The 57,671-nt window shown below is 51.5% G+C and carries 52 protein-coding genes, 4 tRNA genes and 1 pseudogene (2 of these 57 cut by a window edge); 10 read left to right on the top strand and 47 right to left on the bottom strand.

Translation table 11 applies throughout. From position 1 onward, the window contains the following. Positions 1–41 carry the start of a helix-turn-helix domain-containing protein gene (locus tag LA360_RS02860; protein ID WP_002583306.1) on the bottom strand. Its footprint begins 184 nt before the window's first position, so 41 of the gene's 225 nt are visible here — the first part of the coding sequence; it begins with the start codon at positions 39–41; the stop codon falls past the left edge of the window. A gap of 188 nt (positions 42–229) precedes the next feature. Here LA360_RS02860 and LA360_RS02855 point away from each other — a divergent pair, with 188 nt between their 5' ends. Together LA360_RS02855 and upp are read left to right on the top strand one after the other, a co-directional pair. Then, the gene (locus LA360_RS02855) at positions 230–1,054 is read left to right on the top strand and encodes a hypothetical protein (protein WP_022201942.1); all 825 of its coding nucleotides are present in this window, start codon (positions 230–232) and stop codon (positions 1,052–1,054) included. A gap of 116 nt (positions 1,055–1,170) precedes the next feature. After that, positions 1,171–1,800, top strand: a complete 630-nt coding sequence (upp, locus tag LA360_RS02850) for a uracil phosphoribosyltransferase (RefSeq protein WP_002583308.1) — start codon at positions 1,171–1,173, stop codon at positions 1,798–1,800. Between the two features lie 141 nt (positions 1,801–1,941). Here the strand turns inward: upp and LA360_RS02845 are convergent, their stop codons facing one another. Next, positions 1,942–2,688, bottom strand: coding sequence for an acyltransferase (locus LA360_RS02845; protein ID WP_022201941.1), 747 nt, complete (start codon positions 2,686–2,688; stop codon positions 1,942–1,944). A gap of 3 nt (positions 2,689–2,691) precedes the next feature. Further along, positions 2,692–4,809 (bottom strand): DNA topoisomerase, encoded by a 2,118-nt coding sequence (locus LA360_RS02840; protein ID WP_089774512.1) that lies wholly within the window; start codon positions 4,807–4,809, stop codon positions 2,692–2,694. 202 nt (positions 4,810–5,011) lie between these two features. On the opposite strand from LA360_RS02840, the gene LA360_RS02835 reads away from it, so the two are divergent. Next, positions 5,012–5,266: a hypothetical protein gene (locus tag LA360_RS02835; protein WP_002583311.1), complete on the top strand. Its 255-nt coding sequence runs from the start codon at positions 5,012–5,014 to the stop codon at positions 5,264–5,266. Here LA360_RS02835 and LA360_RS02830 read toward each other — a convergent pair. The 5 genes from LA360_RS02830 to LA360_RS02810 all read right to left on the bottom strand — a co-directional run bounded on the left by LA360_RS02830 (position 5,253) and on the right by LA360_RS02810 (position 12,547). Next, the gene (locus tag LA360_RS02830; RefSeq protein ID WP_022201939.1) at positions 5,253–6,317 is read right to left on the bottom strand and encodes an aldose epimerase family protein; all 1,065 of its coding nucleotides are present in this window, start codon (positions 6,315–6,317) and stop codon (positions 5,253–5,255) included. The genes LA360_RS02835 and LA360_RS02830 overlap by 14 nt on opposite strands. 29 nt (positions 6,318–6,346) lie before the next feature. Then, on the bottom strand, positions 6,347–7,423 hold the full coding sequence (gene asd / locus LA360_RS02825) for an aspartate-semialdehyde dehydrogenase (protein ID WP_022201938.1): 1,077 nt from the start codon (positions 7,421–7,423) through the stop codon (positions 6,347–6,349). Positions 7,424–7,631: 208 nt separating this feature from the next. Further along, positions 7,632–8,357 (bottom strand): purine-nucleoside phosphorylase, encoded by a 726-nt coding sequence (gene deoD / locus LA360_RS02820; RefSeq protein ID WP_022201937.1) that lies wholly within the window; start codon positions 8,355–8,357, stop codon positions 7,632–7,634. 17 nt (positions 8,358–8,374) lie between these two features. Continuing rightward, positions 8,375–10,609: a DNA gyrase/topoisomerase IV subunit A gene (locus tag LA360_RS02815; RefSeq protein WP_112483246.1), complete on the bottom strand. Its 2,235-nt coding sequence runs from the start codon at positions 10,607–10,609 to the stop codon at positions 8,375–8,377. Positions 10,610–10,627: 18 nt separating this feature from the next. Next, positions 10,628–12,547: a DNA gyrase/topoisomerase IV subunit B gene (locus LA360_RS02810; RefSeq protein WP_112483244.1), complete on the bottom strand. Its 1,920-nt coding sequence runs from the start codon at positions 12,545–12,547 to the stop codon at positions 10,628–10,630. Between the two features lie 237 nt (positions 12,548–12,784). Here LA360_RS02810 and LA360_RS02805 point away from each other — a divergent pair. Further along, positions 12,785–12,855, top strand: a tRNA-Gly gene (locus LA360_RS02805). 165 nt (positions 12,856–13,020) lie between these two features. Here LA360_RS02805 and LA360_RS02800 read toward each other — a convergent pair. The 5 genes from LA360_RS02800 to LA360_RS02780 all read right to left on the bottom strand — a co-directional run bounded on the left by LA360_RS02800 (position 13,021) and on the right by LA360_RS02780 (position 18,986). After that, positions 13,021–13,752 (bottom strand): amino acid ABC transporter ATP-binding protein, encoded by a 732-nt coding sequence (locus LA360_RS02800; protein ID WP_002564365.1) that lies wholly within the window; start codon positions 13,750–13,752, stop codon positions 13,021–13,023. Continuing rightward, positions 13,742–14,422 (bottom strand): amino acid ABC transporter permease, encoded by a 681-nt coding sequence (locus tag LA360_RS02795; protein ID WP_002583318.1) that lies wholly within the window; start codon positions 14,420–14,422, stop codon positions 13,742–13,744. Before LA360_RS02795 ends, LA360_RS02800 begins: the two co-directional genes overlap by 11 nt. Positions 14,423–14,649: 227 nt before the next feature. Continuing rightward, positions 14,650–15,501, bottom strand: a complete 852-nt coding sequence (locus tag LA360_RS02790) for a transporter substrate-binding domain-containing protein (RefSeq protein WP_089774514.1) — start codon at positions 15,499–15,501, stop codon at positions 14,650–14,652. A 244-nt stretch (positions 15,502–15,745) separates the two neighbouring features. Next, on the bottom strand, positions 15,746–17,707 hold the full coding sequence (locus LA360_RS02785) for a fructose-1,6-bisphosphatase (RefSeq protein WP_112483242.1): 1,962 nt from the start codon (positions 17,705–17,707) through the stop codon (positions 15,746–15,748). A gap of 31 nt (positions 17,708–17,738) precedes the next feature. Next, the gene (locus LA360_RS02780) at positions 17,739–18,986 is read right to left on the bottom strand and encodes an AI-2E family transporter (protein ID WP_022201932.1); all 1,248 of its coding nucleotides are present in this window, start codon (positions 18,984–18,986) and stop codon (positions 17,739–17,741) included. 203 nt (positions 18,987–19,189) lie between these two features. Here LA360_RS02780 and LA360_RS02775 point away from each other — a divergent pair, with 203 nt between their 5' ends. Both LA360_RS02775 and LA360_RS02770 read left to right on the top strand, forming a co-directional pair. Further along, complete coding sequence (locus LA360_RS02775; protein WP_065547292.1) at positions 19,190–19,498, top strand: DUF3837 family protein; 309 nt, start codon at positions 19,190–19,192, stop codon at positions 19,496–19,498. A gap of 5 nt (positions 19,499–19,503) precedes the next feature. Further along, positions 19,504–19,785 (top strand): DsrE family protein, encoded by a 282-nt coding sequence (locus LA360_RS02770; protein ID WP_022201930.1) that lies wholly within the window; start codon positions 19,504–19,506, stop codon positions 19,783–19,785. 82 nt (positions 19,786–19,867) lie between these two features. Here the strand turns inward: LA360_RS02770 and LA360_RS02765 are convergent, their stop codons facing one another. The 26 genes from LA360_RS02765 to pyrH form a co-directional block, all read right to left on the bottom strand. Continuing rightward, positions 19,868–20,194 carry a hypothetical protein gene (locus LA360_RS02765; protein ID WP_057571195.1) on the bottom strand — a complete coding sequence of 109 codons (327 nt, stop codon included), beginning with the start codon at positions 20,192–20,194 and terminating at the stop codon, positions 19,868–19,870. Positions 20,195–20,434: 240 nt separating this feature from the next. After that, positions 20,435–20,507 (bottom strand) — tRNA-Thr (locus LA360_RS02760). Between the two features lie 67 nt (positions 20,508–20,574). Beyond that, positions 20,575–20,646, bottom strand: a tRNA-Glu gene (locus LA360_RS02755). A gap of 10 nt (positions 20,647–20,656) precedes the next feature. Continuing rightward, a tRNA-Pro gene (locus LA360_RS02750) sits at positions 20,657–20,730 on the bottom strand. A gap of 108 nt (positions 20,731–20,838) precedes the next feature. Beyond that, a complete protein-coding gene (locus LA360_RS02745; RefSeq protein ID WP_002583347.1) occupies positions 20,839–21,033 on the bottom strand; it encodes a heavy-metal-associated domain-containing protein in 195 nt (64 codons plus the stop codon). 52 nt (positions 21,034–21,085) lie between these two features. After that, complete coding sequence (locus tag LA360_RS02740) at positions 21,086–22,183, bottom strand: hypothetical protein (RefSeq protein ID WP_022202204.1); 1,098 nt, start codon at positions 22,181–22,183, stop codon at positions 21,086–21,088. Between the two features lie 39 nt (positions 22,184–22,222). Continuing rightward, positions 22,223–23,713 (bottom strand): MBOAT family O-acyltransferase, encoded by a 1,491-nt coding sequence (locus tag LA360_RS02735; RefSeq protein WP_057572415.1) that lies wholly within the window; start codon positions 23,711–23,713, stop codon positions 22,223–22,225. 47 nt (positions 23,714–23,760) lie between these two features. Continuing rightward, positions 23,761–24,066 carry a metal-sensing transcriptional repressor gene (locus tag LA360_RS02730; RefSeq protein WP_002583350.1) on the bottom strand — a complete coding sequence of 102 codons (306 nt, stop codon included), beginning with the start codon at positions 24,064–24,066 and terminating at the stop codon, positions 23,761–23,763. Between the two features lie 102 nt (positions 24,067–24,168). After that, positions 24,169–26,502: a heavy metal translocating P-type ATPase gene (locus LA360_RS02725; protein ID WP_057572414.1), complete on the bottom strand. Its 2,334-nt coding sequence runs from the start codon at positions 26,500–26,502 to the stop codon at positions 24,169–24,171. Between the two features lie 252 nt (positions 26,503–26,754). After that, positions 26,755–27,666: a TDT family transporter gene (locus LA360_RS02720; protein ID WP_022202207.1), complete on the bottom strand. Its 912-nt coding sequence runs from the start codon at positions 27,664–27,666 to the stop codon at positions 26,755–26,757. Between the two features lie 12 nt (positions 27,667–27,678). Next, entirely contained in the window at positions 27,679–28,152 is a 474-nt protein-coding gene (locus LA360_RS02715; RefSeq protein ID WP_002583353.1) for a C-GCAxxG-C-C family protein, read from the bottom strand. Positions 28,153–28,273: 121 nt separating this feature from the next. Next, the gene (locus LA360_RS02710; protein ID WP_022202208.1) at positions 28,274–28,762 is read right to left on the bottom strand and encodes a hypothetical protein; all 489 of its coding nucleotides are present in this window, start codon (positions 28,760–28,762) and stop codon (positions 28,274–28,276) included. Positions 28,763–28,764: 2 nt separating this feature from the next. Beyond that, a complete protein-coding gene (locus tag LA360_RS02705; protein ID WP_002583355.1) occupies positions 28,765–28,965 on the bottom strand; it encodes a helix-turn-helix transcriptional regulator in 201 nt (66 codons plus the stop codon). Between the two features lie 251 nt (positions 28,966–29,216). Further along, on the bottom strand, positions 29,217–30,590 hold the full coding sequence (locus tag LA360_RS02700; RefSeq protein WP_112483240.1) for a sodium-dependent transporter: 1,374 nt from the start codon (positions 30,588–30,590) through the stop codon (positions 29,217–29,219). A gap of 126 nt (positions 30,591–30,716) precedes the next feature. Continuing rightward, the gene (locus tag LA360_RS02695) at positions 30,717–31,670 is read right to left on the bottom strand and encodes an ABC transporter permease (protein ID WP_022202210.1); all 954 of its coding nucleotides are present in this window, start codon (positions 31,668–31,670) and stop codon (positions 30,717–30,719) included. Beyond that, positions 31,667–32,767 carry an ABC transporter permease gene (locus LA360_RS02690; RefSeq protein ID WP_057572412.1) on the bottom strand — a complete coding sequence of 367 codons (1,101 nt, stop codon included), beginning with the start codon at positions 32,765–32,767 and terminating at the stop codon, positions 31,667–31,669. Before LA360_RS02690 ends, LA360_RS02695 begins: the two co-directional genes overlap by 4 nt. Beyond that, on the bottom strand, positions 32,764–34,320 hold the full coding sequence (locus LA360_RS02685) for an ABC transporter ATP-binding protein (protein WP_022200767.1): 1,557 nt from the start codon (positions 34,318–34,320) through the stop codon (positions 32,764–32,766). The genes LA360_RS02690 and LA360_RS02685 overlap by 4 nt, the downstream gene beginning before the upstream one ends. A 177-nt stretch (positions 34,321–34,497) precedes the next feature. Next, on the bottom strand, positions 34,498–35,700 hold the full coding sequence (locus LA360_RS02680; protein WP_022200766.1) for a BMP family lipoprotein: 1,203 nt from the start codon (positions 35,698–35,700) through the stop codon (positions 34,498–34,500). Positions 35,701–35,830: 130 nt separating this feature from the next. Next, positions 35,831–40,549 carry a PolC-type DNA polymerase III gene (locus LA360_RS02675; RefSeq protein WP_112483238.1) on the bottom strand — a complete coding sequence of 1,573 codons (4,719 nt, stop codon included), beginning with the start codon at positions 40,547–40,549 and terminating at the stop codon, positions 35,831–35,833. A 15-nt stretch (positions 40,550–40,564) separates the two neighbouring features. Further along, the gene (gene ispG, locus LA360_RS02670) at positions 40,565–41,635 is read right to left on the bottom strand and encodes a flavodoxin-dependent (E)-4-hydroxy-3-methylbut-2-enyl-diphosphate synthase (protein ID WP_022200764.1); all 1,071 of its coding nucleotides are present in this window, start codon (positions 41,633–41,635) and stop codon (positions 40,565–40,567) included. Between the two features lie 33 nt (positions 41,636–41,668). Continuing rightward, positions 41,669–42,718, bottom strand: coding sequence for an RIP metalloprotease RseP (gene rseP / locus LA360_RS02665; RefSeq protein ID WP_057572410.1), 1,050 nt, complete (start codon positions 42,716–42,718; stop codon positions 41,669–41,671). A gap of 69 nt (positions 42,719–42,787) precedes the next feature. Beyond that, entirely contained in the window at positions 42,788–43,936 is a 1,149-nt protein-coding gene (gene dxr, locus LA360_RS02660) for a 1-deoxy-D-xylulose-5-phosphate reductoisomerase (RefSeq protein ID WP_081031218.1), read from the bottom strand. A 46-nt stretch (positions 43,937–43,982) separates the two neighbouring features. Beyond that, positions 43,983–44,783, bottom strand: coding sequence for a phosphatidate cytidylyltransferase (locus LA360_RS02655; RefSeq protein ID WP_057572409.1), 801 nt, complete (start codon positions 44,781–44,783; stop codon positions 43,983–43,985). 21 nt (positions 44,784–44,804) lie between these two features. Continuing rightward, positions 44,805–45,524, bottom strand: coding sequence for an isoprenyl transferase (locus LA360_RS02650; protein WP_022200761.1), 720 nt, complete (start codon positions 45,522–45,524; stop codon positions 44,805–44,807). A gap of 104 nt (positions 45,525–45,628) precedes the next feature. After that, positions 45,629–46,180 (bottom strand): ribosome recycling factor, encoded by a 552-nt coding sequence (frr, locus tag LA360_RS02645; protein ID WP_002583367.1) that lies wholly within the window; start codon positions 46,178–46,180, stop codon positions 45,629–45,631. Between the two features lie 52 nt (positions 46,181–46,232). After that, positions 46,233–46,934, bottom strand: a complete 702-nt coding sequence (gene pyrH / locus LA360_RS02640; RefSeq protein ID WP_002583368.1) for a UMP kinase — start codon at positions 46,932–46,934, stop codon at positions 46,233–46,235. A gap of 205 nt (positions 46,935–47,139) precedes the next feature. Here pyrH and LA360_RS02635 point away from each other — a divergent pair, with 205 nt between their 5' ends. Next, entirely contained in the window at positions 47,140–48,519 is a 1,380-nt protein-coding gene (locus tag LA360_RS02635; RefSeq protein ID WP_112483236.1) for a bifunctional diguanylate cyclase/phosphodiesterase, read from the top strand. 137 nt (positions 48,520–48,656) lie between these two features. Here LA360_RS02635 and LA360_RS02630 read toward each other — a convergent pair whose 3' ends face one another. The 5 genes from LA360_RS02630 to LA360_RS02610 all read right to left on the bottom strand — a co-directional run bounded on the left by LA360_RS02630 (position 48,657) and on the right by LA360_RS02610 (position 53,913). Further along, a complete protein-coding gene (locus LA360_RS02630) occupies positions 48,657–49,628 on the bottom strand; it encodes a Gfo/Idh/MocA family protein (protein WP_022200757.1) in 972 nt (323 codons plus the stop codon). A gap of 15 nt (positions 49,629–49,643) precedes the next feature. After that, on the bottom strand, positions 49,644–50,480 hold the full coding sequence (locus LA360_RS02625; protein ID WP_022200756.1) for a mechanosensitive ion channel family protein: 837 nt from the start codon (positions 50,478–50,480) through the stop codon (positions 49,644–49,646). Positions 50,481–50,703: 223 nt separating this feature from the next. After that, on the bottom strand, positions 50,704–51,288 hold the full coding sequence (locus tag LA360_RS02620) for a hypothetical protein (protein ID WP_022200755.1): 585 nt from the start codon (positions 51,286–51,288) through the stop codon (positions 50,704–50,706). Next, positions 51,245–51,973 carry a hypothetical protein gene (locus LA360_RS02615; RefSeq protein ID WP_225537276.1) on the bottom strand — a complete coding sequence of 243 codons (729 nt, stop codon included), beginning with the start codon at positions 51,971–51,973 and terminating at the stop codon, positions 51,245–51,247. Before LA360_RS02615 ends, LA360_RS02620 begins: the two co-directional genes overlap by 44 nt. Before the next feature lie 53 nt (positions 51,974–52,026). Further along, positions 52,027–53,913 carry an ABC-F family ATP-binding cassette domain-containing protein gene (locus LA360_RS02610; RefSeq protein ID WP_057572407.1) on the bottom strand — a complete coding sequence of 629 codons (1,887 nt, stop codon included), beginning with the start codon at positions 53,911–53,913 and terminating at the stop codon, positions 52,027–52,029. Positions 53,914–54,087: 174 nt separating this feature from the next. Here LA360_RS02610 and LA360_RS02605 point away from each other — a divergent pair, with 174 nt between their 5' ends. Further along, positions 54,088–54,828, top strand: a complete 741-nt coding sequence (locus LA360_RS02605; RefSeq protein WP_022200752.1) for a DUF434 domain-containing protein — start codon at positions 54,088–54,090, stop codon at positions 54,826–54,828. A 55-nt stretch (positions 54,829–54,883) separates the two neighbouring features. Here the strand turns inward: LA360_RS02605 and LA360_RS02600 are convergent, their stop codons facing one another. The 3 genes and pseudogenes from LA360_RS02600 to LA360_RS02590 all read right to left on the bottom strand — a co-directional run. Beyond that, a complete protein-coding gene (locus LA360_RS02600) occupies positions 54,884–55,240 on the bottom strand; it encodes a hypothetical protein (RefSeq protein ID WP_002583376.1) in 357 nt (118 codons plus the stop codon). 83 nt (positions 55,241–55,323) lie between these two features. After that, positions 55,324–56,634, bottom strand: coding sequence for a nickel pincer cofactor-dependent isomerase, group 22 (locus LA360_RS02595; protein ID WP_022200751.1), 1,311 nt, complete (start codon positions 56,632–56,634; stop codon positions 55,324–55,326). Positions 56,635–56,765: 131 nt separating this feature from the next. Beyond that, positions 56,766–56,930, bottom strand: a pseudogene (locus tag LA360_RS02590) (sensor histidine kinase); the annotation flags it as partial. A 149-nt stretch (positions 56,931–57,079) separates the two neighbouring features. Here LA360_RS02590 and tnpA point away from each other — a divergent pair. Both tnpA and tnpB read left to right on the top strand, forming a co-directional pair. Next, the gene (gene tnpA, locus LA360_RS02585; RefSeq protein ID WP_057572405.1) at positions 57,080–57,289 is read left to right on the top strand and encodes an IS66 family insertion sequence element accessory protein TnpA; all 210 of its coding nucleotides are present in this window, start codon (positions 57,080–57,082) and stop codon (positions 57,287–57,289) included. 197 nt (positions 57,290–57,486) lie between these two features. Then, positions 57,487–57,671, top strand: the 5' portion of a protein-coding gene (tnpB, locus tag LA360_RS02580) for an IS66 family insertion sequence element accessory protein TnpB (protein WP_057572403.1). Its footprint extends 166 nt past the window's final position; only the first 185 of its 351 coding nucleotides appear in the window; its start codon is at positions 57,487–57,489; its stop codon lies beyond the right edge, outside the window.

The following is a 57,671-nucleotide window of genomic DNA, read 5'->3' as shown; positions in this document are numbered from 1 at the left end:
TCCACAAACAGATTCTTCAAGTCAATCCTGTCCTGTACCACATTCCATTCCCCCAATTCCAGTAAAAAGTTGTGTCGAATCTATCATAAATGCTGAGAAGAAAATTGTAAATAAAAATATGCACAAAGGTCCTTCAATAATTTGTAAGTATTTCTTCAAACTCCGTCCATGAATATCATGTATAATGGTTACAATTCGGGTATTGCCCGGAATACAAAGGAGGATTATTATGGATACAAACAAGAAGATATTGATAGGAGCCATTGGCGCTGCCGTTGTCATCGGCGGCGTTGCCATCGGCCTCATACTCAGCAAGACGCCGGAAAAGGCAGACCTGTCCACCATACATACGGAGGCAGCCACGGAAGCACCCAAGGAGACTCTACCCGCCACCACCCAGGCACAGGAGACAGAGGAAACCGCGGAGTCCCAGGAAGGCGCTGCTTCCAGTGTTTCCGCTTCCATCGAGACTTATACATCCGGAAAGGTATCCATCCAGTATCCCGCGGTGGACCAGCTGGACGACGCCTCAAAGAAGGACAAAATTAATGAATTGTTAAAGACCAACGCCCTGTCCGTCATAAAGGCCAATGACATTGACGAGGCAAACGACACCCTGGATATCAAGTGCAAGGTGATTTCCGTGGACCGCAAACGTCTCACCGCCACCTACACCGGCACGCTGTCCGCAAAAGGAGCCGCCCACCCGGTAAATCTGTTCTATTCCAACACAGTCAATCTGCTTCAGGCCCAGAACCTGGGACTGGATGATTTTACCGACGCCTATACCATGGCCGGATATGTGCTCAGCGATGATGTGAAGTTTTCAGGCATTTCATCCGATGTGGAAGCCCAGGTCCTGAGCTACCGCTCTTCCATGGATTTGGATTCCCTGACCGCTGTCTTTAACAGCGCGGATTTTCCTCTGTCGTCAGAGACCCAGTGGCCTGAATCCTTCAGCTATGAAAATCAGGGAACCATCTACTTCTCACTGCCCGTTCCCCATGCCCTGGGAGACTATGTGCTGGTAGCATTTGACCCCACCACCAAATAGTCCTTTTGCCAGGATTTATCTTGTGCGGATTTTAAGACAAGGTCCGGGGTTGATATCATAAGATATTTGATATATAATTATCATTAATTCTAATAGATAAAGGAGCAGCAAAACTTATGGATAACGTAATGGTATTTGACCACCCTTTGATTCAGCACAAGATTTCCATTCTGCGCAATAAAGCCACAGGAACCAATGAGTTCCGCGCCCTCATCGAGGAAATTGCCATGCTGATGGGCTATGAGGCCCTCCGTGACCTTCCTCTGGAGGATGTGGAGGTGGAGACTCCCATCGAGACATGCATGACCCCCATGATTGCCGGACGCAAACTGGCCGTGGTTCCCATTCTCAGGGCGGGGCTTGGCATGGTAAACGGCATCCTTGCCCTGGTTCCCAGCGCAAAGGTAGGTCATATCGGTTTATACAGAGACGAAGTCACACACGAACCCCATGAATATTACTGCAAGCTTCCAAACCCCATTGAGGAGCGTACCATCATTGTCACGGATCCCATGCTGGCCACTGGCGGTTCCGGCGTTTCAGCCGTTGACTTCATCAAGGAACACGGCGGGAAGAAAATCAAATTCATGGCTATCATAGCTGCTCCGGAAGGCCTTAAGCGTCTCCATGACGCCCATCCCGATGTACAGATTTACGTGGGACATCTGGACCGCTGCCTGAATGAAAACGCCTATATCTGCCCCGGACTGGGAGATGCAGGTGACCGCATCTTCGGAACAAAATAACAGGGACAATTACCAAAACGTCAAAATTATAGATAGAAACCGGAAGCCGGACACTGCATATCGCAAGTCCGGCTTCCGGTTTTTATATGTTCACTGTTGGTTCCGTCTGTCTGTTCTGTCTCTCTGTCTGTACTGACCGGCTTATTTTACTACCTTAAGCCCGCCCTTTCCCTTCTCAGGCGCCTCTGGTGCTTCCTGCTCTGTTTCCACTTTCCTGGCCTCTTTTACAACAATGTTGTCCTGGCCCTTGTAAATAGAGTCAGAGGGAACGCATCCGCGTACGCTGGACAGCGGGTACACATTGGAATTACGTCCAATGACAGTTCCCGGATTCAGTACGCTGTTGCAGCCAATCTCAGCATGATCGCCCAGGATGGCGCCGAATTTCTTGCGTCCTGTCTCCACATCCCCGTCCTCAGCATGAACCTTTACAAGACCCTTGTCAGCCTTCACATTGGAAGTCACTGCACCGGCTCCCATATGAGCCTTATAACCCAGGATGGAATCGCCTACGTAGTTGAAATGGGGCACCTGCGCCTCGTCAAAGATGATGGAGTTCTTGATTTCACAGGAATTGCCGATGACAACGTGCTGTCCAAGGATAACACTTCCCCTTAAAAAGGCGCCGTTGCGTATCTGTACCTTTGGTCCGATAATCATAGGTCCGCCCATGGCAGTGGTAGGAGCCATCTGTGCTGTCTTGTGAATCCAGATATTTTTTCCAATCTTCTTGTATTCGTTCTCCGGAAGGCTGGCGCCCAGACTTTCGATGAACTCATTGATATCACCCAGAACTTCCCATGGATACTCATGGCCCTCAAACAGCTTTTCAGCAATTGTATGGCTTGTGTCTAAAAGTTCTTTGATTTTCATCTGTTCCAGTTTCATAAATTAATTCTCCTTTTTTGTTTTATAGAATGCGGCTGCCGCGTCAAAATAACCTCTCATATTGTACTGGTTATTCATGTGTATGACATTGACTGTCCTGCCGGCAACAAAACGATTCAGCTTTTCCATATACTCATCTGAGGTTATGGAACCTTCCGCAACATAGGTGAGCCCCATTTCCCAGCTGGCTGTCAGCTCCGGATTCAGAAGCTGGCGGATGGACTGGTCCACCACGTCATAGACCATTTCCCCTAAAAGGGATGGCGTAATAACCTGGGTCTTTTTGTTCAGGTTCAGATACTTAATGTTAAACAGTTTCTTAAGTATCTCAGCCCTGGTAGCGCTGGTACCTATGCCGCTGCCCTTAATCTGAGCCCGCAGCTCCTCGTCCTCTATGAGCTGGCCTGCATTTTCCATGGCCAGAATCATGGAACCGGAGGTATAGCGCTTGGGAGGTGATGTCTCGCCTTCCTTTATGTTCAGCTCCACCAAAGTAAGTATATCATTTTTTTTCAATTCTGCAAGCATCTGGAGCAATACTGTCCTGTCAACTTTTGGAGAAATAGCGTTTTGTGCATCCTCCCGGCCGCCGTGTTTGTCCCCGTCTGCTGTTTTTTCATCCCCGGCACCGTCTTTTGCCTCATCCTTTGCCTCGTCAAAGGACTCCTCCACCCCGTTTTTCTTCGCCAGGTTCACATCCGCCACCTTGAGATATCCCGGTTCGGACAGAACCTTAAAATTGGCAAAAAAATGTTCCTTCAGGCGCTCCAGCTCCAGGCTGTATTTCTGATAAACCGCCGGAGGATAAAATATGCTTAAAAACCTTCTGCATATAACCTGATACACCTTTTCAGACAAAGGCGGCAGTCCCCTCAGGTTTCCAAGTCCCTGTCCGGTGGGTACGATGGCATAGTGGTCCGTTATCTGCTTGTCATTGACATAGCGTGTCTTGGCGATTCCCTTATAGGAGCCCATATTCAGCACCTCATCCGCAAATGCCGCCATGGGCGCGTAATTCTTAAGACCGCCTATATTCTTTTGAATCTCCTTGGAAACTGCCGCGGACAGGACCCTGGCATCGGTTCTGGGGTAGGTGACCATCTTCTTCTCATACAGCTCCTGCACTACCTTAAGCGTCTCATCCGGGCTGATTTTAAACATCTTGGAGCAGTCGTTTTGAAGCTCCGCCAGGTTGTAGAGAAGGGGCGGATTCTTGGTCTCCTTTTTCTTCTCCTTGGAGAGCACAGTTGCCGTGAGAGGCGGCTCTGCCGTCAATAAGGCTGCCAGCTCCTCCGCCTGCTGCCTGTCCTTAAAGCCGTTGTCCTTATACAGATAGGGGGTTCCGAAATAGCGGGAACCTTCCACTGCCTTCCACTCCGCCTCAAAAGGAACCGGCTGCCCGTCCTTTCCTGCCGCCTCAAAGGATCCAATGACCCTGTAAAACGGCGTCTTTACAAAACCGCGTATCTCCCGCTCCCTGCGCACAACCATTCCCATGACACAGGTCATGACCCTGCCCACGGACAGAACCGTAAACTTGGTTCCCAGATAATTTGACAGGGCAGGTCCGTATTTAAGGGTCAGCACCCTGGAAAAATTAATTCCCATGAGGTAGTCCTCCTTAGCCCTTAAATAGGCGGAGGCGGACAGATTGTCATACTCTGTCTCATCCTTGGCCTCGCGGATTCCCCTCAATATCTCTTCCTCTGTCTGGGAGTCTATCCACACCCTTTTCTGCTTCTTATCCTTTACCCCGGCCATCTGGGCCACCAGGCGGTATATATACTCGCCCTCCCGTCCCGAGTCCGTACACACGTAAATGGTATCAATATCGGGCCGGTTCAAAAGGCCCTTGACGATTTCAAACTGCTTGGATACATTGGTTATTACTTCGTACTTGAATTCCTTTGGAAGAAATGGCAGTGTCTGAAGGCTCCAGCGCTTAAACTTCATGTCGTAGGCTTCCGGATAACTCATGGTCACCAGATGTCCCACGCACCACGTCACCACTGCCTGCTCAGACTCTATATACCCGTCGCCCCGCCGTCCCCGTATCTTAAGTACTTCGGCAAACTGCTGGGCCACACTGGGCTTTTCTGCTATGTATAATGATTTTGACATCCAATCCCTCATTTACTTTCTTCATACGCGCCGCACCCCGGATTTATCCGGCAGATTTCCATGGCGGCAGGGCACATATTATAATAGTATACCATTAAATTCCCTTTGCCGCAATCAAAAAAACCATGAAGCGCCAACTCTGGCAGAACCCTCATGGTTTTCCTGCATAAACTACTATAACGACATTCCGGAGGTAACTTCCATGCCTGGAAGCTGGCAGTATCAGCCTTATCTCACCACATATGATTCATTCATATTTTACAATGCAATCGGAGAGCATCCCGATTACTTTTACCGTCCCATAGCCGTGGCAAAACAGGTGGTAAACGGGACCAACTACCGGTTCATGACCATAGCCGAACCGGAGCAGTCAGACCTGACTCCCCATTTTGCCATTGTGGAAATCTATCAGCCCCTTGAAGGCAGGGCCCATGCTGCCAAAATTACGCCTGTTTAGGCAAAAAACGATAGACGGTCCTGGCGCTGTACTCGTCCCCTGCTTTCAGCAAGGGGGACGGGAACTGGGGCTTATGGACCGCGTCCGGGTAATACTGGGTCTCAAAGCAGAACGCGTGGCGGTAATCATAGCGGGCTCCACCCTTACCCGGCATCTCATCCTGCAGGAAATTCGCTGTATAAAACTGGATTCCGGGCAGATCCGTATAACATTCCAGCACGCGGCCGCTGGCCGGGTCCATGGCCTTTGCAGCCAGGGCCAGTTCTCCTTCTTCCTTATCCAGCACCCAGTTATGGTCATATCCCTTCCCAAATACAAGAGCCTCAAAATCAGCGCCTATATCCCGTCCAATGGCCTTCATCTCTGTAAAGTCCATGGGAGTACCTGCCACAGGAGCAATCTCTCCCGTAGGGATGGAGACTTCGTCCGCCGGTGTATAGCGGGACGCGTTAAGCCACACCTCCTGCTTCATCACATCGCCGCTGTCATGTCCTGCCAGGTTAAAATAGCTGTGGTTGGTGAAATTGGCAACCGTATCCTTGTCGCAGACCATATGATAATCCAGAACAAGGCTGTCCTCGTCTGTCAGGGTATAGCTCACCGTAATCCTGGCATTGCCCGGATATCCCTGGTCCCCGTCCGGACTCTCCAGATAAAAGTCCAGCCTGCTGCCTGCCTCTGTCTCTGAGGACCTGCAGTCCCAAAGCCTGTCGTGGTACAGGTCCGGTCCGCTGTGGAGATTGTTGGGGCCGTTGTTGGCCTCCAGCTTATAATCCCTGCCGCCGATGGTGATGACGGCCCCGCCAATCCGGTTGGCATTGCGGCCAATGGGCGCGCCAAAGTGGGCGGGATTCCTGCGGTAGCTGTCCAAATCATCGTATCCCAGCACCACATCCGCCATGTTTCCGTCCTTATCAGGCACCACCATGGAGACCCACACCCCTCCCAGAGTGATAAACGAGGCGGATACCCCATTCTTATTGGTCAGTGTATACTTGTAAACCTCTGTACCGTCGGGCATTTTCCCGAATGAATTTTTCTCGATTGCCATGATTTTCTCCACTCCTTCTCCATACAGTACTAAATATATCCCCTTGCTGTCAAAAGCTCTGCGCAGAGTACGGCTCCGCCTGCCGCGCCTCTTACCGTGTTGTGGGACAAACCGATGAATTTATAATCATACACCGTGTCCTCCCTCAGACGGCCCACGGAAATTCCCATTCCTCTCTCAAAGTCCACGTCCGCCGTCACCTGGGGACGGTTATCCTCCTCAAGGTACTGTATGAACCGGGCCGGCGCGCTGGGAAGCTTAAGCTCCTGTGGAACTCCCTTAAACTCCCTGAGTTTCTGAATCAGCTGTTCCTTTGTCACCTTTTTCCTGAACTTCACAAATACGGCAGCCGTGTGGCCGTTCAGTACCGGTACCCTTACGCACTGGCAGGTGATGACAGGGCTTTCCGCCTTGACGATGACGCCGTCCTTAATGGTTCCCCAGAGACGAAGGGGTTCCTGCTCGCTCTTTTCTTCCTCGCCGCCGATATAGGGGATGATGTTGCCTTCCATCTCCGGCCAGTCCTTAAATGTCTTTCCCGCGCCGGAAATAGCCTGATATGTAGCAGCCACCACCTCGTATGGCTCAAATTCCTTCCATGCTGTCAGCACCGGGGCATAGCTCTGGATGGAACAGTTGGGCTTTACCGCAATAAATCCCCTTTCTGTCCCAAGCCTCTTCTTCTGGAAGGGGATCACGTCAAAATGCTCAGGATTGATCTCCGGCACTACCATGGGAACATCCGGTGTCCAGCGATGGGCGCTGTTGTTGGATACCACAGGAGTCTCCGTCCTGGCGTAAGCCTCCTCGATGGCCTTGATCTCATCCTTTGTCATATCTACGGCGCTGAATACAAAATCAACCCCCGCAGCAACCTTCTCCACCTCATTTACGTTCATCACAACCAGCTTTTTTACAGCTTCCGGCATGGGGGTGGCCATCTTCCAGCGGTCTCCCACTGCTTCCTCATACGTTTTGCCGGCAGAGCGCGGGCTGGCAGCCACTGTCACTACCTCGAACCACGGATGATTCTCTAAAAGTGCGATGAAACGCTGCCCTACCATGCCTGTAGCGCCTAATATTCCAACCTTCAGCTTCTTTTCCATAAATCATTCTCCTCATTATCCTGATTTTCCCGCCCTCCGGAACCGCCACGGAACTGTTAGGAACTGTCCCATCGAATCCAGGGTACGGCGAATCTTTCCCTATCCTATACCAAACAACGAAAAAAATCAAGATTTATTCGCTAGAAAAATACATTTGTACGTGTTGCAAAGACACTCCTGCTTTTTTGTATGCAATATCACCATTGCATCAGGAAACCAGGGACAATGCAACCTCCATCATCTGGGTAAAGCTGGTTTCCCTTTCCATGGCAGAGGTGGCTTCCCCGGTGACCATGGAGTCCGATATGGTCAGCACGGCCAGGGCATTGGCACCAGCCGCCGCCGCGTTGGCATAGAGGGCCGCCGCTTCCATCTCCACGGCCAGGACTCCCATATCCGCCCAGGTCATTCCTCCCTGCACCTGTTTGGGCGGGACATAGAACATATCTGAGCTGAGCACATTGCCCACATGGAAGGACAGTCCCCGCTCCCTGGCAGCGGCCACGGCCCGTTCCAGCAGGCTGTAGCTGCACACCGGCGAGTAATCGCCCGGCAGTCCCAACAGGCGCACAAAGTTGCTGGTGGTGCAGGCTCCCATGGCAAACACCATATCACGCACATGGACATCCGGCATCAGAGCCCCGGCCGTGCCCACCCGTATCAGGTTCTTACAGCCGTAAAAGTGGATCAGCTCATAGGAATAGATGCCGATGGAAGGGCATCCCATCCCGGTGCCCATGACAGATACCGGCCTGCCCTTATAGATTCCCGAGTAGCCAAGCATGTTCCTGGTCCCGTTAAACTGCTTTACGTCCTCCAGGAAATGCTCCGCGATGTACTTTGCCCTCAGGGGATCTCCCGGAAGCAGGACTGTCCCGGCGATTTCTCCCTTTTCAGCCCCGATATGGGGCGTGGGTGTGTTGGATGATGACATGGCATATACCTCCTTTTCTACAGCCTCACTTTGCTGCCTTTCCCGTCCCTCTTAGCCAGTTTCAGACGGTTTAAATGGACTTCCTTACCTTTATAATCCACAATGGGATTCTCGCCAATCAGATACAGCTTCTCCAGCTCCTCATTCTTGGACAGCCGGATGCCTCTGACGCCTCTGGACGCCTTTTTAAGCATGGATATCTCCTCCAGGGCAAACCGCAGGAACACACCTCCCGTTGTCTGGATCACCACCTCGGTCTGGCCCTCCACCGGTATCACGGCCGCCAGCTCATCCCCATCCTGGAGCTTGGTGGCTGCCACCACCCGGTTATTGGTCTCAAATTCCGCCGCAGGCACCTGCTTTACCATGGCCATCTTGGTGGCGAATACAAATATCCTGCCCTTCATGTTCTCCGCGCTGGTCAGGTAAACAATGGTATCCTTGGTGCCGTCGAATTTACTCAGATTTTCAATGGGCGCTCCCTTGTCCCTCAGCTTGCCGGCGGGCACATCCATGGCTTTAATCTGGTACAGGCTGCCGCTGGCCGCAAAGAGACAGATTTTGTCCGTATTCAGACATTTCACCACATGTACCTGCTCATTGTCCACGGTTTCCTGGTTCCGATCATAGGTGGACTTATCTAACAGCTTGCAGTATCCGAACCGGTCCATCACAAAAACCATCTCCTGGACAGCCACGGCGCTCTCATCGTACACTGCCTCAGGTCCATCCTCAATCAGGGTGCGCCTGGGGGTGGCGAATTCAGCCTTGATGGCAGCCAGATCCTCCTTGATGACGCGGTTCATCTGGGGCCTGCTTCCCAGGATTTTCTTATACTCCGCAATCTTCCTTAAGGTTTCCCTGTGCTCCTTTTCCAGGGCCAGGATTTCCAGTCCGATTAATTTATAGAGACGCATCTCCAAAATGGCGGATGCCTGGCGCTCCGTAAAGGCAAGCTTCTTCGCGTCCTCCTCAAAACCCGGCACCTTGAAATGGATGTTGGTCACATCGCCTGTGGTCAGACACGCCTTGGCATCCTTTAAGTTTTTAGATCCCCTCAGGATGGCTATGATCAGGTCAATACAGTCGCAGGCCGCAATAAGTCCTTCCTGCACTTCCTTTTTATCCATTTCCTTCTGGAGAAGGACATTGTATTTGCGCTCCGTGTTCTCATACTGGAAGTTGAGGAAATTTCTCAGGATTCCCTTCAGGTTCAGCGTCTCAGGGCGGCCGTCCGCAATGGCCAGCATATTGACACCGAATGTATCCTCCAGCTTTGTTTTCTTATAGAGGATATTTTTTATCTTGTCAATATCCGCGTCCTTGCGCAGCTCCAGCACGATACGGATCCCCTCTTTGTTGGACTGGTTGGAGATATCCACCACATCCGTCAGCTTCTTGCTCTCCACCAAATCGGCCACATCCACCAGAAACTTATTGATTCCGGCGCCAATCATGGTATAGGGAATCTCCGAGATAATCAGCTTATCCTTGTCCGCCTTGCGCTTTCCAAGCTCCACCTCGAACTTGCCCCTGAGTTTGATTTTGCCCATGCCTGTCTCGTAAACCTGCGGCAGCTCGCTCTTATTGGCAATGACTCCGCCGGTGGGAAAATCCGGCCCCGGCATCAGCTCCATCAGCTCCTGCGTGGTCACCTCCGGATTATCAATATACGCCTGGACCACGTCCACCACCTCGCCCAGGTTGTGGGGCGGAATGCTTGTGCTCATGCCCACGGCAATGCCCTCCGCCCCGTTAATCAGAAGGTTGGGGACTCTGACGGGAAGCACCTCCGGTTCCTTTTCCGTCTCGTCGTAGTTGGGAACGAAATTCACGGTTTTATCCAGATCCTTTAGGTAGACCTCCTCCGCAAACTTCTCCAGACGCGCCTCCGTGTAACGCATGGCGGCTGCCCCGTCCCCTTCTATGGAGCCGAAGTTGCCGTGCCCGTCCACCAGGGCCATTCCCTTTTTGAAATTCTGGCTCATGACAACCAGTGTCTCGTAAATGGAGCTGTCGCCGTGGGGATGATACTTACCCATGGTATCTCCCACGATACGCGCCGATTTCCTGTGGGGCTTATCGTGGTCCAGATGAAGCTCCCTCATATCATAGAGGACCCGGCGCTGTACCGGTTTTAAGCCGTCCCTTGCATCGGGGATAGCCCTTGCAGTGATGACGCTCATGGAATAGTTCATGTAGCTTCTCTGCATTTCCTCACTGTATTCAGTCCGTAATATCTTTTCAGCCATGTTCTAATTGTCTCCTGTCTATGCGTCAATCTCTGCCTCGTCCGCGTGCTCATAAATGAACTGGCGGCGCGGTCCCACCTCTGTGCCCATGAGCATCTCGGTTATCTCCGTAGCCATTCTGGCGTCCTCTATCTCCACCCGCTTGAGAACCCGGCGCTCCGGGTCCAGAGTGGTCTCCCACAGCTGTTGTGCGTCCATCTCACCCAGACCTTTGTAGCGCTGCAGCGTAAAGTCGCCGGTATGTGTTTTCCTGTAACGCTCCAGCTCCTTTTCATCGTAAAGATACTGTTCCTCCCCCCGCTTAGGGATCACCTTAAACAGGGGCGGCATGGCAATATACACATGACCGTCATAAATCAGTTCCGGCATAAAACGGTAAAGGAAGGTGAGAAGCAGGGTGTCGATGTGGCTGCCGTCCACATCGGCATCAGTCATCAGGATGATTTTGTCATAGCGCAGCTTTGTGATGTCAAAGTCATTGCCGTATCCTTCTGAAAAACCGCAGCCAAAGCTATTGATCATGGTCTTGATTTCCGCATTGGCCAGGACCTTATCCATGGACGCCTTCTCAACGTTGAGGATTTTTCCCCTGATGGGCAGGATAGCCTGGTACTGGCGGTTCCTGGCAGTCTTGGCAGAGCCGCCGGCGGAATCTCCCTCTACAATGAATATCTCACACCTGGAGGCATCCCGGCTCTCGCAGTTTGCCAGCTTACCGTTGCTGTCAAAGGAAAATTTGGATTTGGTCAGCATGTTGGTCTTGGCCTTTTCCTCGGCCCGGCGAATCTTGGCCGATTTTTCCGCACAGCCAATGACTCCCTTTAACACCTCCACGTTGCGGTCAAAGTAAAGCTGCAGCTCGTCCCCGGTCACCGTAAACACGGCCTTGGTGGCGTCGGCGCTGGCCAGCTTTGTCTTGGTCTGCCCCTCGAAGATAGGGTCGGGATGCTTTACCGCGATGACGGCCGTCATGCCGTTCCTGGTATCGGCTCCCGTAAAGTTGGTATCCTTATCCTTTAAAATTCCAATCTCCCTGGCATAGCTGTTAATCAGCGCCGTGAATTTGGTCTTGAAGCCAGCCAGGTGGGTGCCGCCCTCCTGGGTAAAGATGTTGTTGCAGAAGCCCAGTATATTCTCCTCAAATGTGTCCACGAACTGGATGGCGGCCTCCACCTCCACCTTGTCCACGGTCCCCTTGAAATAAATGGGGTCGTGTACCGGCGTCTTGCCGGAATTCAGCTCCCGCACATAGGCAACAATGCCCTCCGGCTCATGGAAGGCCACCTTCTCCCCCTCTCCGGGCCGCTTGTTCTCATAGTAAAGGGTCAGGTTTGGGTTTAAGTATGCGGTCTCGTGCAGACGGCTCTTGAGCCAGTCCGCCTTGAAACGTGTTTTCTCAAATATATCGCCGTCAGGCAGGAAATTGATACAGGTACCGGTCTCCCGCGTCTTTCCAATCACAGGGAGAAGTCCGTTCTCCAGCTTGATGACAGGACGTCCTTTTTCATATTCATCGTGATAGATGAAGCCGTCCCTGTAAACCTTAAGGTCCATATGGGCTGACAGGGCATTAACTACGGAGGAACCCACACCGTGAAGTCCTCCGCTGGTCTTATAAGCGTCGTTATCGAATTTACCGCCCGCATGAAGGGTGGACAGTACGATTCTGGCGGCTGATATGCCCTTTTTGTGAAGTCCGACCGGGATTCCGCGGCCGTTATCACGGACCGTACAGGAGCCGTCTGCTTCCAAAGTCACCCACACACTGCTGCAGAATCCGGCCAGGTGCTCATCCACCGCATTATCAATGATTTCATAAATCAGATGGTTTAACCCCTTGGTTCCCACACCTCCTATATACATACCAGGACGCTTACGGACCGCCTCCAGTCCTTCCAGCACCGTAATACTGTCCGCATTATATTGTTCCTTTGCCATTCTATTCCTCCATATTGCTATGTACAGATGCGTACATATGTTTCATCTTATTGTATTAAACCATATTTAGATTGTTTTGGCAAGTTCCGGCCATGAGAAATTCCCGTATCCGGCCGGATCCCCTCCTGACTTCCGGATAACGGCCGGATCAAATTCATAGAAATTATTATAAATTTTTACAAAAATAAGAAAATAGACTTGAATTTTCCAAAATACATGATATAATATCAGTGTTGTGCAGATGTAGTTCATCGGTAGAACACCAGCTTCCCAAGCTGGGGAGGCGGGTTCGATTCCCGTCATCTGCTTTTAAAGCCTTGCGTGTGCAGGGCTTTTTTGTTGTTCCGAAATCTTTTATCTTTCCGGAACAATAACAGGCCGCCCGATTCGCCGTGACCGGGCAGCCTGTTATTGTGTATAACATTTATTCACACTTCGTTCTTCTATGCTCATCCCCCAAGGAATCCGAATGTCTACAGCACCTTATCCAGAAAGCTCCTGGTCCTTTCCTCCCTGGGATTTCCAAACACTTCATCGGGAGTCCCTTCCTCCACGATGTATCCGTCATCCATAAACACCACCCGGTCCGCCACTTCCCTGGCAAATCCCATCTCATGGGTGACCACCACCATGGTCATGCCGTCGGCTGCCAGCTGCTTCATGACCTCCAGCACCTCGCCCACCATCTCAGGATCCAGGGCCGATGTGGGCTCGTCAAACAGCATGATGTCGGGATTCATGGCAAGGGAGCGCGCGATGGCCACCCTCTGCTTCTGTCCGCCGGAGAGCTGTCCCGGATATGCCTCCGCCTTGTCCGCCAGCCCCACGCGGGCCAGCAGCTCAAGAGCCTTTCTGCCGGCTTCCTCTTTTCCCATGAGCTTTAATTCCGTGGGAGCTAAGGTAATGTTCTCCTTCACCGTAAGATGGGGGAACAGGTTGAAATGCTGGAACACCATTCCGATGTTTTCACGCACTTTGTTGATGTTGGTGTTAGGGTCTGATATGGGATGGCCGTCCACCACCACATGGCCGGATGTGATCTTCTCCAGACGGTTCAGGCACCGCAGAAACGTACTCTTACCGGAACCGGAGGGGCCTATCATGCATACCACTTCCCCTTCTCTTATCTCAATGCTGATGTCCTTAAGGACTTCCAGCTTTCCGAAATTCTTTTTCAGGTTATGGACTGAAATCTTATTTTCCATAGGACACTCTCCTCTCCACATACTTGGCAATCCTGGACAGAATCGTGCAGACTACCAGATAAAAAAGGGCCACGCAGATCCAGATGGGCATAACCATGGAAGCGGAATTGGCCGCGATAATCTTACCGTTCTGAGTCAGCTCCCTGGGTCCGATGACAGATACAAGGGACGTGTCCTTCAGGGAGATGATGAACTGATTGATGATGGAGGGCAGCATGGTCCTGAATGCCTGGGGCAGAATCACCTTGCGCATGGCCTTGCCGTAGGATAGCCCCAGACTTCTGGCCGCCTCCATCTGGCCCTTGTCAACAGCCTCGATGCCTCCGCGGATGATTTCCGCCATATAGGCCCCTGCGTTAAGGCTCAGGGCCACGCAGCCCGCCGTAAACGCGCCGCCTATATTGCTCCACTGGAAACCATAAGGCTTCAAAACGCTTCCCACGCCGTACATCATAATCATGACCTGTACTAACAGGGGCGTTCCGCGGATGATGTCAATATAGACATCGGCAATGAGTTTTAATATCTTGAAATCCGAGACCTTGAACAGGCCGAAAATAACACCCAGAACCGTCGCGCAGAGCAGAGATATCACGGTCATCTGCAGGGTGATTCCCAGGGCCTTAAAAAATGATGGGTAATACTGTGTTATGATGTTTACAATCTGCATACTATCATCCTTTTCTGATTAATTCGTTGACGTGCCTCATCCCATGGATATCCTTCCATGCCCATGGAACGTTATAGCCAAATTTAAAGCACTTAAGCAAAACCCGGCATGGCCTTCGTGTAATTGCTTTAAATTCATCCATAACCCGGCGGCCTTGAGGCGCCGGCCCTGCATTTGGCAGGAACCGGCGTCTGACAGCACTGCCTGACGATTCTCTCCGGCAGTCCTTATTTTGCAATGTAAGTATTCAATATCTCATCGTATCTGCCGCTTGCCTTGATGTTCTCCAGACCCTTGTTGAACATCTCCACAAGCTCCGGATTGGCGCCCTTTAAGGTTGCGAAACCATAGGAGGAACCCTTCTCCATCGGTGTGGGAAGGGTGAGGCCCAGTCCCCTGGAGATCTCATAGCCGATAACAGGATAATCCTCAAAGCAGGCAACCGCTTCGCCTGCCAGTACAGCCTGATACATATCAGATGAGCTCTCGTACTGTGCTACCTCAAAACCATACTGCTCCGCAATGGACTCCGCAAAGGTGCAGCCCTCTGTACCAATCTTGGCAGCCACCTTCTGATCCTTTAACTGGTCATAGGAGGTGATATCGGAATCAGCCAGGACAGCCATGCCTACGCCGGAATCATAATAGGGCTCTGAGAAGTCATATTTCTGCACTCTCTCATCCGTAATGGACATGCCTGCAATCACGCCGTCGCACTCACCGGCCTCCAGGGCGGTCACTGCCGCGGAGAATCCCACCGGAACAACCTCATATTCAAATCCCTGGTCCTGAGCAATTGCCTGTAGGATATCCAGGTCAATACCTACCATCTCTCCCTTTTCATTTTCAAACTCAAAGGGGGCAAAGGTAGTGTCTGTGTTGATGATGTACTTTTTGCCGGAGGCAGCCCCGCTGGTTTCCCCTTCCGCCGCGGTGTCAGCCGCCGTGGTATCTGATTCAGCAGCCGTCTCTGCCGCCGCTGTGCCGGCTGCTGTGGTTTCTGCGGGCTTGTTGGAGCCGCATCCCGCCACCGTAAATGCCATGATGGCAGCCATGGATAACGCCATAAATTTCTTCATAATTACTTCCTCCTCTACTGATCTAAATAAAATAAGGGTGACTTTAATACATCCTGTCTCCCTTGACCTGTGATGCGCCTGCATCATCCTGTCTACTATATCACAAAGATATGTCAAAGTCAACTTGTTGTAATAGTTACAATCTAAAAATTGTATCATTTTCACAAAAGCAGGGCCGCACTGTCCCCATGCACAATGCGGCCCCGGATATACCCGGCCTGCCTTATCTTCAGACCGTATCCCCTTATCTCACAGGAAAACGCTCCACAATCCGGCCTGTATGATAGGCCTCCAAAAGCATTTCAAGGTCTTTAATCTTAGTCTTAAGCTGTTTGCCCACATCCGTGTCCCCTACCAGCTTCCGGCTGGACACACGTTTTACAATGGTGCTCTCCGAGTGTATATCGCTCTCCTTCTCAATTGCGGCCTCCGTGGACTCAAAGGGCTCGTGGGCGGCCAGAATCAGACCGTAGGAATTATAAATAAGCGTATATCCGGCGATTCCCGTTTCCTTCTGGTAAGCCCTGGAAAAGCCGCCGTCAATGACCAGCAACTTTCCGCCGCATTTCATAGGATTTTCCCCGTTCTTGGACTTGACCGGCACATGGCCGTTGACTATATGTCCCTCCTGGGGAGACAGGCCGAATTCCTCCAGGATGCGGCCCACCGTATCCTCATTCTCCAGCATACAGTAATATGGGTTCTTTTCCTCCCTGTGTGTCTCCTTGTCAGCCAGAAAATAGCGTTCAAAGGTGGCCATCTTGTCCTTGCCGAACAACGGTGAGTCCTGATGGAGCCAGATATACCAGCATATATCCCGGCCCCTTGCCCGTTCCACGGGGTCCACTGCCATGAACGCCTTTCTCACATAACCGTCCAGACACTCATAGAGGCTTTTTCCCTTATATTTCTGTCCGTATATGTCCACCTCTTTAAAGCTGCCGTCCCTGTTTAAGGGGATACAGCCATGATACAGAAGGTTTCCGTTATATACCTTGTAAAGGCTTCCCTTTGCCAGCAGGAAGCGCATATGCTGCTGAAGCTTTTCACAATTCTGAAACGCGGCCGCAAGGCGTTCCATGATGGCGTTCTCCTCCGCTGTAAGCCTGTAAGGGTCTGCCGGGTCAATGGTGGGGAAATACCTGTCCAGCATCTCCTGCTCGCCGCCTTCCAGCAGTATGGTCCCCCTGTCCAAATCAATGCGGTGCAGCAGGTTTCGGCCATCCAGGCAGAATTCCGGATGTTCCCTGATGATTTGGCCCTCCACCTTGAACTGGATAATGGATATGGCCTTGTGCATCCTGATATTCAGTTCCGTCTCGCTGGGGCTGCATGCGTTGGCCCCCTTGAGCTGGAAACAGGCGCACGGATCGCTTCCATAGGTGTCCAGGGAAAAGGTTGCCAGAGGCAGCAGATTAATGCCGTAACCGTCCTCCAGGATATCCAGATTGCCGTATCTGGCACAGATGCGGATTACATTTGCAATACATCCCTTCTGACCGGCAGCCGCACCCATCCACAGCACATCATGGTTCCCCCACTGGATATCCAGGGAATGATAGGTCATCAGCTTGTCCATAATTATGTGGGGCCCCGGCCCCCTGTCATATATATCTCCCAGTATATGTAAATGGTCCACAATAAGGCGCTGAATCAGTTCACAGAGAGCCACGATGAACTCCCCTGCCCTTCCTACCCGGATAATGGTCTGTATGATGGCATTGTAATAGGACTCTTTATCCCTCACATCCACTTTTTCCGTAATCAGCTCCTCAATCACATAGGCAAACTCCTGGGGCAGGGCCTTTCGCACCTTGGACCTGGTGTATTTGCTGGCAGCGCGCTTGCTCACCTCGATAAGTCGGTACAGGGTAATCTTGTACCAGTCCTCCCGGTTCCTGGCGTGTTCCAGTATCTGGGCCATCTTCTCCCTGGGATAATAAATCAGGGTGGCCAGGGTCTGCTTGTCCTGACTGCTCAGGGTGTTGCCGAACACGTCGTTGACCTTGCGCCGGACAGCTCCCGAACCGTTTCGCAGCACATGGGAAAACGCCTCGTACTCACCATGGATATCCGTGAGGAAATGTTCCGTCCCCTTCGGCAGGTTCAAAATTGCCTCCAGATTAATCACCTCCGTGGAAGCGGCCGCTATGGTTGGATATAATTCCGCAAGCCGTTCCAGATACCTTGTCTGCAAATCACTCATTGCTTTCCTCCCTCAATACTTATATGTTGTTTTACTCCTCCCTCTCCCTGTCAACGTAATGCTTATTTTCTTCATCAATATAATCCAGGCTCAGATAATCCTCTGTCCTGGCGGATAAATTCTTTTTCTTCAGCGCGCTGCTCACATAGGCGGCGGTCAGCCTGTAAATGACCGCAAACAGAGGCACCGCAATAATCATTCCCACAAATCCGAACAGGCCGCCGAACAGCAGGATGGAAAACAGTACCCAGAAGCTGGGAAGTCCCGTGGAATCACCCAGGATTTTAGGTCCCAGGATATTGCCGTCAAACTGCTGGAGCACCAGTATAAAGATAAGGAAATACAAGCATTTCATAGGGCTCACCAGCAGTATGAGAAATGCGCTGGGCACAGCTCCGATAAAGGGGCCGAAAAAGGGAATCACGTTGGTCACTCCGATAATCACGCTGACCAAAAGCACATAAGGCATCTTTAAAAACTGCAGGGCAAAAAAGCACATGATTCCAATAATCAGAGAATCCAAAAGCTTCCCGGTTATAAAACCTCCGAATACAGAGTGTGCAAAACGCACCTCGCTCACCAGCCGGTTGGCATCCTTAACCTTTAACAGGCTGTAGACAATCTTCTTGCTCTGAGCGGACAGCGTGTCCTTAATATTGAGAAAATACACCATGACAATGATGCCAATCAGTATATTTTTGACAACGGTAACCACGCTTAAGAGCCCGGTGGAAAGTTCACCGATGATTTTAGACATATTGGGCACCAGGTCCGTGGTCAGCCAGTTCTGGAATTCCGTGGCAGCCTGCTCATAAAAAGGCATGATTGTCTGTTCGATGGTGGGATTGTCCTCAAACATCTTCATGAGCCAGAGGCTCAGATTATTGATATTCTCACCCAGACTCTCCTGGAGACCGATAATACTGGTATAAATCTGCGGAATCACCATCCAGAACAATCCGCAGACAATGGCAACGAGCAGCAGCAGGCTCACCAGTGTCCCGGCGGCCTTGGCCAGGCTGTCTGCCGTGCGTCCGTCCTTAATGCAGCGTCTCAGTTTTTCCGCCGTATAGGCCCTGGTCTTGTTATAGATGGGCAGCATCAGATAGGCCAGCACCGCCCCGTAAATAATGGGCATCAATATGGATACAATTTTTCCCACGGCCTTTGAAACGATTTCAAACCGAGACAGGAAAAATCCAAAGGCAACGCTGCAGGCAACCACGGCCAGCGCAGTGGTGCCCCAGTATATATAATTTTTAAATCTTGGGTTTTTCATACATCTTTACTCCTATGTCTAAAGTATTCCGTCATTTAGGCAAGTCATTCACCCCTATATCATATCATAAGCTGAAACCAACAGCAATTAGGTTTTAAATTACAGTGTCTGTTCCGTAAAGATTTTCACGAAATCTTAACAGGGAGGACAAAGCGGGATTTTTGTGGTATGATATTCCTATCTTTGAAAAGAGGTGTTAAGACATGTCTTATATCATAAAAATGGCCCTGGACATCAAGGCCGGTTTTGAGCCTCCGGCTCCCATGACATCCCCGTTAGAAGCTTACTGTGCCATCGGAACCATTGCCGGGGCAATGAAGCTTGGGATGCCGGAGCGAAAGGATACGCTCTTTGAGATGCGGGACCAGCTGGATGCGGATATGGGGAACAGCGAGCCGGAGGACAGCCGGATAGCAAAAATTCATGCCATCCTTAAAGGCTTCATACGAAATGAGAATACCACGGACCAGATGATGGAGTACGTGACATACGGTTATGAAAATGAGAGGTGACACGAATGGGAGATGAAACAATGGAACATAAAGTGACTTTTCATATTGATGAGAATGCCAGACGGAGCCTTCTTCTTGGAAATGCGGACAATCTTCTCCGCGCTGCCGCAGATATACACATGACAGTGGAGGTTCCGGCCAATGGCCCTGCCGTACCGGGATATGCCCTTAAGCCGGCTTCCACGGATACCGCGGCAGCCATGGCTGATTTCGTGGTGCCTGTGCCCGCCGGCGTAATGGAGTTAATGGAGAGACCGGAACAGGGGTACTGTTATATTAAGCCGTAAATCCTTGTAAATCCGAAACGCCCTGCGAGACAACGCTACCGTGGCATTGTCCCGCAGGACGTTTCTCTTTTCACATATCTTCTCACATTCCCAGTATGGAATCCGTATCAGGGCGGATGATGTTCCAGGTGGAAATCAGGGCCTCTTTTAGCTTCTCCTCCCCCGCGAACTCCATCTGTCTCTTCAGAGCATATGCTGTCTTTTCTTCCGGCGGCATTACGTAGTAGTCGCTGTCATCCCGGTATGTATCGCTTAAAAGAATATAATTTCTGGAAGGCGGCCTCCGGTATGCAATATCGGCTATGGACCACTGTACATGGTATCCCTCGCTGTACACCTTATTGTAGTCCACAAAAATAATAATGTCTTCCTTCTTATCGGTCTGGTACTTTAATGCCTCTATTCTCATAATCCCATCCTCCCTTGCAGCCGCCGGCTCCACCCTCCATCCATTGCCCGTGCAGATGTATTAATTAAAATCTACCATACCACCGGGTATTTTTCAATGTAATTTACAGGGTTGGACTTAACGTTACAGAAAGATGAATTTTCAACAGTATTATCTCTGTTTCGTCACCAGATAAAGCCAGGGAACATTCAAAAAAAGCAAAAAAAGAAAAACCCTGCGGACACAAGGTTTTTTCAATCAAGCCACTGGCCGGACTCGAACCGGCGACCCACGCATTACGAATGCGTTGCGCTACCAACTGCGCTACAGTGGCATCCGAACAGCAAACGCCATTCCTTTGATGCAACAAGGCTACTGCCTAAGCAACAGCCTTGCCATCATGACCTGACCGGGAATCGAACCCGGGTTTACGCCGTGAGAGGGCGTCGTCTTAGCCGCTTGACCATCAGGCCTAAAGGTAAATCGAGGCGACGTGATTCGAACACGCGGCCTCTGCGTCCCGAACGCAGCGCTCTACCAAACTGAGCCACGCCTCGATACCTTTGGTAGTATAATACATTTATTCCAGAAAGTCAACCATAAATTGTCAAAGTTTTTAAAATAATTATGATAATTTTCGAAAAGCCCCGGTTACAGGCTCTGTACTATACTTCTACCGCAGTAAATCCAAGGTCGTCTAAAATCTCCACAGCCCTGGCCTCACAGTCCGCATCCCCGTCAATGGTCACTGTCTTGACGGATAAATCCACGGTATTCTTAATACCTGCTCCGTCCAGCCCCTTCTTAATCCGGTTCACACATCCATCGCACATCATTTCCTCGCACTTATAAGTTTTCATGTTCATTCTCCTTTTCTGTTATTATATTTAACAGGCCTTTTCTAAAGTCCCATCATTCATAAATACTGTCATAATCATAGTTTGCATAAAAATCCGTGATTCTATCAAAATAGAAGTCCACAGTGTCGTCTGTAAGCATATGCTCTCCTGCCGCCATCCATTCCAGCAGCTGATCACCGGTATCCTCCGAGTAGTGAATCACATCCATATAGTGGTCCAGATTGCAGGTGATGTCAAACTGGTCGTCAAAGGCAAAGAGACGTATGTTTTTGCACTCCAGCAGCATGCGGGCCATGAGGCGGTATCCCTCCATCTGCCGTTCAAACTCCCCTTTTGCCATCAGCTCGCTGTCCCACCAGCTGATGCTGTAGGGCGGAATAAAATAGTAAAAGGTGACCTGGGGATTGGCCCTGGCCGTGGCCAGCACATTCTGCTCCAGATTCTCCATGACCGTCCGGCGGTCTTCTTCGGTAAAAGGGGCGGTTTCCGTTTTGCGCGGCTCCCTATCATATGTCTTTAAGACAGCTTCCCTGCCCCAGTCCCGTTCCGGCGCCCAGTGCATGTATTCGTCAAAGGTGGTGGTCCGCCCGCCTGCCTTTGTCCTGGCAAAGACACCCGGAATAGTGCCGAATATCACTTCCTTGTTGAAGATATAATTCACATCATTGAAGGGGTTTCCATCCGTCAGATACTCCGGTGAAGGGGCTGCCGGATTCCACTGGTCCTTTGGATAAAACAGGAAGCTCCTGTCCAGACCCCTGCACACCACCCTTATTTGTGGATTATAGGCCAGGGCCCGTCTCACAGCCTGGTCCACTTCCTTATAATATCCGCCCGCATATGGTATCTTGACGGATGTGACGCCGAAAAGGCTGTCAAACCGGCTGGCCTTAAAATTCTCCATCATGGATGTGCCTGTAAGTACTGCGTCGTAAGTAAAATTGCGGCTGATACCGTCATTCTGGTACCGTTCGCTGTCAATGGGATATGCCAGCTGTTCAAGAGGCTTGTGGTAGTGGAAAAAAGGATCCACCCAGACCACCAGTCCGCCTAACATAACCAGCATAGCCAGTACGGCTCCCATGGTAAACCGCAGCCATCTGCCATACCCTATGTTTTCTGTCCCATTCTCCCGCTTTTGTGTCTCCAATATAATCTCTCCTGTAGCTGTTTATTCAAATAAGCCTTATTAGAACTGGAAATAAATGAAGCCGGATATTCCTGCCAGGGACAGGACCGACCAGACCAGAAGGACGGCTGTTCCTGCTCCCCTGAGGAAGGTGGGGCGAAGCTCTGTCTCGCCCATATTCCTGGCGTTCATCACCAGACAAAGTACGGCCCCATACAGTCCCAGCACTGTAAATACCCGGTGTTCTGTCAGCCAGAGCGGCAGTTCCACCATCTTAAAGCTGTCCATGAAGGACGGATTGATCTGCATGTTTCCAAAATCCAGGAGCCGTTTCAAAAACAGCTTTGCCTGGGATATGCTTTCTGACCGGAAGATGACCCAGGTCAGGTTGACAAACAGAAACGTGACCATCCACCGGAACGCCGTGTGAAGATTCTCCCACTGCCGTTTAAAGACACGGTTAAGGGCCTGGGCCGCACCGTGAAGCGCCCCCCACAGGATAAAGGTCCAGGCCGCGCCGTGCCAGAAACCGCTTACCAGAAATACCGCCATGATATTCATGTAGGTGCGCAGGTTTCCCTTCCTGCTTCCCCCCAGAGGAAAATAGATATATTTTCTGAGGAAACGGGTCAGGGTCATGTGCCAGCGCTTCCAGAATTCCACCGGAGACAGCGCTTTATAGGGAGAATCAAAATTAAGGGGCAGTTCCAGGTTAAACATTCTGGAAATTCCCATGGCCATGTCACAATAACCGCTGAAATCAAAATACAGCTGGAAGGTATAGGCCAGCATGACCAGGAATGCGTCCGTGGAACTGAGTATCTCCACCTGAGCATATCCCCAGTTTACCGGTCCCGCGAAAAACTCCGCTAGGATAACCTTCTTGAACAGTCCTACAGCCAGTATCATCAGTCCCTGGGCCATGTTCCGGGAATCTGCCTTCAGGCGGGAAGGGTCCTTAAGCTGCGGGATAAACTCCCCGTGCAGGAGAATCGGCCCCATGGAAATCTTTGGAAAATACACGGTAAACAGGAAATACTCCCAAAAACTGTAACCTCTTGTCTCCATGCGGAAGGAGTCCACCAGCCACCCAATCTGCTGGAAGGTAAAAAAACTGATTCCCACCGGAAGGAGAAGCCTTGTGAAGGCAATGTCCTTTCCCAGAAACGCATTCAGGTTTTCTATAAAGAAATTAGTATATTTAAAGTAAAAAAGCAGAGCCAGATTGGCGAATATGCCAAATGCCAGAACCATCCTCCCGCCAAACCGTCCGCTCGTTATGCCATCCGTCCTGCCGTCCGCCTTGCCGTCCCCTTTGCCTGTCTCCTTCTTTTCTTCCCCTGACAGCATCCTGGAAACAGCCCAGTTAAATACCGCGCTTCCCACAAGAAGTCCCAGATACCATGGATTGGCGTACGCGAAAAATACCAGGGACATGGCGGCCAGGAATCCTCTGGCCCATGTATGGCGCTTCATCCGGCACAGCCCGAAATATCCTGCCAGCACAGCCGGAAGAAACAATAATAAAAATAAATATGAATTAAACTGCATGTATCTTTTCGTTTCCTTTATCTCAGGTTTCTATCTCAGGTTTCCTGTTATTTCATCATCTTCTGCAGAGTCCTGCAAAGCTCCTCCACCGTGGCGTCGCTGTCGCCGCTGCGGATATCATCCACCACGCAGGACTTGATATGGCGCTCCAAAAGCACCTTGTTAAAGCTGTTAAGCGCTGCCTGGACCGCTGCCACCTGGGTGATGATGTCCACGCAGTAGCGCTCATCCTCCACCATGGACTTGATGCCCCTTATCTGTCCCTCTATCCGGTTCAGCCGGTTCATGAGCCCGCGTTCTTCCGACACTTCCCTATGTTTATGGCGGCAGGCGCAGCCTTCTTCCTGATTCATGTATTCCTCTCCTTTTACCTTCCTGTTCCCCGGGGAACCGCCCATGTCCGGGACACGGACGGATTCCCGCAGGTGTTTTCGCAGGTGTTTTACAGCCCCGCGCTACAGCTTCAGATTCCTGAGTCTCAGGGCATTTCCCACCACGCACACTGAGCTCAAGGACATCGCGAATCCTCCCAGCATGGGGCTTAACAGCGGGCCGCCCAACAGGTACAGCACTCCTGCTGCCACCGGGATTCCCAATGAGTTATAGAAAAATGCCCAGAACAGATTCTGTTTTATATTGCGGATGGTTGCCTTGCTCAATTTGACAACCCTGTAGACATCCATAAGGTCAGACTTCATCAGCACCACGTCCCCGGATTCCAGGGCAATATCGCTGCCGTTTCCAACAGCGCAGCCCACGTCAGCCTGGACCAGCGCCGGTGCGTCGTTGATGCCGTCACCTACCATCATAACTGTTTTTCCTTCATTCTGCAACCGGTTTACGACCTGGGCCTTGTCTTCCGGAAGCACCTCTGCCACCACCTGGTCCACATGGGCCAGCCTGCCGATGTACTGGGCCGTTTTCTCATTATCACCTGTAACCATGTATACAGCCACTCCCAGGCTCTTTATCTTTTCCACCGCCTCCACACTGGTTTCCTTGATGGTATCGGCCACGCACACGATCCCGGCCAGCCGGCCGTCAATCACCACATACATGGGAGTCTTTCCTGTATTGGCGTATTCTGAGGCTGCTTTTTCCGTATCCTGGGATACAGGCACATGCAGTTGGTTAAGGAGACGCCGGTTGCCCACCGCCACCTTCCATCCCTTCCAGGCCGTGATAATACCTGCCCCGGTGATACTCTCAAATGCCTCGGGCATCGCCAGGTCCATCTGCTTCTCCCTGGCAACCTGCACAATGGCCTGGCCCAGGGGATGTTCCGACATCTGTTCACAGGCGGCGGCGATTCCCAACAGGTGCTCCCTTTTCTCATCCTCAGAAGTCTGAGGTTCCCTGGTGCTTTCCCCGAAAGCCCCGCTCCCCGGCTTCCACACCTGTTCCACCACGGCTCCGCTGATCACATTTACATCCGTCACCCTGGGTTTTCCCTCTGTGATGGTTCCTGTCTTATCCAGTATGACGGCATCCACCTTATGGCAAATCTCCAGGGCCTCACCGCTCTTAATCAGTATGCCGTGTCCGGCTCCAACCCCGGTTCCCACCATGATGGCCGTGGGAGTGGCCAGCCCCAGCGCACACGGGCAGGCAATGACCAGGACGGCCACGAATATGGTCAGCACAAAGGAAAGTTCCTTTCCTCCGAATATCCACCACAGCAGGGCCGCCGCCAGGGCGATTCCCATGACAGCGGGAACAAAGTATCCGGCCACCTTATCCGCCAGCTTGGAGATAGGTGCCTTCTTGCCCTGGGCATCCTCAATCATCTTAATGATTTTGGACAGGGTGGTATCGCTTCCCACATGGGTCACTTCCACTTCCATAGCCCCATTATAATTCATGCTTCCGCCGATTACGCGGTCCCCCGGCTGTTTCTCCGCCGGGATGCTCTCCCCGGTAAGCATGGACTCGTCCACGCTGCTGCTGCCCTGTACAAGTATACCATCCAGGGGTATCCGGCTGCCCGGCTTTATGAGGATATGCTGCCCCACAGCCACCAGGGAGGTCTCCACTTCCCTCTCCGTACCGTTCTCATAGAGAATAGCCGTGTCCGGTGCCAGCTCCATGAGCTTGCGTATTGCTTCGGATGTCTTTCCCTTGCTGCGGCTCTCCATGAACTTGCCCAGCATTACCAGTGTGACCACCACGGCCGCTGACTCATAATACAGCTGGTGGGCCTTCATGTGATCCCCCGGAATGCCCAGAGTCATCACAAGGCTGTAGATAAACGCGCTTCCCGTACCAATTGCCACCAGGGAATCCATATTGGGATTGCCCTTAAGCAGAGAACGAATGCCTACCAGATAGAACCTGCGTCCGCAAATAAGGACCGGTACGGTCAGTATGAGCTGGGCCAGGGCAAAATTAAGCGGATTCTTATCCATCTGCATGAAGGCCGGCAGAGGCAGGGTAAAGGGCAGCATATGCCCCATGGAAATGTAGAGCAAAGGAACAGCAAAACAAATGGCGGTAATCACCCTGCGCTTCACAGCCTCCAGCTGTTCCTCCTGCTGCTGCCATTCCTCTTCTTCCTTTTTCTTGTTCTGTTCTTCCTCCACAATCAGGCTGGCAGAAAAACCCGCCCTGGATACCTTCTCACAAATCATTTCAGGCGTCACCCGGCTCTCGTCATAGGTAATCACCATTCGGTTGGTTGTCAGGTTCACATTACTGCTCTCCACACCGTTTAACTTTCTCATAACACGCTCCACCGCGCTGCTGCATGCGGCACAGGACATTCCGTCTATGTGATATCGCTGCGTGGTCATATGTTTCACTCCTTTCTTATACCCCACCCGGGTATATTGCAAGTATAGAGCACTAACTATATATTGTCAATAGGCAGTATGCCCCGGAATGAAAATCTTTACTATTTTACGCTAAAAAACAGACACATGCATCATGAGAATACGCTTGTATCCTTCCGTGCATCTGCCTGTTTACCTGTCTGTTTATCTATTTGTCTCCTTCTTCCCAATCCGTATTTCAAATCCGGTCCCTGATTCCGGCTGACCCGGAGGTCAATGTCCCCGTTCCAACACTGCCATACCATATCTCACCAGAGCATAGATGGTAAGGACGGATGCTATGACGGTTTCACCAGCCACAGCGTATGACAGGGCAGGTACGGGATGTCCCATGCCGCCGAGACAGGCCACGGCCATCTTAAGCCCAATGGCTGTAATGACAAAGGGGAAGGTAAAGGCGGCATAGCTGGGATAAAACTTCATCTTCAGGTATGCCGGTGTCTTTATAAGCACCGCAATGTAAATGACTGAGCTGAGAATCATCATAAACAGGACCAGCCCCAGTGACTTTGGCTGCACGGACTGGATATATCCGGCCAGGCAAAGGCTGACAGGCGCCGTATAGATGCAAAACAACGGCTGTGCCGGTTCCGGAACCTGTTTAAAGTTCACATAGCGGTATGTAACCAATACCAACAGTATGAGGGCCGCCGCAAAGCCGAACCAGAAGGCTGCTGTTCCCACTGCCAGTTTATCAAAGGCTGGCGCCGTGACACTTGCCACCGCGATTCCCACATAGACAATGTAGTAGCTTGCAAATACCTGCTGCATTTTAAGGTGAATCATGAATCTGGCTGTAAAATACACCATGAGGGCAATGTGCAGCCCAATGCCGGCATACCAGATTATCACGGCGCTGCTTCCCGCAAAGGGCTTGGCATATCCTGCCAGAAGCATGACTGCCATGGAAAAGGTTCCTGAAACACTGGCCATGATGGGATTCTTCATGTCCCCGGCAAACTGCCCGGGGTATAATATGATTTTGATCACAATCAGGATCCCCAAAATCAGGGATACCGCCCCGCACAGAAGGCGGACTCCTTCCGAATAAGACTGGAGCAGATTTCCCAGGGCAGCCATGCCCAGCATGACGCCTGTTGCCGGAAGAGGTATTTTCTTTATCATCAGCGCACACTCCTATTCGTCAATATTCGTAAGTCCCTTTTCCCTTATGATCATCTCGGCTACCTTGCCTGCCACCAGACCCGTAAAATGGATACACTGTTCCTTATGCTCCCCTGCCCCCATGTCAAATTCCTTTGTGAGAATCCGGCAGCACAGCGCGTTCTTCCCGTTAGCCGCCTTGAACCAGTCGTGAAGCTCCTTGGAAAGAGCCAGTGTCTGTTCCACCTGGGGATCCTTCTGGACCGTGCGGCCGAATACAAGGCCAATGGCCATGACACCGCCTGACACAGCTCCGCACAAGCACTTGGAGCGCCCGATTCCAATGGGGAATCCGGATGCCATGGCAATGACCTCCTCCGGTACATCCATCTCAAAGTTACTGCGGATGGAACAGACAACTGCCTCTGAACAGAAGAATCCTCCGCGGAATAAATCCTCTGCATCCTTTGCTATTTTGGCCACACTCACTTCTTTCTTTAAATTCATGTTACGGTACCCTCCTTATAAGATTTTCTCTTTCGTCCATCTCATTTTACATGAATCCCGGTGGTGTGTCCCATTGTTTTTATTGATGCAAAACCATATGCCATAGAAAAATACAATGTCCCTACATGACCTTCTGCAAAAGCCCTCTGAACACCAGCAGGAGCACCGCAAAAAGCGCCGCTACGAATATCAGTGTCTTTGCCACTGTCATGCTGATAAACCCGCTTACAAGGACCCCTATATAGAGCATCAGCATCATGGTGTATCCCGTATAAGCCCAGCAGCGCAGCCCCAGCATACGGTTTCTCTCATCGGTCTCATAAATCCTGCGCTTCTCCTTAAGTTCCGGATTCCGCAGATACTGCAGGTTGCGGATGATGGATATAACCCCGGACGCGGCCAGGCCAAATCCGGTTCCGCCGTAAAATCCCGGCATAAAATCCCTGTAACCCTGTTCCAGATACATCACCATGGCGCGGTTCCTGACCGCAAAGGACAGCCCTATGGCCGCTGCGCCCAACAGGATAAAGCATATCCCAAACACAATCCGGTTCCTGCACCTCTTCTCAAAATCAATGGGGTTTTCAATAAATAACTGGTTCAGCCACATATTCATTCCTCCTCTTCAAATAAAAATATATCCTCTATGCTTTTTCCGAAAAATCTTGAAATCTTAAAAGCCAGCTGCAGGGAAGCATTATACTTCCCGTTTTCAAGGGATATTATGGTCTGCCTGGTCACGCCCAGGGCCAAGGCCAGCTCCTCCTGGGTGACTTTGTCATGTTTCCTCAGTTCCTGTATCCTGGTCTTCAATCACACCACCCTTTCCTCATTTCCTTTTAATCTTAAATCATCTCTGCTTTTTGTCATCGCCTGTTCCGCCTTTTTTAGTATAGCATGCTTTACATTTTTAGTATAGTATGCTTTACATCAAATGTCAAGGCTATTTTACATTTTTATTCCCGCTGCAAAATCCGGCAGCAAAAAGCAGCCCCTGGGGATTCCGGTACAGAGAATCCCCAGGGGCTGCCCTTTGCATTTATTATGTTTTATCAAAAAAATCCCTAATTACTCATAAACTTGGAGACATATCCCTGAATGAATATGATGAGTACAATCAAAGGCAGGATATAACTCACATAAATCCTGGCCCACACAGGAAAATGAATTCCCTCCCCTTCATTGGCCTCTGCCGTAAATTTCTTAAAGCCCCATCCATAGCGGCTGGTGCAAAACAGCAGGTAAAGCATGCTGCCGATAGGCAGAAGGTTGTTGCTGAGGATGAAATCCTCCAGGTCCAGAACCGTGCTTCCCTCTCCCAGGGGGTCAAAGCTGCCCCAGAGATTAAAGCCCAGCACACATGGAACGGACAGAATGATGATGGCGGCTATATTGCAGAGAACCGCCTTCTTAAGGGTGCATCCCGTCAAATCCGTTGCAAATGAAATGATGTTCTGGAACACCGCGATGATGGTGGAAAAAGCCGCAAAGGACATAAACAGAAAAAACAGTGTCCCCCAGATTCTGCCGCCTGCCATATGGTTAAATACATTGGGCAGGGTAATGAAAATCAGGGATGGTCCTGCTGTGGACTCAATATTGTAGGCAAAGCATGCCGGGAATATGATGAGTCCGGCCATGAAAGCCACCAGGGTGTCCAGCAGGGTTACGCTGACCGCCTCTCCTGTCAGCGTTCTCTCCTTGCCGATATAGCTTCCGAAGATTGCCAGGGCTCCGATACCAATGCTCAGGGTGAAAAAGGATTGTCCCAGGGCAGCGAACACGGCTTCACCGATACCCGCCTCCGCCATTTTCCCAAAATCAGGCTTCAGGTAAAACTCCAGCCCGGGACCGCCTCCCGGCAGAACCATGGAATGCACGGCCAGCACTACCATCAGCACCAGCAGACACACCATCATGACCTTTGTAATGCGCTCCACGCCCTTCTGAAGGCCCATGGCGCAGACTCCGAAGCACAGCAGGACCACAATGACCATGAACCCTCCCATCAGCGCGGGATTAGCCAGCATACTGCCGAATTCACCGGCCACTGCCTCTGAATCCAGGCCGCCGAAATCCCCCTTAAGGGTCTTAAAAAAATAAAGCATCATCCATCCGCCCACAGTCGTGTAGAACATCATCAGAATATAGTTGCCTGCCATGGCGATGTACTTGGTCAGATGCCACCTGCTTCCCTTTGGCTCCAGCAGGTCAAAGGACAGGGCCGCGCTTTTGCGGCTGGCCCTTCCCACTGCAAATTCCATGACTACGATGGGAAGTCCCAGTATCAGCAGGAACACCAGGTATACAAGAACAAAAGCGGCACCTCCGTATTCGCCTACTATATAAGGGAACCGCCACACATTGCCCAGACCAATGGCGCATCCCGCGCTTATAAGGATGAAGCCCAGCCTGGACGAAAATTTTTCGCGTTCCATCTATATATCCCCCGTTTCGTAATATATCGCGAGTTACCGGCCTTTTCAGACAGCCGGACTCAATAAAAGAGCCCTTAATCCTAAGGACTCTTTCATATACTACCATATTATTACATAAATATCAACCTATCTCTGCCCTTTGTCATAGGGAACGCCGGAGGCCCTGGGAGCCTGGGAGTTCCTGGATGTAAATACCAGGACAATCAGGGTGGCCAGATAGGGTATCATCTTGTACACATAGCTGGGAATCCCTGTTGCCGCCAGAAACGGTATGCCGGAATAGGCTGCCGCCACCGCCTTCATGAGGCCGAAGAACAGGGATGCCCACATGATTTTTACCGGCTTCCACTGTCCGAAGATAAGAACTGCCAGGGCCAGGAATCCGTATCCTGCCACATCCGCGTTAAAATTAGTGGATGTGGGCACCACGAACACCAGCCCCCCTAAACCGCCCAGGACCCCGGATATCAGGACGCCTGCATACTGCATGCGGCAGACATTGATGCCCGCCGCGTCTGCTGCATGGGGGTGCTCTCCGCAGGAGCGCAGTCTCAGGCCGAACCTGGTCCGGTAAAGCACCAGGGTGGACAGAACCAGAATCACGACGCCCAGATACGTGGTGATGTATGTGTTCCGGAATAACAATGGGCCGAAAAACGGGATATTGCCCAGCAGGGGAACGGATTCAATCCGGAAGGTATTGCTGAACTGAATCTGCTGCACTCCCTGGATAACCCTGGCCACAAAGATGGCAAAGGCCGGAGCAAACATGTTGAGGGCTGTTCCGCTGATGGTCTGGTTTGCCTTCATGTTGATGGACGCGTAGGCATGAAAGAAGGCAAAGACAGCTCCCGTGGCCGTGGAGATAAGGATGGCCAGTAGCAGCTGCAGCTGTCCGCTCATCCTGTCTCCTGTCATGTTCAGGAACAGGATGCCCGTAAAGGCTCCCATGGTCATGATTCCCTCCAGGGCAATGTTGACCACACCGCTCCGCTCGGAAAACATGCCGCCCAGGGCCACAATCATCAGGGGAATGGTAAACAGCATGGTCTGCTGGAATATAAAATAAATCACACTCATATCTGGCCGCCTCCTTTCTCCCGTTTTCGGTTCATCCGGGTCAGGATGGTTTTCACTATCAGGGCAAAGGCGCTGAAATAAATGATGACCGCCACAATGATGTCAATGATTTCCGTGGAGAATTCAAAGAGCTGCAGGTAAAATCCCCCGGCTGTCAGATATGCGATGAACAGCCCGGAAAACAGCACTCCGATGGGATGGCTCAGTCCCAGCAGCGCCACGGAGATGCCGGTAAAGCCTTCCGGCGCAAGCACATCCTTTATCTCAATGTGCTTGCCGGTGCCTGCCAGGTACAGAAGTCCCCCTGCCATGCCTGCTATGGCCCCTGCTATGACCATGCTCATGATGATGTTCCTTTTCTCGTTGATGCCCGCATACCTGCCGGCGTCCCGGTTAAAGCCCACCGCCTTAAGCTCATAGCCAAAGGTGGTCTTATTGAGGATAACCCATATTAGCAGCACGGCGGCAACGGCCAGAAGGATACCGCCGCCCACGCTTGACTCCGGAAACAGCTTATCCATTCCCATCTTGGGGATCTGCGCGGTGGCTGCCACGTTCCTGGATTCATTGCGCAGGTTGTTAAAGAGAGGCTTGTAGCTCTTGACAATCCAGTTCACCATGTACATGCCGATATAGTTCATCATGATGGAGGCAATAACCTCGTTTACATTAAAGCAGGCTTTCAGAACCCCGGGGACCATTCCCCACAGAGCTCCGCCCAGAATGGCTGCCAGCAGGGCCACGGCCCACTGAATCCTCCCAAGGCCGGTCCACATGATTCCCACATAGACAGCCGCGAAGGCGCCCACAATAAACTGCCCCGGCGTGCCGATGTTAAACAGGCCCGTCTTAAAGGCAAAGCCAACGGAAAGACCGGTCAGTATAATGGGGGTTGCATAGTAAAATACCTGTCCCACGCCCTTTAAGCCGTGGGTAAAGGCTCCTGTCAGGATGGTCACAAATCCCGGCAGTGCCTGGGATGGATTGCATATCAGCAGTATGACAAATCCTACCAGCAGTCCGATGACAATGGCAAACACCGATGACAGCACACCTACATAATCCCGTTTTCTCCCTGTCCTTTTGTTTGGGCTCACAGCCTCTCACCTGCCTTTCCTTTTGGCTCCTGGCGTTTGGAACCGGCCATGTAGAGTCCCAGCTCCTGTACCGTCACTTCCCCGGGATTCAGGTCAGCCACGATGGTTCCCTCAAACATGACCAGAATCCGGTCGCTGAGATTCATGACCTCGTCCAATTCCAGGGATATGAGCAGAATGGCCGTGCCGGCGTCCCTCTGCTTCACCAGCTCCCTGTGGATGTATTCGATGGCGCCCACATCCAGTCCTCTGGTGGGCTGGACCGCCAGCAGGATGTCATGGTCCCTGGATATCTCCCTTGCCACGATTGCCTTCTGCTGATTGCCTCCGGACATACTGCGCGTGATGGTATCCGCTCCCTCGCCGCTTCGTATGTCAAAGTCCTCAATCAGCTTGTCGGCATACTTATAAATTTCCTCATTCTTAAGGAAACCCCAGTGCTGGAACCCAGGCTCAAAATACTGCTGCAGCACCAGGTTATAGGCCAGGTTATAATCCAGCACCAGGCCATGCTTGTGCCGGTCCTCCGGTATATGGCTGAGTCCATGGGTATTGCGGGCGCGTATGCTCTTTTTCGTCACATCCCGGCCGTTTATCAGGATTCTTCCCCCTGCGGTTTCACCCAGGCCGGTTATGGCGTGCACCAGCTCCGTCTGCCCGTTGCCGTCGATTCCGGCAATGCAGACAATCTCCCCGCTCCTTACCTGAAAGCTCACGTCGTTTACCACCAGCTTGGTATGGCCTTCCATATGGGATTTCACCGAAACATGCTCTGCCTCCAGCACAGTCCTGCCCGGCGCTGCCGGAGTCTTTTCAACAGACAGGCTCACCTTGCGGCCCACCATCATCTCCGACATTTCCTCCTTGGTGATGGAAGCCACATCCACGGTGCCTATGTATTTTCCCCGACGCAGAACAGAACACCGGTCCGCCACCGCCTTGATTTCATCCAGCTTGTGGGTAATAAAAAGAATGGACTTGCCTTCCGCCACCAGACTGCCCATAATCTCCATGAGCTCGTCGATTTCCTGGGGAGTCAGGACCGCTGTTGGCTCGTCAAATATCATGATTTCATTGTCCCGGTAGAGCATTTTAAGTATCTCCACCCGCTGCTGCATCCCCACCGTAATATCCTGAATCAGAGCGTCCGGGTCAATGTACAGGCCGTAACGCTCGCTGAGCTCCACCACTTTTTTCCTGGCATTGTCCATCTTCAGGAAGCCGCGGCTGACCGTCTCCATCCCCAGTACAATGTTCTGGAGCACGGTAAAATTGTGTACCAGCTTGAAATGCTGGTGCACCATACCGATTCCAAGGGCATTGGCGTCCAGAGGCCCCTTTATCTTCACTTCCCGGCCCCTGACCTTTATGATTCCCTTCTCCGGCTGGTAAAGGCCGAACAGAACGCTCATCAGCGTGGATTTCCCGGCACCGTTCTCGCCTAACAGCGCGTGGATTTCCCCTTTTTTCAGCCGGAGGGTGATGTTGTCGTTGGCAATGATACCGGGAAATTCTTTTGTAATGCCTAACATCTCTATAATGTAATCATCCATACGGTTCCCCCTCATATAAAACCGTCCCGGCAGCATACTCCGGCCGCCCCACCGCCCGGCGGGATGAGGCGTACCGGGATAACAGCAGGGTGCCGGACATGCCGGCACCCTGTTTGTCATGACTATCTGCCGCAGGTTATTTCAGGCCCTTATACAGCCCGCATTTTCTGCCAGTCCCTACTCCACAAAGGTAACCTTTGTATTGGTCAAATCAGTCAAATCCTTTGTTGGGTCATTATTATCCGCCGAGAACTGTACCAGCGTAATCTCTCCGTCAGCCATTTTCTTGTAAATGGCGTCGTACTGCTCCTGGGAAAACTTCTCAAACTTGGAGGTATCCATGGGAAGTCCCACGCCGTTGTTGGCAGCGGTAAACACGGATGTCCTGCCTCCCGGGAAGCTGCCGTCATAGAAATCCTTTACTCCGTCATACACGGAGTTGGAAAGAAGCTTCATGGCAGACGTGATGACTGTCTCGGATTCAGTACTCTGGTCCACGTCCACGCCAATTACCCTTGCATTCTTTTCCTGCGCGGCCGCCATCACGGAATTGCCCACAGCGCCGCCGCATCCGAAGATTACCTCTGTGCCGTTCTGATACCAGGAAGCCGCCATGGACTGTGCCTCCGGCGTGGCTGAAAATGCGCCTGTGTAATTATACATGATTTCCAGGCCCGTGACTGCATCCTCCTCAGCCGCAAACTCCGCGCCCTGGACAAAACCATATCCAAAGCGGATAACTGCCGGCACTGCCATGCCTCCCATAAATCCCAGCTTCGTATATCCGTCCTTTACAGCCGCATAGCCTGCCAGGAAGCCGGCCTGGTCCTCCTGGAACAGAATGGGCATCACATTATCATTTGTCTTATAATTGTAATCCGCATCATGGGGCTCCCCGTCCAGCAGAATGAAGTGCACATCCGGGTACTTGTCCTGAGCCATGTAGATGGGCTCCTCAAACAGGAAGCCGGGGCATACTACCAGTTTGGCGCCGCCCTCAATGGCCAGGCCGATGGTTTCCAAATAGGAATCTGTAGTGCCTTCCTGGGGCTGGTAATATTTATAGGAGATGCTGTTCTCCTCCGCATACTTCTTAAGGCCCTCCCATGCGCCCTGGTTAAAGGACTTATCGTCTATGGTCCCCAGATCGGTGACCAGGGCAAGCTCATAGCCTTCCGCGCCCCCCTTGGACGAGGCTGTCTTTGCAGCATCTCCTTCCTCTGCCTTGGACTCTTCCTTTGCTTCCGGTTTGCTCTCTGAAGCCGGAGCCTCTGTCTGTGCGGGGGCTGCCTTGGTATCTGTTCCTGATGAGCCTGAGCAGGCTGTCAGGGAACCAGCCATAACCGCCGCCAGGGCAAGTGCCAGTATCCGTTTTTTCATAAGCATGATTCCTCCTCTTCAAATATGGTTGCGTAACATCTAAGTACAACTCTAACTTATCATAAATTACAATTTATTACAACCTTTTCGTCATATTTTTGTCATATACGTCGGAAAGCCTGAAGGCTGCCTATAAATCAAACAGGGATAACTGATTGGATTTTGGAAGGTCCTTAAGCAGCCCCAGGTCCGACATTAGGGAACATAGGGTTCCGTTTACCTTGGAACGGTTGCTGAAATCCTCGATGGACAGGAAAGGTCCGTCCTTGACCGCATCCACCACAGTCTCGGCAGCCTTTTCACCCAGGCCGTCGATGCTGCTGAGGGAAGGCATCAGCTTGCCGTCTATGATTTGGAAATGCCGCGCCTTGGCCCGGTAGATGTCAATGGGGGTAAAGTCAAAGCCCCTTGCATACATTTCCTGGACAATACGCATATCCCTCAGGGTATCCTGTTCCTTCTTGGACAGGGTGTCCGCCCTTTTCTTGTAGTCCGCCAGATAGTATTCCAGCTTATCCCTTCCCTGGCACATGATTTCATAGGAAAACGCGCTGGCCCGGATACTGAAGAACGCGGCGTAATAAGCCAGGGGATAGAATATCTTACAGTAAGCAATACGCCATGCCATCATAACATAGGCAGCCGCATGGGCCTTTGGAAACATATACTTGATTTTCTTACAGGACCAGATATACCAGTCGGGAACGCCGTGGGCCTTCATCTCCTCCTCCCACTCCGGCTTTAATCCCTTTCCCTTTCGCACGCTCTCCATGATGGTGAAGGAAAGTCCCTGCTCCAATCCCTGGGCAATCAGGTAAACCATGATGTCGTCTCGTGTACAGATGGCTGTCTGAATGGTAGCCTTTCCCTCCTGAATCAGGGTCTGGGCATTGCCCAGCCACACATCCGTACCATGGGCCAGACCGGCGATACGCACCAGGTCGGAGAAATACTTGGGCTTGGTGTCAAGAAGCATCTGCATGGCAAAGTCCGTACCGAACTCCGGCACGCCCAGGGCCCCCAGGGGACAGCCGCCGATATCCTCCGGCATGATTCCCAGGGCAGAGGTGTCCTGGAACAGGCTCATGACCTCCCGGCTGTCCAGGGGGATATCCTTTACTGGGTCAATGCCGATCAGGTCCTGAAGCATACGTATCATGGTGGGATCATCGTGTCCCAGTATATCCAGCTTCAGCAGGTTGTGGTCAATGGAATGGTAGTCAAAATGGGTGGTGACCGTGGAGGTGGTCATATCGTTTGCAGGGTGCTGCACCGGGGTAAAGGAATAGATTTCCTCACCCAGGGGAAGCACGATAATGCCTCCGGGGTGCTGTCCCGTTGTCCTTCTCACGCCCACGCAGCCCTGCACGATGCGGTTAATCTCACAGTTGCGCTTCCTGGTTCCCCTCTCCTCGTAATATTTCTTCACATATCCAAAGGCCGTCTTGTCCGCCAGGGTGCCGATGGTTCCCGCGCGGAAGGTCTGGCCCTTTCCAAAGATAACCTCCGTATAATCATGGGCCTTACTCTGGTATTCACCGGAGAAGTTAAGGTCGATATCCGGCTCCTTGTCTCCCTTGAATCCCAGGAAAGTCTCAAAGGGGATGTCAAACCCGTCCTTTTCCAACGGCGTTCCGCACACAGGGCATTCCTTGTCCGGCATATCGCATCCGGCCATACCGGAGAACTGCTTCACTTCTTCGGAATCAAAATCATAGTAACGGCACTTGGGGCAATGGTAATGGGGGCTCAGCGGGTTTACCTCCGTGATACCTGACATGGTGGCCACAAAGGAGGAGCCTACGGAGCCACGGGAGCCCACCAGGTATCCGTCCTCATTGGACTTCCACACCAGCTTCTGGGCAATAATGTACATAACCGCGAATCCGTTGGTGATAATGGAATGAAGCTCCCGCTCCAGACGGTCCACTACGATTTTAGGCAGGTCCTCCCCGTACATCTCATGGGCCCTGTCATAACATATTTTGGTCAGCGTCTTATCGGAATCCTCGATGACAGGAGGACACTTGTCCGGCCGCACCGGGGCAATCTTATCACACATGTCGGCAATCTTCCTGGTGTTGGTGATCACCACCTCGTGAGCCTTATCCGGTCCCAGGTAGGAAAATTCCTCCAGCATCTCCTCTGTTGTCCTCAGATACAGGGGAGCCTGGTCGTCCGAGTCCTTAAATCCCTGGCCTGCCATGATGATTCTGCGGTATACCTCGTCCTGGGGGTCCAGGAAGTGGACGTCGCAGGTGGCGCAGACAAGCTTGTTAAACTGCATTCCCAGTTCCACTATCTTTTTATTAATATCAATCAAATCCTCCTGGGACTTAACCGTGTTCTTCTCGTCCCGAAGCATAAACGCGTTATTTCCCAGAGGCTGGATTTCCAGGTAATCGTAGAAATTCACAAGCCTGGCAATCTCCGTATCCGGCGCGCCGCGAAGCAGGGCCTGATACAATTCCCCGGCCTCGCAGGCTGAACCGATGATCAGTCCCTCCCGGTATTTCTCCAGCAGGCTTTTGGGAATTCTGGGCCTTCTGGCATAGTACTCCAGGTGGGACCAGCTCACCAGACGGTACATGTTCACACGGCCGATGTCGTTCTTGGCCAGAATGATAACATGGTGGGTGGGCAGCTTGCGTATGGTATCCGTGTCCATGGTGCTGAGGGCATTGAGCTGGTCTAAATCATTTACATCCCGGTCCCGCAGCATCTTCACAAAGGCCGCGAATATCTCCGCTGTGGCTCCCGCGTCGTCCACCGCCCTGTGATGGTTCTGGAGCGAAATATTCAGGGCCTTGGCAACGGTGTCCAGCTTAAAGCGGTTGAGATTGGGCAGAAGAAGCCTGGCTATGGCAACGGTGTCCAGCACCGTGGGGTCAAAGGGCAGCTCCAGCTTCTCCGCAAAATGGTCTATAAATCCCACATCGAAGCTGGCATTGTGGGCTACAAGGACCGCATCCCCCACAAACTCCAGAAATTGCGGCAGAATCACGTCGATTTTTGGGTAGGGAAGCACCATGGAATCGTTGATGCCTGTCAGCTTCTCTATGTCAAAGGGAATGGGCACGTCCGGATTCACAAAGGATGAGAATTTATCCGTAATCCTGCCGTCCACCACCTTCACCGCGCCGATTTCAATGATTTTATTCTTCTTTGGGCTGAAGCCTGTTGTCTCGATATCGAATACCACAAAGGTATCCTGAAAATCCTGGCCCCTGGAATTCTCTACCAGCTGTTTAGTATCGTCCACCAGGTATCCCTCCACCCCGTAGAGGATTTTAAAGGTATCCCCCTTGTCCAGGGCATGGTTGGCATCCGGGAAGGCCTGGACACAGCCATGGTCCGTCACAGCCACGGCAGGCATGCCCCACTGCTTGGCCCTCTTGATGATGCCTTTTACTTCGGATACGCCGTCCATATCGCTCATCTTGGTATGGCAGTGCAGCTCCACACGCTTTTCCAGGCTGGAATCCATGCGCTTGCTGGTAAAATCGTCCGCTTTCTTGATTCCCACAATGGATCCAAGGGTCAGCTCGCCGTCAAACTTGTCAATGGTGGTGACACCCTTCACCTTTATGAACATACCCGGATTGATGACGGATTTCACCTCGTCGAATATCTCCGGACGGATAAACATTTTTACCGTAATGGTATCCGTAAAATCAGACACATCAAAGGTAAGAATGAATTTGCCGCTTCGAAGCTCCCGGTTCTCACAGGTCAGCACCTTTCCCCTCAAGGTAACCTCGCCGATTTCTCCGTCAATCCTCTCAATCTCCATGGGCTCGTCCTCAAAGTCCCGTCCGTAGAGCACATCCGGGTTGTTGGAACGCTTGACCGAATATTTCTTGTCGTCGCCAAAGCCGCTGTCCTTATCCCTTCCCCAGCCCTTGCGTCCTTTGTTAAGCTGAGGCTTATCTCCCTTAAAGCCCTGCTTCTGGCCGCCGCCCTGGCCCGACTGGCCTGTTTGTCCTGACTGGGCCGTTTGTCCTGACTGGCCCGTTTGTCCTGACTGGGCCGCGCTGCCGGATGAACCGGGTGCGCCTGAAAGGACGCCGTTATCTCCCGGCGCTCCCCCGTCTCCCACGTCCCCGGAAGCTGCCTGGGCCATGAGAGCATCCCGCGGAGCGCCCTCCGGTCCCTGGCCGGCGTCCATATAGGAATCCTGGCCTGACTTGCCGCCTTTTCCTGCCAGCAGCTCCCGGCCTTCCAGTCCCTGGGCGGAGAAGGAGGCTCCCATTGCTTCCAGCTCTTCCTTGTGGTTCTGCCAGTATATGGCCTGGGCCTCCCGCTCCATCTTAAGCTCAATCTGTTTTCTGCGGTCGCTGCCCTGAGGCTCCACATAGGCAAAGCGCACTTCCACGGGCAGGCCGCACCGTTCTGCAAAGACCTTCTCTATGACGCGCTTTAACTCCCCTGTCCTGTCCCGGTTCACCATGGTGTCCTCTACGGTCAAAACCATGATATCCTCCTTCTCAAAGGTAATCCGGGCCTTGCGGAACATGGTGTACTCGATGATGCTGTAATTTTTGAGTTCCAGAAGAAGACTGTCCTTGTATACATCCAAAAGCTTTTTGGGCGTATACTGGTCTGACAGCCTGTATTTTTCCTGAATCTTGATGGCCACCTGCTTATCCGGGAACAGCTGGTCCCGGATTCCACGCTCCAGGTCGTATATATTCTGTTTATGTATCAGCCTTGCGCTCTTCAGATAAATGCGGATAGAGCTTCTATCCCTGGTGGTGGTCACCTTCTCCACCTGGACCAGGCCTAAAAGCTCCTTCAGAGATTCCGCTATATTGAGGGTTGGAAATACTTCCAAAAAAATCTTTGCCATATATCCGTCTTCCTTCTATGCTTCGCGATCCCGGCTCATGGCCAGCAGTTCTTCCCGCAGTACTGCCAGAAGCTCGGGCTCAGGCACCTTGCGGATGATTTCGCCTCTTCGTATCAGCAGGCCTTCGCCCACGCCGCCTGCGATGCCGATGTCCGCCTCCCTGGCCTCACCGGGTCCGTTGACAACACAGCCCATGACAGCCACCTTCACATCCAGAGCGTCAAACTCCGTCACCATGTTCTCCACCTGGTTTGCCAGGCCAATCAGGTCAATCCGCGTGCGCCCGCAGGTGGGACAGGACACCACCTCAATGCCGCCCTTTCTCAGTCCCAGTGTCCGCAGAATCAGCTTGGCGCTCTTTATCTCCTCCACCGGATCTCCGGTCAGCGACACACGGATGGTATCCCCGATGCTCTCATGCAGGATGATACCCAGTCCCACTGAGGACTTGATGCTGCCGGACATCAGAGTGCCGGACTCCGTGATTCCCACATGGAGAGGATAATGGGTCTGCATGGCAATCAGCTCATGGGCCTTTACGCACATGAGCACATCCGAGGATTTGATGCTGATAACCAGATTGTCATACCCCATATCCTCGATGAGCTTCACCTTATCCAGCGCGCTCTCCACAATGCCTTCCGCCGTGACGCCCCCATATTTTTCCAGCAGCGTTTTCTCCAGGGAACCGCTGTTGACACCCACGCGGATGGGCACCCCGTATGCTCTTGCCCGATCCACCACTGCCTGCACCTTGTGACGGTCACCGATGTTGCCGGGATTGATACGGATTTTGTCCGCCCCGTTCTCCATGGCGGCAATAGCCAGCCGGTAATCAAAGTGAATGTCTGCCACCAGCGGAATATGAATCTCCTTTTTGATGTCAGCCAGCGCTGAGGCAGCTTCCATGGTAGGCACCGCCACGCGGATAATGTCGCAGCCGGCCTGCTCCAGCCTGCGGATCTGAGCCACCGTGGCCCGCACATCCTCTGTCTTTGTATTGCACATGGACTGAATCAGGACAGGGTTTCCCCCGCCGATGACCCGGTCCCCAATCTGAATCACCTTTGTATCTTTCCTGGTCATATATACCCCTCTTTTCTGAAATGAGACAAAGCATTAAAATAATTTCCGCACATCGTTAAACAGGATAAGCACCATAAGGGCCAGAAGGACCATCATTCCCGCCATGTGGACCATGCCCTCCTTTTCTTTGTCTATTGGCTTTCCCCTTACTGCCTCGATGATGAGGAACACAAGACGTCCGCCGTCCAGAGCCGGAATGGGAAGCAGGTTCATAACGCCCAGGTTGGCGCTCAAGAGTATGGTAAAATTAATCAGCATGAGTACCACAGCCGACATGCCATAGGGCGCGGTTTCATCCACCGTGGTGTCAATGGCGTTCACGATCCCCACCGGACCGCTGATATCGTTGACAGACACCATACCGTGGAACATCATGTAAAAGGTGTCAAACACATAGTGAATCCAGTACTGTACCTCGTAGGCGCTGTGCACCAGAAGCTGCCCTATGTTCTCCGCCGTGTTGGGAACCGGGTTAAACTGGACCCCCATCATATACTGGTTGTTTTCCGTGGAAAAGACAGGCGCAAGCTCCGTGCTGAAACGTTCCGTCCCTCCCCCTTCCTCCGTCCTCTCCCAGGTGACCGTAAGAGATTTCTGCGGATGGGTGAACAGGTACCAGTTAATATCCCTGTAAGAATGGACCTTTCTGCCGTTAATGGATTTAATCACATCGCCTGCCTCCATTCCGGCAGCCTGGGCCGGATATCCGTCCACAACCCCTGCCAGGCGGGTGGTGTCATACCCCGTAATGCCGATGAGCACCATGGAAAGGCCGAAGGCCAGGATAAAATTAAACACAGGACCGGCTGCAACCACGGAAATCCTGGCCCATACGGACTTGTTGTTAAACGCGCTTTCATCTGTAATCCCCTCGTCTTCCCCCAGCATCATGCAGGAGCCGCCAAACGGCAGTATCTTAAAGGAATACCGGGTGCCGCCTTTTTCAAAGCTGAACAGCCTTGGCCCCATGCCAAGGGAAAATTCAATGACACCTATTCCATTTAACTTTGCAAACAAAAAATGGCCGAATTCGTGAATCATGATAATGATTCCCAGCATCAGCATCGCAATAATCAAGCTCATCCGGCTCTCACCTGTCCATCCGGCGCACCGCCGCTCATTTTTATGCGCAGCGCGCGCCTCCTTTCTGTCTTAATTCCATTTTGAATTTATATAGTCGTATGTTTCCTGTTCTGCCTCCAGAATCTGCGCCACATCCGGGGAGGGCTTCACACAGTGATGCTCCATGGCTCCCTCAATCATATCCACAATGGTAAGGTAGCTGATTTTTCTCTCAAGGAACATGGCAGCCGCCATCTCGTTGGCCGCGTTGAACACCGTCGGCAGGGTGCCTCCCCTGCGTCCCGCCTCATAGGCCAGCTTAAGGCCCCTGAATGTCTCCATATCCGGCACCTCAAAGGCAATCTGCCCAAGCTTAGCGAAATCCAGCCGTTCTCCCGGAAGGAAACGGCGCTCCGGATAATAGAGCGCATACTGGATGGGCAGCTTCATATCGGGTGTGCCTAACTGGGCTATGACGGCCCCATCCTCAAATTCAACCATGGAGTGGATGATGCTGGCCGGCTGTACCACCACCTGAACCTGGTCCATCTCCACCCCGAACAGCCAGTGGGCCTCCATGACCTCCAGCCCCTTGTTGACCATGGTGGAGGAGTCTATGGTGATTTTACGCCCCATGGACCAGTTGGGATGCTTTAACGCATCCTCCAGCCGGACCTGTTTCAGCTGCTCCCTGGTAAATCCCCGGAAGGGACCGCCTGAGGCCGTGAGCAGTATCTTGTGAAGGGGATTGCCGGCCGCGCCCTGCAGGCACTGGAAGATGGCAGAGTGCTCCGAATCCACCGGCAGCAGCTTCACGCCCTTTTCCCTGGCAAGAGGCATGATGATATGACCGGCAGTCACCAGGGTTTCCTTGTTGGCCAGGGCAATATCCTTGCCGGCTTCCATAGCTGCAATGGCAGGACGAATCCCAATCATCCCCACCACGGCCGTCACCACCAGATCCGCTTCCGGCGACGTGGCTGCCTCCATCAGTCCCTCCATACCGCTTGCCACCTTCACATCCAGGTCAGCCACAGCGGCCCGCAGTTCCTTTGCCTTTTCTTCATCCCAGAGACAGGCCAGCCTGGGCTTAAACTCACGGATTTGTTCCTCCATCAGCTTAACATTGCCGCCAGCGGCAAGGGCTGTCACCTGAATATCCTTATTGTATCTCACCACTTCCAATGTCTGGGTGCCGATGGAACCCGTGGAACCCAGAACTGCAATCTTCTTCATCATAACTTATATTCTCCCTATCCTGAAGAAATACTCAAAAAGCCCATCCTTATTTTAAAAATGTGAGGGCAAAATAAATGGCCGGAGCCGTGAATATCATACTGTCAAACCGGTCCAGGATGCCTCCATGACCCGGAATCAGATGACCGTAATCCTTTATGTTGTGATTTCTCTTAATAGCGGAAGCCGCCAAATCCCCAATCTGGGAAATAACCGCCGCAATGGCGCAGGCAATGGCGCAGGCCGCCTGGGGATTATCAAGCTCCGCCATTCTGCCTCCGAAAAAGGACGCATAGATAAAGCCCAGAAGGGCCGCGCCGGCCACGCCTCCCACAGCCCCCTCAATGGATTTCTTGGGGCTCAGGACAGGGGCCAGCTTATGCCTGCCCAAAAGCATGCCTGTACAGTAGGCAAAGGTATCGCAGCCCCAGGAGCTTAAAAATATAAGCCACACAAGGTATGCCCCGTCGTTCATGACCCTTGTCTGATACAGGAATGACAGCATGATGGGCACATAGCATACGCCAAAGAACGCGCCCGTCACCTCCTCTGTCTTATATTCAGGGAAGGTAAGCACATAAAGGGCCATCATCGCCATCAGGCAGGCAATAATCATAAGCGTCACATAGCGCTGTCCCTCAAACCACAAAAGTCCATAATAGGAGCAGGCCGTCACATAGCCCACAACAGCCAGGGAACGCCGCTGCATTCCCAGAGCCCTGTAAAGCTCAAATAAACCGATGATGGATATAAGGGCCGTAACGGCATATAGCAGGATACCTCCCTGCCCAACAATGACGATGGACAGAAGCACCAGTATGATACCGCTGATTAACCGGGTCGTAAACATGGCCTTCTCCTTTCCCTCTCCTTACTTTACAGCGCCGAACCGCCGCTCTCTCTTATTATACTGCACAATGGCTTTTTCTAATTCCTCCTGGCCGAAATCCGGCCAAAGACAATCCGTCACCACGATTTCGGTGTAGGCCAGCTGCCACAGCAGGTAATTGGACAGCCTCAGCTCTCCGCTTGTGCGGATTAAAAGGTCCGGGTCCGGCATTCCCGCCGTATCCAGATAGGATGCAAACAGAGCCTCGTCCACCTGGTCCGGGTCCGCCTTTCCAAGGGCGCAGTCCCTGGCCAGTCCGGCAGCCGCCCTGCGTATCTCGTCCCTGCCTCCGTAATTCACCGCTATGACAAAGGTCAGCCCTGTATTGTCCCGTGTCTCTGACTCCAGCCGGTTGATGCCCTCTATGATATCCCTGTCAAAGCGGCTTCTGTCGCCAATCATCTTTACACGTACATTATTGGCGGACGCGATCTTTAAAAGCCGCACCATATAGTAGCGGAACAGCTGCATCAGCGCCCCCACTTCCTCCGCGGAGCGTTTCCAATTCTCGGTGGAGAACCCATAGACAGTCAGATACCTGATTCCCATTCTGGCTGCAATCTCAACGGTTTTCTCCACGGTGACACAGCCTTCCTTGTGCCCCATGGTGCGGGGAAGCCCCCGCTTTTTGGCCCAGCGGCCATTTCCGTCCAGTATCAGGGCCACATGCTCCGGTATAATCATATCCTTATCTAATGCCATTCTTTCTCTGCCTTTCTTGTCTGAATGTATCTTACTCGTTTCCAAAATAAAGAAACAATAAGAGGCAGGAGTCCCTCCTGCCTCCCATATTCATTTATCACGGATTACACTGTCATGATTTCCTTGGTCTTTTCTTCCACTGCCTTGTCAACCTTCTCCACCATCTTATCCGTAAGCTTCTGCATCTTCTCTGTCATCTCGGTCAGATCATCCTCAGAAATATCCCCTGCCTTCTCCGCTTTCTTAAATGCCTCGTTTGCATCACGGCGGATATTGCGCAGGGCTACCTTCGCATTGTCGCCTTTTTTCTTAACATCCTTGGAAACTTCCCTTCTGCGCTCCTCCGTCATCTCCGGGAACACCAGACGGATACAGTTTCCGTCATTGGTAGGATTGATGCCCAGCTCAGATGTGAGGATGGCTTTCTCAATGGGCTTAAGCAGGCTCTTCTCCCATGGCTGAATCACAATCATGCGGGCTTCCGGAACAGAAACATTGCCAACCTGCTGGAGGGGCGTGGGCGTGCCGTAATAGTCCACCTTAATCTTGTCCAGCACATGGGGATTCGCACGTCCTGCGCGGATGGTGCCGTAATCAGACAGCAGTACATCCAGTGTCTTATTCATCTTGTCCTCATAAACTTTTAATTCTTCCATAAGTTCCTCCTGTTAATGCAGCCTTCCCTGCTGCTTAATAATGTTCGTTTTATTACGCAGTAACGATGGTTCCGTTAATCCGGCCCTGAATGGCGTCCGCAATCCCGTTCTTTTCATTGAGACTGAACACCGCCATGGGCATCTTATGCTCCATGCACATGATGGACGCTGTTAAATCCACCACAGCAAGCTGTTTGTCAATGACTTCCTGTATGGATATGGTGTCATACTTCTTTGCCTCCGGATTCAGCTTCGGATCGCTGTCATACACCCCGTCAATGGCCTTGGCCAGCAGGATGCAGTCGGCTTCCATCTCAATGGCCCTGAGGGCAATTCCCGTATCTGTGGAAAAATAGGGATGGCCTGTCCCGCCTGCAAAGAATACTACCATACCCCTCTCAAAATACTTATTGGCCCTGTCCTTTGAGAACAGCTTTGTCATGGAGCCGCACGCAAAGGGCGTAAGAATCTGTGTCATCATGCCTGCATTCCTGAAAATCTCAGAAACATAAATACAGTTCATAACAGTGGCCAGCATTCCAATCTGGTCTGCCTTGGTCCTGTCAATGGCCTCACTGGTACGGCCTCTCCAGAAATTACCCCCGCCAATGACGATTCCCACCTGTATACCTGCATCTACAGAGAGCTTTACCTGCCTGGCCACTTCCTTCACCGTGTCCTCGTCAAACCCGGTTTTCTTAGGGCCTGCAAGGGCCTCTCCGCTTAACTTTAAGAATACGCGTTTCATCTTCATAAAGATTTATCTCCTTGCTGCAATATCTGTGGCTATTATAGCATAGTTAGGTCAATTTGCAAAGAAAAAGAAATTATTTATCATTTTTTCCATTTCGTCTCACATTTCATAAATAAAAATTGAGATTTTCTGGCTTTTATATTATAATAAAGGAAATGCGAGTGCAGACGACAGCTGCCTGCATATGACAAAGGAGGAAACAATCATGGGTTTGTTTCAGCATAAGAAAGAAAAAGGGGCAACAGAGCTTCCGCCTACACCGCCCGTCTTTACCCCGGCTGAACCGGATGCTGCCAGCGAGGGCCGCGCAGCCTGCATGAACAGGCTGGAAACCTTACTGGGCGCTCCCTCGTCCAAGGGTGTGGTTCTAAAGCTCTATCTGGAGAATTTCAAGAGTCTGAATAAGACGTTCGGATATGATTACTGTGAGGAACTTCTGTCCCAGATAAAAAGCTATCTGAAGGAAGTAGCTGAGGGCAATATATACCGTTACATAGGCGTGGAATTCATTATCATATTGGAACAGCTCTCAGAAGGGCAGGCCTCCGACCTGGCTGATGAGATTCTGGAACGTTTCGGAAATGTATGGAAGATCCGCGGAGTGGACTGTCTGTGTTCCGCGCAGATAGGTCTCTGCTCCTATCCCGGTCATGCCGCCAACACCGATGAGCTGCTCAAGCGCCTGGACTTGGCCGTATCGGCTGCCTCTGACTGCGGCCCCAACCAGATGGCTGTATATGACAGCAGCATGCATACCCAGTTTGTCCGCCGCCAGGCTGTTGCCATGTACCTTAAGACAGCCCTGGAAAAGAATGAGCTGGAAGTCCGCTACCGTCCTACCTATAACCTGAAGGAAGGCCGTTTCACAAGGGCTGATTCCTACATGAGAATCTTCATTCAGGGCATCGGGCTGGTGGGCGCCGCTGAGTTTATGCCCATAGCAGAGGATTCCGGTCAAATCAGGGCCATTGGATATTACGCCCTGGACCATGCGGGAAAATGTATAAGCGAACTGATGAATACCGGAAGGGAATTTGACTCCATCTGTATCCCGGTTTCTCCGGTGCTTCTGGTTCAGGAGGATTTTCTGGTTCAGGTGACAAAGGTCCTTGAGGCCTACCAGATACCCAAGGGCAGGCTGGCCCTGGAGGTAGACGACAGTGCTCTGTCCAATGTATATCTGAATGTAAACATCACCATGCAGGAACTCTCCGACATGGGTGTGGAGCTGGTACTCAACAACTTTGGCTCCGGATGCGCTCCTGTCAGCAGTATCCTGGACCTTCCTATCAATACAGTGAAGCTGGAGCGCATGTTTGTATGGCAGCTGGAGACCAATCCCAAATCGGCTTCCATCGCAGGCGGACTGATTCAGATTGCCAGGGAACTGGGCATCCATATCATCGCGGAGGGTGTGGAGACAGAGAACCAGCTTAATGCCCTGAACAGCTATCAGTGCGAGTATCAGCAGGGTTTCTACTACGCTCCCACCATGAAGCAGGATGTGCTCATAAAGGTCATGGGAACTACCCTGGATGAGTCCAGAGTTACCATTGAGGAAGAGAAGCTTAAGATGAAGATGTAATACCAGAAAATGCCAGAAAACATATACCAGAAAACGCAGGTTCCGTTGAAGGATTCCCGCGTTTTCTGTATTATTTCCATATTCAATTCAAATATCCTGTTACGGCTTCCACTGGGCATAAATGGATTCATTGATTTTTATTTCTCCATCGGATAAACCAATCCCCACTGTCTGCGAAGCTCATCCATCCACCCCATCATCCGCAGCGTTTCCTCATGAGGCATTTCAGGGCACTCCAACGCTCCCTCTTCAATCGCCCGCAGGCAGGCCTCCACCTCATATTCATACCCGCTGATCTGTTTGGGGGTATCGTAGGAAGCAATCATGTTCCTGGAGCGGTCATAGATCCGGATGCCCTCACAGTTGTTGATGTTCTCCACCTCTATAAATCCATTGTCACCATAGATGATGCCCCGGCGGTCGCTGAGTCCCATTGCGCTGCTGCACAGAACCGCCATCCTGCCATCCTTATAGGTGATGGTGATGCTGTTCTGAGCGTCCACGCCGGTCTCTGTCATCACCGCGGTGCCGGTTATGGTGTCCACCTCATCCCCAAACACCATAGACGCAAAATTAAGCGGGTAGATTCCCACATCCAAAAGGGCTCCTCCTGCCAGCTCAGGACGCATAATACGCTCTTTTCCGCTGATGATATAGCCCAGGTTGGCCGTGAGCATATATGGCCTGCCTATGACGCCGCTTAGCAGCACGTCGTCCAGGGTTTTCCTCATGGGCATATACCGGGTCCAGATAGCCTCTGTCAAAAGCAGTTTCTTTTCCCTGGCCAGTTCAAGCACTTCCCTGGCCTGTGATTCATTGACCGTAAAGGACTTTTCGCACAGTACATGCTTTCCGTGGTTCAGGCATAATTTAATATGCTCATAATGGTGCGAATGAGGCGTGGCAATGTACACAAGCTCTACCCCGGCATCCTCCACCAGTTCCTCATAAGATCCACAGGCTTTCTCAAAACCATACTTCTGTGCAAATTCAGCTGCCCTTCCGTAGTCCCTGGCAGCCACCGCATAATTTTGTGCGCAGTCCATCTCTTTGATGGTACCCGCCATGACACCGGCAATTGACCCGGCTCCAATCATACCTACCTTCATATTAGTGCCCCTCCTTTATTTCTGTATTATTCCATTATTTTCCAATTCCTTATCTGCGTTTCCGGTAACCACATGGACATGTCTGTATGGAATGGAAATACCCGCGGCATCAAAATTTTTCTTAATGAGCCTGCGTATGTCGCTGCAGGCAGTGAAATTGTCATCAATGTTCCTGGTCCAGACCGTGGATTTAAGAATGATTCCGTCATCCCCCAGTTCCTTTACCGCCACATTGACCTTATTTCCCTCTGACGGGTCCGGGCGGATGTCCACCACCAGCGGATAGGAGGCAATGGTCTCCCGCATTACTTCGATTGCCTGTTCCAGGTTGCTTTCATAGCTGACCGAGACTTCCATGTAATTGCCTATATAATCATTGTTATAGTTGCTGTTTTCCACGATTGCCTTATTGATGACACTGTTGGGAATAATCATACGGCTGTTGTGATAGGTCCGGATTACGGTATGGCGCACCGTCATATCCTCCACGATTCCGGAGATACCCAAACTGCTTATATTCACTTTCTCCCCCAGATTAAAGGGGCGGGACCAGCTGAGCATGACGCCGCTTATGACGTCCGCCAGAACCTGCTGGGCCGCAAAACCCACGATGGCTACTAACAGAGATGAACTGGTTAGCAGGGTAGCGCTCAGCGCCTTTGTGGTATTGAAAAGGCCGCTGATGCAGATAAAGGCTATGATTGTCAGCACGACCTTGGACATGCTCCGGAGAAACTTAATGTGAATCTGTTCCTTCCGCTTCAGAATCATCCCGAATATCTTGTTGAGCGCGAACATTCCCCCGCTCCAGAATACAACAATCACCGCTATCTTAATCAATAAAATCTGCATTCAAATATATCCTTTCACACTTATGTCGTTCCTATTATGCCGTACTAATTATGCTGTACTTACTATGCTGTTCCTTCTGCATACCGCGCATGTTATGTACCACGTACCGCATTAGTAGTCTACCATACCGCCCCGTTTCTTGCAATCTCCATATTCTGAACGCCCCCTTGTCCGCATCTGTTTCTTTCTTATTTCACCTTTAAAACCTCTGTTTTTCATATATTCAAAACTCCCTGAGCACCAGCTCCGTGATGCCCTGATTGTCTCCCATCTCGATTCGTTTCACCGCCGGCTCCCTGCCGTAACCGTATTCTTCCCGAAGCATGCTCCGAATCCGCGTGCCTCCGTTATATCCGTGAATGACACGAATCCGGTAGATGCTTTTTTCCGCAGCATGTATCTGCATATCGATTGCCTTTTTTGCCTCCTCTGTCAGCACTTGCTTAATGAAAGCGGCCTGCTTCCGGTCCACCCTTGCATAGAGACTTCTGACACTCAGCGCTCCCAACAATTTATCCCTGTATTCCCTCAGAGAATCATCCTTCAGCAAATAAATCAGATAGGGCAGACGGTCCCAGGAATTCTCCTGCATGAGAAGGAGTATCAGGTATCTTCTGACATGGTATATGGAATACGGGCATTTTCCCGCAGTCTCATCGTTTCCCCTCCATTTTTCCTGTTCCCCGTAAAGCAGTCCGGCCCCTGGATGGATCTCATTTTTCCTGATACAAATATAAGCTGCCTTGGATATACAGGGTCTGGTATCAAGGAGATACTTCCAGTAGATTTCTTCTCCTTCTGCCCCCAAACAGAAAACGGTATATACTCTTTCTCACCTCGTAGTCCATGGCCAGAACAAAGGGCACTGACAGGGAACCTGCCTCCTGGTCCAGCCATTCCCCCATGATTTCCCCAATGTGTTCCACGGTCCGGTCGTCCTTTCTCCCGGAGCGTTTTACCTTATCCAGGGCCATCATGGCCATAAACAATTCATCCAGTGGACATATCTCCAGGCGGGTTAATACTGCCCGGGCAGCAGCCAAACGCACCTGTCCCACCCAGTCATTGAGGCGGAGCACAAGAAAGGTGAGTGCGTTCGGATAACCGGCTATCTCCTCCAGACAGACCTGGCGGTAATAGCCGTTGGGATGAAAGCTTCCCAGGGCCAATACCCAGAAGTAATCCCTATCCGACCGGAACCAGTCCTTTTTCTCCCTTATATCCAGTTCTTTCCAGTCAATGCTCCATTCCATGGAGGTATACTGCCGGAAATGTTCGCTGAGCCGTATCACCTGCTTCATGGTCATATGCTCCATAACCATCCCTATGGCCCTTCCCCCGCTTTGTACCAGCTTCCGGTCCTCTGTTGCCACTGCACAGTATACCTGGGAAAGACTGGACATATCCATTTTTTCCAGTCTGGATATGGCTTGGGACAGCTTCGCACGATATGTCCTTTTCAGCCGTTCCTTCTCGTATTTTTCCCAAAACATGGAAAACCTCCCTTTTGCCTGACAAAAACTTCTTTTTCCTGTATTGCCCCTGACTATAAAACCTCCATCTCCTGAGCCTTATCCAGCCATTCCATACAGGCCCTGTGCCATTCCTCCCAGGCCTGTTTCAGGCGAAGGCACTGGTTTTCATATTCATCCATCCGATCCCAGACTCCGCCATTCCAGTACGCTTCGGATCCCTGCCACATGGCCTTAAGTTCCCTCACCTGTCCGGTCAGATATTCCACCGCATTCCCGGCAGGCTCCAGACGTTCGGCCGCCAGACGCATGTTCCATTCCCGGTATGCCTCATCCTCCGGTATTTCTCTTAACCGGTGGCGTTCCGCCTTTGGCACCGCGCGCATACCCGCTATCAGCGCCTGCTCCTCTGCTTTTATCTGTGCTGCCATGGAACCGTTCTGGTTCTCCCTGGCCTTACGTTCCAGATAATGCTCATACCCAAAGGGATAATACACCACGGATTGATGTTCAAATATCATCACCGCATCTGCCACCTGCCGGATAAAATACCTGTCATGGGACACAAACAGAATCGTTCCCTTATAGGCACAAAACGCGGATTCCAGCGTTTCCTTTGCCCGGATATCCATATGGTTGGTGGGCTCGTCCAGAATCAGGAAATTGGGACGGCTCTGCAAAAGCTCCGCCAGCACCAGTCTTGCCTTCTCTCCGCCGGAAAGAGTGCTGACCTTCTTCTGCGCGTCCCTTCCGCCAAACAAATATGCGCCAAGGATGCTTCTGGCCTCCTTCTCCGTCAAAGCAGGAAATTGGGCCGTAAAATGCTCCAGAACAGTCTGCTCCGACTGGATGGCCCCGCTGTGCTGGTCGAAATAACCAATGGTGGTCTGATTTCCCAGAGAATAACTCCCTTCCAGAGGCGGCAGGAAACCGGCTATGGTCTTTAAAAACGTGGTCTTACCCGCTCCATTTGGTCCCAAAAGAGCAATCTTCTGTCCGCGCCGTATACGCATGGTAATTTCAAGCAGCGGTCTTTCATATCCGATTTTCAGGTGTTCTGAATTGAATACCCACTTGCTTCCAGGCAGCAGAGGATTAATCTCACCCGCAAAGATATGAGCATCATCCTCCTGAGGTTTTTCCACACGTTCCATGTGCTCCATTGTCTTTCTCTTTGCCCTGGCAAATGCAGCCTTATTTGGTTTGTGCTTAAAGCGTTCCACCAGACCTTCCAGGCGGGCCAGCTCCTCCTGCTGGCGCTCATATGCCTTTTTTTGAAGCTGAATCTGCTTCAGCTTTTCTTCCCGGTAATGGGTATAATTGCCCGGATACCGTCTCAATACTTTTCCGGACAGCTCGTAGACAACATCCGCAGCCTGGTCCAGGAAAAAGCGGTCATGGGAAACCATTACCACCGCGTTTTTGTAATGTTTCATATACTGTTCCAGCCACCCGGCTGTCTCCATATCCAGATGATTGGTGGGCTCGTCCAGGAGCAGTATATCCGGTTTTTCAAGGAGCAGGCGGATTAAGGCTATCTTGGTCTGTTCTCCGCCGGAAAACTGGCTTATCCGCTTTTTCTTATCCTCCTTTGGAAATCCGAAACCGGTAAAGAGTGTATCGTACTCACGCTCGTATTCAAAGCGTTCCCTCTCAAAGGTATCCCGACAGGGACATGCCTCCAGAAGTTCCTCCTCCACGGTCCTGCTCCCGTCCTTAAAAGCCTGCTGGGAAAGCATCCCTACTGAGAGCTGGCGCGAACGCCGTATTCCCGCCCCCTCGCGCCTGTCATCCCGGTCCAAGGACAGTTCCCCTGCTACAAGTTTTAACAGGGTTGTCTTGCCTGCTCCGTTCTTACCCACCACTGCTATCTTTTCATTTCCACGTATTTCAAAATCAATGTGGGAGAGAATCAGCTCGCCGCCCACTGATACGGTTCCGTTTGAAATTTGGTATAACATGACTGTGTCCTCTGTGATAAAATATTTTTTGTCTTTCCGGTGTTTTCTCTGGCTGTTATCTGTATTATATCATGCCGCGCCCGGTTGTAGTATAAAATACTTTGGATTGTAATTCCTCTCCAATTATCTTATACTATAAACAGTTTGTATCAACAGTCAAAAAGGAGGACACACATGGAACAGGTCAGACGCGGTTATGTGCCGGAGGATGAGGCATTTTTTTACAGGGAGGAAAGCCTGGGGAAGCTGTGCCAGGCACAAAAAGACCTCCTGTATCTGATTGAACGTGGATATCCCATGAAAAATGCCTCTGTATTTACAGGAAATCACTATCTGCTGTCCGAACGGCAGCGCCTTGCTCTGGTCCGGGCCACCTCCTCCCGCCAGGCAGCCGCCTTACGCAGAAACCGGGAAGTCATTGGCCCGGTTCCTGGAAAGGAGGTGCACATAGACGGCTTCAATATTATCATAACGCTGGAAATCGCCCTTTCAGGCTCCACGCTCCTTAAGTGTATGGATGGCACTATCCGGGATTTGGCCGGACTTCGGGGGACATACCGAATCATCGGCAAAACCCATGAGGCCATCCGCCTTCTGCTGTGCCGGCTGAAGGAACTGGAGACTGAAAGAGCTGTATTTTATCTGGACAGTCCCGTGTCAAATTCGGGGAAGCTGAGGGCCCTGATTTTGGACACAGCACGGGAGGAAGCCATTGATTGCCAGGTGCACCTGGTCCCCAACGCAGATGCGGTCCTCAAGGAAACGGAGCATGTCATCACCAGCGATGCCATTATCCTGGACCACTGCAAAAGCTGGCTGAATCCCCTTCCCGGCCTTCTGTCATCTTCCCTTCCGGGACTGCGCTTTGTGGATTTGACCATGCAGGGCCCAGAGACCGGGCCGAAGACGTCCTGAGTCAAAAAAGAGAGGTCAGGCAAGCCTTCCTCTCTTTGTCCGTCATATCAGCTGGTTATTTCTTTTTATCTCTGTCATTGAATGATTTAAGCACCATCTGTGCCGGATAGCAATACGCATAAATACAGCCTTTCATAAGCTCCTGCTCCTGCTGGTTCTTACATACGCTGAGAATCATCTCTTTCTCATCCGCCTGCAGGTATGCTTCCCCGCTGTTGCCCCCGATTTCCCGAATCTCCTTATAAATCCGATATTTCTTGTAGTAATCCAGGCCGCCGAAATACTTTGCCTTAACCGGCTCAGGTACAATGTTCAGTTTATACCGGTCGGACATCCTTGCCAGTATGTTATGTATCTTCTCACAGTTTTCCCTGGTGCTGTTCAAATCAGGCATGCAATACAAATAGTCCATATGGCCCCCCTTCTTCTGTAAACAAATTCTGATGATATTATGGCAGATTTTTCCTTTGTATGCAATGAGTTTTTTAATCCGCATTAAGACAGCATTGGCGTAATCAGATTCTCCTGCGGGTCAAACCGCAGCTCTTCTGGTTCCGACACAGCTGTCACTCCTTTGTATCTTCCCCTGACCACATCCTCATGGTATGCCTGTGAAAGCATGATCTCTCCCACATGCAGCGTATTCTTTATTCTTATTATCCGGCAATTGTCCCGGTCAATCTGGTTAGCCGTGCGGATACATGCCTGAATTGCCTCCTTGTCCGTGGCAACCACCGGCGGCATCATGCCGGAGCGTAGTACTGTGCTGGTAAAGCAGTTAGGATAAATGACTTCCGGATCCAGCTTTTCATAGAGCCTGGCGGTAATGATGTCCGCCAATCCCATTCCATTGGCATTGCCGTGGGAGCAGTCTGTCAGGTCCAGGAAACAGGTCCGTTTTACCTTTAGACCTCCCTTGCCAAACTCCGTTGACCAGGTCCCGGAAATATTGGGGTCCACTCCGGTACCGCTGAAGTTTTTCCCTATCTCATTGACTATCAGAACATCTGCTTCTCCCACCAGAATACCGGGCATGTTGGAAAACGCGGTTTTCAGAAGTTCCGGCTCTCTGTCCATGATCGCTTCCCTGGGAATGGCTTCTATTATGGATGTCTCATCGTATGCATTTTCCACACAGGGAATGGCAAACAGAATACTGGAACGTTCCAGCACCACCCTGGCATTGGCCGGCAGATTCCTGGCCATGTTTCCAAGACCGTCGCTGTGAACACTCTCCGCGCCCGTCTGTTTTCCCAGTCCCACCACCATCATCTTGCACACGCCGCTCTCATAGGGACCGCGGAAGGCATTGTGTGGTTTGATACGGCAGGAAATGATGATTCCGTCAGCTTCATAGGCATATTTATCCTGATACACGGGCTTTCCATATTGGGAATATCCCAGGAGTACGGTTTCCATGGAAGATTTAATGGGACATCCCATGGATTCCTCTGTTATATCATACCCTGCCAGAAGCTCCTTCTGTCCCTCTGCCAGGGTTCCTCCATGACTTCCCATGGCCGGTACAATGAAGGGGTGAGCTCCCTTTTCCTTGCAGAAATCCACAATTGCTCTGGTAATCACATTCACGTTTGCCACTCCCCGGCTTCCTGCCGTAACAGCAATGCTCATCCCCGGCTTAATTGTCTCTCCAATCCCCGGCTTTGACAGTTCCCTGTACACAACCGCCGGAATATCCTCAGGAGTAATCTTTGCGTCATCAAACGCCTGCTTTGCGTGAAACATTTTTGGAATACTAATGCCCTCTAACAGGCGTGAAACATTTCCTCCCTTTACAAACTTCATTTCTCCCACCTCTCTTCCTCTCCTTTTATTTTAGGGATGCGGAATCATGAAGTCAAATTACTCATATTAATTGTTACTCTTAATTTAACTTATAGTTTATATTTAATTCTTTGGCCCCACTGCGTTCTGTTCATCTCAACAATATTCTTAGTAATAGCCATACCAAGTCCCGTACCTTCTATGCCGGATATTGTTGCGCTTGATTCTCTTTCAAAAGGTTCAAAAATATGATTTACAAATTCCGGCGTCATGCCTATGCCGTTGTCCTTAATAATAAAGACATAATCACCATATCCGTGATGAAAGGCTGTTTTCTGCATAATCTGAAAGTAAGCGCTTAATTTAAGGGTGGCTTCCAATCCACTCTCCAGTATGCAATAATGGTTACAGTGCAAGTATTTTACTGTTCAAATTGGCTTGCAATCCCCCAAAGGAGGTAACCCATATGTATGTCGCAAAGAAAACCCCTGAAGAACAATACCAGTTGGTATTGGAGTGCCGCAGGAGCGGCCTGACGGACTGCGACTGGTGCAGGAAGAACGGAATCAACCCAAACACTTTTTATACCTGGATCAGCAGGCTTCGTAAGAAAGCGTGCTATGCAATTCCGGAACCTTCTATTTCATCTGTTCCGAATAGCCGTCCGGCTCAGTAGATTGTCAGAGTGGATATTCTGTCTGAGGATCCCCTCCGCAAGTCGGCCCCGCAGGAAAATACTTTCATTCCTGTCCAGGCGGCGCAAAATGCCGGCCCTTCCATTGAAATAGCGGCGAACGGAATCACTTTCCGGTTTTCCGGGCCGGTTGATGCTTCCCTGTACGAAAAAACCCTGCTTATGATCGGAGGTCGGCTATGATCGGTGATATCTCTATAAAAACAAACCTCTACGTCATCTGCGGCTTATCCGACATGCGCCGCTCCATTGATGGCTTATGCGCCATCGTGCAGGATATGTTCCATTCCCAGCCAGATACCATGTCCGCCTATCTGTTCTGTGGGAAGCGGTGTGACAGGATCAAAATCCTTATCAAAGAGCC

This window comes from Enterocloster clostridioformis (assembly GCF_020297485.1).
Lineage (GTDB): Bacteria > Bacillota > Clostridia > Lachnospirales > Lachnospiraceae > Enterocloster > Enterocloster clostridioformis.
This window is presented reverse-complemented; position numbering and strand designations above follow the sequence as displayed.

Bases quoted from the DNA above. Each gene is read 5' to 3' on its own strand.
- deoD (WP_022201937.1), bottom strand. From the start codon at position 8,357: ATGTCATCATCCAACACACCCACGCCCCATATCGGGGCTGAAAAGGGA.
- LA360_RS02600 (WP_002583376.1), bottom strand. From the start codon at position 55,240: ATGGACTATTTGTATTGCATGCCTGATTTGAACAGCACCAGGGAAAAC.
- LA360_RS02795 (WP_002583318.1), bottom strand. From the start codon at position 14,422: ATGCAGATTGTAAACATCATAACACAGTATTACCCATCATTTTTTAAG.
- LA360_RS02790 (WP_089774514.1), bottom strand. From the start codon at position 15,501: ATGAAGAAATTTATGGCGTTATCCATGGCTGCCATCATGGCATTTACG.
- frr (WP_002583367.1), bottom strand. From the start codon at position 46,180: ATGGAAGAATTAAAAGTTTATGAGGACAAGATGAATAAGACACTGGAT.
- LA360_RS02780 (WP_022201932.1), bottom strand. From the start codon at position 18,986: ATGAAAAACCCAAGATTTAAAAATTATATATACTGGGGCACCACTGCG.
- LA360_RS02695 (WP_022202210.1), bottom strand. From the start codon at position 31,670: ATGAGTGTGATTTATTTTATATTCCAGCAGACCATGCTGTTTACCATT.
- ispG (WP_022200764.1), bottom strand. From the start codon at position 41,635: ATGACCAGGAAAGATACAAAGGTGATTCAGATTGGGGACCGGGTCATC.
- LA360_RS02855 (WP_022201942.1), top strand. From the start codon at position 230: ATGGATACAAACAAGAAGATATTGATAGGAGCCATTGGCGCTGCCGTT.
- LA360_RS02830 (WP_022201939.1), bottom strand. From the start codon at position 6,317: ATGGCAATCGAGAAAAATTCATTCGGGAAAATGCCCGACGGTACAGAG.
- LA360_RS02655 (WP_057572409.1), bottom strand. From the start codon at position 44,783: ATGTTTACGACCCGGTTAATCAGCGGTATCATACTGGTGCTTCTGTCC.
- LA360_RS02680 (WP_022200766.1), bottom strand. From the start codon at position 35,700: ATGAAAAAACGGATACTGGCACTTGCCCTGGCGGCGGTTATGGCTGGT.
- LA360_RS02715 (WP_002583353.1), bottom strand. From the start codon at position 28,152: ATGAATTTAAAGAAAGAAGTGAGTGTGGCCAAAATAGCAAAGGATGCA.
- rseP (WP_057572410.1), bottom strand. From the start codon at position 42,718: ATGAGCTTGATTATTGCGATGCTGATGCTGGGAATCATTATCATGATT.
- LA360_RS02635 (WP_112483236.1), top strand. From the start codon at position 47,140: ATGGGTTTGTTTCAGCATAAGAAAGAAAAAGGGGCAACAGAGCTTCCG.
- LA360_RS02810 (WP_112483244.1), bottom strand. From the start codon at position 12,547: ATGGCAAAGGAACAATATAATGCGGACAGTATTACGGTGCTGGAAGGA.
- LA360_RS02800 (WP_002564365.1), bottom strand. From the start codon at position 13,752: ATGGAAAATAAGATTTCAGTCCATAACCTGAAAAAGAATTTCGGAAAG.
- LA360_RS02765 (WP_057571195.1), bottom strand. From the start codon at position 20,194: ATGAGAATAGAGGCATTAAAGTACCAGACCGATAAGAAGGAAGACATT.
- LA360_RS02595 (WP_022200751.1), bottom strand. From the start codon at position 56,634: ATGAAGTTTGTAAAGGGAGGAAATGTTTCACGCCTGTTAGAGGGCATT.
- LA360_RS02630 (WP_022200757.1), bottom strand. From the start codon at position 49,628: ATGAAGGTAGGTATGATTGGAGCCGGGTCAATTGCCGGTGTCATGGCG.
- LA360_RS02735 (WP_057572415.1), bottom strand. From the start codon at position 23,713: ATGCAGTTTAATTCATATTTATTTTTATTATTGTTTCTTCCGGCTGTG.
- tnpA (WP_057572405.1), top strand. From the start codon at position 57,080: ATGTATGTCGCAAAGAAAACCCCTGAAGAACAATACCAGTTGGTATTG.
- pyrH (WP_002583368.1), bottom strand. From the start codon at position 46,934: ATGAAGATGAAACGCGTATTCTTAAAGTTAAGCGGAGAGGCCCTTGCA.
- LA360_RS02610 (WP_057572407.1), bottom strand. From the start codon at position 53,913: ATGTTATACCAAATTTCAAACGGAACCGTATCAGTGGGCGGCGAGCTG.
- LA360_RS02700 (WP_112483240.1), bottom strand. From the start codon at position 30,590: ATGGAACGCGAAAAATTTTCGTCCAGGCTGGGCTTCATCCTTATAAGC.
- LA360_RS02815 (WP_112483246.1), bottom strand. From the start codon at position 10,609: ATGGCTGAAAAGATATTACGGACTGAATACAGTGAGGAAATGCAGAGA.
- dxr (WP_081031218.1), bottom strand. From the start codon at position 43,936: ATGATGAAGAAGATTGCAGTTCTGGGTTCCACGGGTTCCATCGGCACC.
- LA360_RS02770 (WP_022201930.1), top strand. From the start codon at position 19,504: ATGGGAGATGAAACAATGGAACATAAAGTGACTTTTCATATTGATGAG.
- LA360_RS02785 (WP_112483242.1), bottom strand. From the start codon at position 17,707: ATGAGTGATTTGCAGACAAGGTATCTGGAACGGCTTGCGGAATTATAT.
- LA360_RS02720 (WP_022202207.1), bottom strand. From the start codon at position 27,666: ATGATAAAGAAAATACCTCTTCCGGCAACAGGCGTCATGCTGGGCATG.
- asd (WP_022201938.1), bottom strand. From the start codon at position 7,423: ATGGAAAAGAAGCTGAAGGTTGGAATATTAGGCGCTACAGGCATGGTA.
- LA360_RS02625 (WP_022200756.1), bottom strand. From the start codon at position 50,480: ATGCAGATTTTATTGATTAAGATAGCGGTGATTGTTGTATTCTGGAGC.
- LA360_RS02730 (WP_002583350.1), bottom strand. From the start codon at position 24,066: ATGAATCAGGAAGAAGGCTGCGCCTGCCGCCATAAACATAGGGAAGTG.
- LA360_RS02845 (WP_022201941.1), bottom strand. From the start codon at position 2,688: ATGAAACTGGAACAGATGAAAATCAAAGAACTTTTAGACACAAGCCAT.
- LA360_RS02725 (WP_057572414.1), bottom strand. From the start codon at position 26,502: ATGACCACGCAGCGATATCACATAGACGGAATGTCCTGTGCCGCATGC.
- LA360_RS02675 (WP_112483238.1), bottom strand. From the start codon at position 40,549: ATGGCAAAGATTTTTTTGGAAGTATTTCCAACCCTCAATATAGCGGAA.
- LA360_RS02775 (WP_065547292.1), top strand. From the start codon at position 19,190: ATGTCTTATATCATAAAAATGGCCCTGGACATCAAGGCCGGTTTTGAG.
- LA360_RS02615 (WP_225537276.1), bottom strand. From the start codon at position 51,973: ATGTTTTGGGAAAAATACGAGAAGGAACGGCTGAAAAGGACATATCGT.
- upp (WP_002583308.1), top strand. From the start codon at position 1,171: ATGGATAACGTAATGGTATTTGACCACCCTTTGATTCAGCACAAGATT.
- LA360_RS02605 (WP_022200752.1), top strand. From the start codon at position 54,088: ATGGAACAGGTCAGACGCGGTTATGTGCCGGAGGATGAGGCATTTTTT.
- LA360_RS02835 (WP_002583311.1), top strand. From the start codon at position 5,012: ATGCCTGGAAGCTGGCAGTATCAGCCTTATCTCACCACATATGATTCA.
- LA360_RS02710 (WP_022202208.1), bottom strand. From the start codon at position 28,762: ATGTGGCTGAACCAGTTATTTATTGAAAACCCCATTGATTTTGAGAAG.
- LA360_RS02650 (WP_022200761.1), bottom strand. From the start codon at position 45,524: ATGGCATTAGATAAGGATATGATTATACCGGAGCATGTGGCCCTGATA.
- LA360_RS02840 (WP_089774512.1), bottom strand. From the start codon at position 4,809: ATGTCAAAATCATTATACATAGCAGAAAAGCCCAGTGTGGCCCAGCAG.
- LA360_RS02685 (WP_022200767.1), bottom strand. From the start codon at position 34,320: ATGGATGATTACATTATAGAGATGTTAGGCATTACAAAAGAATTTCCC.
- LA360_RS02745 (WP_002583347.1), bottom strand. From the start codon at position 21,033: ATGAAAACTTATAAGTGCGAGGAAATGATGTGCGATGGATGTGTGAAC.